This is a genomic window from Stutzerimonas stutzeri (genome assembly GCF_009789555.1).
Taxonomy (GTDB): domain Bacteria; phylum Pseudomonadota; class Gammaproteobacteria; order Pseudomonadales; family Pseudomonadaceae; genus Stutzerimonas; species Stutzerimonas stutzeri_R.
The window spans coordinates 1,380,001-1,436,505 of sequence record NZ_CP046902.1; the positions used below are offsets into that span (position 1 = coordinate 1,380,001).

Consider the following 56,505-nt stretch of genomic DNA (forward strand, 5'->3'; position numbering starts at 1 on the left):
GGGATAACAGGCTGATACCGCCCAAGAGTTCATATCGACGCGGTGTTTGGCACCTCGATGTCGGCTCATCACATCCTGGGGCTGAAGCCGGTCCCAAGGGTATGGCTGTTCGCCATTTAAAGTGGTACGCGAGCTGGGTTTAGAACGTCGTGAGACAGTTCGGTCCCTATCTGCCGTGGACGTTTGAGATTTGAGAGGGCTGCTCCTAGTACGAGAGGACCGGAGTGGACGAACCTCTGGTGTTCCGGTTGTCACGCCAGTGGCATTGCCGGGTAGCTATGTTCGGAAGAGATAACCGCTGAAAGCATCTAAGCGGGAAACTTGCCTCAAGATGAGATCTCACTGGAGCCTTGAGCTCCCTGAAGGGCCGTCGAAGACTACGACGTTGATAGGTGGGGTGTGTAAGCGCTGTGAGGCGTTGAGCTAACCCATACTAATTGCCCGTGAGGCTTGACCATATAACACCCAAACAATTTGATGTTTGCGTGTCAGACGGTTGAAGTCGACAAACAAACCGAAAAGACGCATCGCTCGCAAGCGATACCGAAACAGCGACACCATCACATACCTGATTAGGGGACGCGACTGAACACCGAGTCCCCAACCGAATTGCTTGACGACCATAGAGCGTTGGAACCACCTGATCCCATCCCGAACTCAGAAGTGAAACGACGCATCGCCGATGGTAGTGTGGGGTCTCCCCATGTGAGAGTAGGTCATCGTCAAGCTTAAATCCCAAACCCCCGGTCCTCGAAAGAGGTCCGGGGGTTTGTCTTTGCGCGACGGAAAACCCCGGCGCTGCAGCGCGAGACCGTCGTCGTCCGCTGACGTTGCCATCAAGGCCGTCCGCTGATGTTCAAGCCAAGGCCCCGCGGTAAAGATCAAGAACCCAGGCCGGTCGACGGTCACCCTGGCTCACCGGTCGTCAAGCCCGTAGCGCCCTGCAGGTGCTATCGCCTATTAGACGCTCTGACATCCCGGCGCATACTGCGGGCTGGTTGTGCGGGACTTGAAGGTGCTTGGATGCGCCGTTTGCTGGTCATCCGAACCTCGCCGCATTTACAGCAGCCTCGCGTATGGCAGGCCAAAGGCGGACGGTCAGGTCGGCGACATGGGTGTGTCGGCTATTTGTCCCGGTCGATATTGAAGGGTGACCATGCCTGGCGGGTCGGCATCAATTCCAGACGGTTGATGTTGATGTGGTCCGGGAGGGTCGCGACGTAGAAAATCTGCTCGGCGATGTCTTCGGCGGTGAGGGGTGTCGTTCCGCGGTAGAGTTTGTCCGACGCCTGTTGGTTGCCCTTGGTGCGGACGAGGGTAAATTCGGTCTCCGCCATGCCTGGTGCGATGTCGGTGACCCGGACGCCCGTACCGAGCAGGTCGCACCGCAGGTTGTAGCCGAACTGCTCGACGAACGCTTTGGTCGCGCCGTAAACGTGTCCGCCCGGATAAGGCCAGTGGCCCGCCACGGAGCCGATGCTGATGATGCTAGAACCCTTGCCCGTATCGATTAGGCGCGGCAGTAACGCATGGGTCACATTGACCAGCCCGGTGACGTTGGTATCGATCATGGTATGCCAGTCTTCCAGCGCGACCTGCTGCGCGGGCTCTGGCGCTAGTGCCAGGCCTGCATTGTTGACAAGCGTTCTTATTTCACGAAAACCGTCGGGAAGGTCGGCCACCACTTGTTTCACCGCCCCGGCATCGCGTACGTCCAGTGCCGCAATATGCACGGGGGCTGCGTTCGACAGCTCATCCTTGAGCGCATCAAGCCGTTCCTGGCGTCGGCCAGTCAACACCAGGGCCCAGCCGGCCTTGGCGAAGCGGCGAGCGGTGGCGCGGCCGAAGCCGGATGTTGCACCCGTGATGAAGACCACGTTATTCATGTTTGGACCTCGAGGCTGTTGAAGTAGGTGGCCGAATGCGGCCGACCGGAAGAGCTTAATGCGCGGTGCGACTGTGGCCAGGGCCAGTTGTCGTTTGCCGGTGGGTCAGTACGGCGCATAGGTCTCGAAGCAAGCCTGTCAAAACCGGCTTCATGTGGTTGACACTGCTACGCGGTCGTACGGCGAAGGCATAGGGCAGGGCGCGCGATCCGCTGTCTCATCGGCTCCGGCAGTTCATGCCAGCTCGAGAAAACGCCGCACACGGTCGGTCGAAGGGTTGGTGAAGAACGTCTCCGGATCAGCCTTTTCGATGATTCGGCCTTTCTCGAGAAACACCACCTGATCCGAGACTGCCCGTGCGAATTCCATTTCGTGGGTAACGACGATCATGGTGTAGCCCTCTGCCGAGAGGGTCTTCATAACCTGTAGCACCTCGCCGACTCGCTCAGGATCGAGGGCCGAGGTTGGCTCGTCGAACAGCATCACCTCGGGGCTCATGGCCAACGCACGGGCGATTGCCACACGCTGCTTCTGCCCGCCGGACAGGGTGTAGGGATAAGCGTCGGCCTTGTGCTCCATTCCGACTTTTTCCAGCAATGCCATCGCCTGGGCGCGTGCTTCGTCCTTTCGCATGCCTTTGACCTGCACCGGGGACTCCATGACGTTCTGCAGTACGGTGAAATGCGGCCACAGATTGAAGCCCTGGAACACCATACCGGTGCGCGCACGCAGGGCGGCCAGCGCCTTGTTGCGCATCTTTCGACCATCCTCATCAATCCCGATACGTTCGCCGGCGATGTGGATGGTGCCGCGGTCGGGCTCTTCCAGCCAGTTGATGCAGCGCAGCATCGTGGATTTCCCCGAGCCGGACGAGCCAAGCACGCTCACCACCTCGCCCTTGTTCACGGTCAGTTCGATGTCGCGCAATACCTCCACGCCATCGAAGCTTTTGGACAGGCGCTCGATGCGCACCGCCGGGACATCAGACATGTTCGAACCCTCGTTTTGCGCCGAACCGGCCAGCCCACTTGAGCGCCAGTTCCAGGCAGATGCTGATCAGCCAGTAGAGCGCGATGACCACCACGAACGCTTCCATCGGAATGAAGTACGTCGCTTGCACCGAATTCGCTGCGGCGGTCAGTTCGCGAACCGTGATGATGGTCAGAAAGGCGGTGTCTTTCAGCGCCAGGATCAGCAGGTTACCCATCAGTGGACGCGTCTTGATCACCAACTGCGGCAACACGATGCGCCGGTACAGCGAGAAGGGCGTGAAGCCGTAGGCTTTCGCGGCTTCGACCTGGCCTTCCGGCAGTACCAGCCGAGCGCCGCGCAGTACTTCGCCAAAGTAGGCCGCGTAGTAGACGATCAGCGCGACCAGGCCGGCGGTCCAGGCATCGAGCCGCAGGCCAAGACTCGGCAGACCGTAGTAGAGCAGGTAAGCCAGGATCAAAAAGGGCAGCATGCGCATGCAGTCGATGAAACCACGCAGTAACCATGTGAACGGGTTGCGCCGTTCCAGCCAGAAGGCGAACAGGCATCCCATGGCGAAGGCGACCGTGACCGCCAGACCGAACAGTAGCAGGGTGGTTAAAAAGCCATCGAGAAAGGCCTGTCGCGCGTCCCAGATGATCGCCCATTCGTTCATGCGGTCCTCCTCACATGGCCAATCGGTTGGCTTTGCGCTCGGCACGCGCCTGCAGGCGGATCAGCACGCCAATGATAAGCATGTACAGCAGCGCCGCCGCGAGAATCGGTGGCAACGGCTCGTAAGTCACCGCCGTGATGCGGTTGGTCACGCGGGTCAGGTCGACGATCCCGATCACCGCGATCGCCGGGCTGCTTTTGATGATGAACGACATCTCGTTGACCAGCCCTGGCAGGCTGCTGGTGAACATCTGCGGCAGCATGATACGGCGCAAGAACACGGGCCCGGTCATGCCGCAGGCCAGCGCCGCTTCACGTTGCTCCCGGGAAAAACTGAGGAAGGCCGCGCGCCATACCTCGGCGTTGAACGCGGCGGTATTGAGCGTGAGGGCGAGTATCGCGGCGGTGTTACGGTCCAGGCCCATGCCCAGCGTCGGTGCAGTGAGAAAGATAAACAGCACCAGCGTGACCAGTGGCGTCGCACGGGCGAGGCTGACGTAGACGATCAGCAATTGGTCGATGAAAGGTATCCGCGCGATACGCACCAAGGCTACGCCGAGCCCCAGTACCACACCGATGGCTATGGCGATGCCCGAAATCCACAACGTGGTCCAGGCACCCTCAAGCAGCAGCAACCAGGCCTGTCCGTTCATATCCGACATTCCTTGAGCAATCAAAGCGCACCACGCGCAGGATCAAGACGGGGGTGAAGGTCCCGAGAAGGTGCTAACAAGGCCGGGGCCAGTTTGGCCGGCCCGGCCTGGCTGGGGTACGACGCTCAGTCCATTCCGGCCAACGAGTGGAACTGTTCGACGCTCTTGATCGGCTCCGTGGGTAGATTCGGGAAGGCTTCGCCGAACCATTTGGTCTGTAGCTCGGCGAGCCGCCCGTTGTCGCGGATGTGGTTCATGAATCCGCTGAAGAACGCCAGCAGTTCCGGGCTCTGCTTTGACACCGGCCACGCGGCGAAACCGTCGCCGGACACCGCGATGCCCTTGGCGAAGGTATCCCCTCGGGTCTTGATCAGGTCGTTCACCGAGATCAGCGCATTGACGACGTAATCCAGTCGGCCATTGGCGAGGTCGGCGTAGGCTTCGGGGTAGGACTGGTATTCCACCACATCACCCATCTCGCATCGCTCGGCGGCCATCATCTTCTTCAGCTCGGGCAAACGGGCCAGCAGGGCGCTACCGGCCTGTACGCCCGCTTTTTTTCCGCACAGGCTGGCGATGTCCGATAGGCTGTCGTCGCCGGCGCGCTTGGCGTAGAAGTGCTGTGCGGAGGCGAACGGCGGCGTGAAGTCGAACACCCGTAGGCGGTCGTCGGTCACCAGTGCGCCGGTGAAGGCCGCGTCATACTGCCCGGACGATACCGAGGCGAGCAGCCCGGTCCACGGCAGTATTTCCTGGCGGACCTCGAAGCCGTGGTCTTTTGCGTAGGCCTTGAGATCCTCCAGCAGCTCCTTGTGGAAGCCTTCCGGTTTGCCATCGACGATGTAATTGAACGGCGCGTAATCGTCCTCAGTGGCGACGGTCATGTAGCCACGCGACTTGATGTCCTCCAGATCGGCCGCATACGCGCTGATCGCCCCTGCGGCGGACAGCACGCAGCCGGCCAGTGTCAGGGTGCGCAGCATGCCGCGAGGTTTGGCGGCAACCGAGTCCTTGCTTGAATGCGTCATGTCATTGCTCCAGTTCGACGGTGGGCTAGCCTGTCAGCGGCGCTGAGCGACGGCCTGCTTTCACCTTAGGAGCCGGTTCGCGCCGGGCGATAGGTGCAGTTGCGGACTTTCGGCTGGCCAGTGACACGGGTGCCGCCAGTGATGGCGCAGTCCTTGCTTCGGCACAGGCAGATGCATTTCGACTGGATGGCGCCATGATCGATCATTACATCCACCTGGACTTCAATCGGCAGCGAGGTTTGCAAGAGCAGCTGCGCGAAACCCTCGTCTCGGCAATTCTTGGTGGAGGCTTCCCGGCCGACGAACCGCTACCCTCCTGTCGCAAGCTTTCCCAGCAGTTGGCCGTGTCGCGCAATACGGTGGCGCTCGTCTATGAAAGCTTGCTGGACAATGGCTATCTGGTCAGCCGGCCGCGCAGCGGCTACTACCTGCATCCCGACTACCAGTCGAGCGAATCCGCCGAACCGCCACGAATGCATGAGGTACACAGGAGCGACGCGCCATTCGATTCCACCCGCGAGCGCGCACCAGATTGGGGCTCACGGCTGAAGATGCAGCCCAGCCTGAAACACGGCGTTCTGCGGCCGAGCAACTGGACGCGCTTTGCGTACCCCTTCGTCTACGGTCAGCCAATCCGCGAATTGTTCCCACTGGAGCGCTGGCGTGAAGTGTCGCGCTCGTTGCTGCGTGGGGACCGTGACCCTTGCTGGATGAACGATCGCTTCGACCGTGACGATGACATGCTCATTGAGCAGTTGCGCACCCGTGTCCTGCCCAAACGCGGAATCTGGGCGCGGTCCGACGAGGTGCTCGTCACGCTCGGCTCGCAGAATGCGCTCTATCTGCTCGCGACCTTGCTGATGAGCAAAGGCGTGCGGGTGGCGATGGAAAACCCCGGTTTTCGCGATGCGCTGAGTCTCTTCGAGTTGCGCGGCGCCGACGTACAGTTGCAATCGGTGGATGAGCAAGGGTTGGTGGTCGACAGTCGCCTGCATGGCTGCGACTACCTGTACGTCACCCCTGGCCACCAGGTGCCCACCGGGGTCGCGATGAGTGCTGCGCGGCGCACTGCGTTGTTGCGCCAGATCAGTCAGCATGACCAGGTGGTGATCGAGGACGACTACGACGCTGAGTTCAACCTCGACCACCAGGCCCAGCCCGCGCTCAAGGCGAGTGATACCAGCGGCCGGGTGATCTACATGAGCAGTCTGTCGAAGGCCTTTTCGCCAGGTCTGCGAATCGGCTATCTGGTGGCGGACGCTGAATTGATCGATGAATTGCGTGCGCTACGTCGCCTGATGTACCGCCATCCGCCACTGAACAACCAGCGCATGCTCGCGGAATTTCTTGCCCAGGGGCACTACGACGCCCACCTGCGGCGCTTTCGCGATGAGCATCGGCGCCGCCGTGACACGCTGCGCCTGGCGCTCGACGATGCGTTGCCGAGTTGCCAGCCGATGGGCAGCCCGGGCGCCAGCGCATTCTGGCTGCGGGCGCCGGAAGGCGTCGACACACAACGTCTGGCCTGGGCCGCTGCGCAGCAGGGCGTACTGTTCGAGGCGGGCGCTCAGTTCTTTTTCAACGAGGCACCGCCCAGCCACTTCATGCGCCTGGGCTTCCATGCCATCGACGCCGCGCGGATTGGCGAGGGCGCACGCGTATTGGGCAACGTGTTGGACACGCTATAGAGGCACAACCGGAAGGACCGAAACGCGCTGTACCACCGGGTCGCTGATCGCCGCCGCAACGGCTGGGCGATTCCGGCCCAGACGTTCGCTCGATGCGAGCGCGACTACGGGGCGCCCCGTCGCGAGAAGTCACCGATCACGTCATCGAGGATCGTCAGCGCTTCGCTCGCTTCCGCCGGCGTGACGATGCAGGGCGGCACCACGTGCAGACGGTTCTCCACCGTAAAGGTGAGCAACCCGCGCGCCTGGAAAGCGGCTTTCATCCGGGCCACTACCGCGGCGGTCAATGGCGTCTTGCGTTGCCTATCCGAGACGAACTCGATCGCCCAGAACAGCCCGAGGCCACGCACCTCACCAATCAGCTCGTGGCGGTTGGCGAGGTGCTGCAAGCCAGGGGCGAGCACCTCCTGGCCAACCTGCCGGGCGTTGTCGACCATGCCTTGCTCGGCCATTGCGTCGAGCGTGGCGACGATAGCCGCCATGGCCAGGGGATGGCCGGAGTAGGTCAATCCACCGGGGAAAAAGCGAGTCTCGAAGAACTCGGCGATCGGCTGCGAGATCATCACGCCGCCTGCGGGTACGTAACCGGAATTGACACCCTTGGCAAAGGTGATCAGGTCGGGTGCCACGCCGAAATTGTCCAGCGCCAGCCATTGTCCGGTGCGGCCGAAGCCCGCCATGACCTCGTCGAAGATGAGTACGATGCCGAACTCATCGCACAGCGCGCGCACACCTTGCAGATAGCCCGTCGGCGGCACCAGAACGCCAGCGGTGCCGGGGATCGTCTCAAGAATGATCGCGGCGATCGCGCCTGGGCCTTCGCACTCGATTACACGGCGCAGATGCTGCAACGCGCGAACGCACTCTTCGGCCTCGTCGTGCGCGTGGAACTCGGTGCGATAGAGGTAGGGGTTGAAAAAGTGTACATGGCCGCGTGCGAACTCGTTGGGTACGCGGCGCGGATCGCCGGTGGCAACGATGGCCGCGCCAGTGCTGCCATGATACGAGCGATAGGCCGAGAGTATCTTGTCGCGGCCGGTGAATTGCCGTGCCATGCGCATGGCGTTTTCATTGGCGTCCGCGCCAGCGTTGGTGAAGAACACCTTGACGAAGCCATCCGGGGCGCGGGCGAGGATGCGCTTGGCCGCCTCGCCCCGCATCAGGTTGGCGGTTGCCGGCGCCACGGTGCACAGGCTGTCGGCCTGTGCCTTGATAGCCGCGATGACCTTCGGATGCTGGTGGCCGACGTTGGTATTGACCAGTTGACTGCTGAAGTCCAGATAGCGGTTGCCGTCGTGGTCCCACAGGCGGCAACCTTCGCCGCCCGCGATCACCAGCGGGTCGAGCGTGCCCTGGATCGACCAGGAGTGAAAGACGTGCTGGCGGTCCAGCGAACGAACGTAGTCGTTGGTGACGGGCGTGCTCATATCGGCCTCGGCGCGGTGGTTGAGGCGCGGGATCGGTCGGCGCCTGGTGTCCTCACCTTAGGAACAAACGACGAATGGCCGTAGGGCCAGATAGCGGGCGCGTCCGGGTCAGGCCAGGCGGCGCTGGCTCGTCACTCGGGTGTAACTGGCCCTTGGTCGAGACGGTTTTTGCGCTAGGCTGAGCGCTCGCCCATCTTGAAGGAACAGCCATGGCCCACGCCTTCGACGCCGTCGCCAATGTGCCCCGCGCCAGCCGTGACGGGCTCGATACGCCCGCCATCCGCCAGGCACGCATCGATCTCGCCGCTTGTTTTCGCATGGCGGCCAGACTGGGGATGGGCGAGGGCATCTGCAACCACTTTTCCGTCGTGGTGCCGGGCCAGGATGACCTGTTCCTGGTCAATCCATACGGGCTGGCCTTCTGCGAAGTCACCGCCTCGTCCCTGCTGATCTGTGATTTCGCCGGTCGCGTGGTCCTGGGCCACGGCCGGCCCGAGGCCACGGCTTTTTACATTCACGCGCAATTGCATCGGCTCAACCCGCGCGCGCGTGCCGCCTTCCATACGCACATGCCCAACGCCACGGCGCTTTGTCTGCTGGACGGTGCGCCGTTCGTCTGGGCTGGACAGACCGCGCTGAAGTTCTACGACCGCCTCGCGGTGGACGAGCATTACAACGGACTGGCGCTCGACGACGCCGAAGGCGAGCGAATCGCCCGTGCCGCGGGCCAGGCCGATGTGATCATGCTGAAGAACCATGGCCCGCTGGTACTCGGGCCGAACATCGCTGAGGCCTGGGATGACCTCTACTACCTCGAGCGCGCCGCGCAGGTGCAGCTCAAGGCGATGGCGAGCGGCCGGCCACTGAAACCCGTTGCGGCGGATGTGGCCCGTGCGGCATGCCGGCAAATGATGGAGGGCAACGCCGAAAGCGCGCGGCTGCACCTGGAGAGCGTCAAGCGGCAGCTGATGCGGCTGGAGCCCGAGTTCGCCGACTAACGGTGTCGCGGGAGTCCGAACGCGTTCGTCCTGCCGTAGGGGAGGACGAGCCTGTTCCGCGACGGCCTGAAAAGCATCGCCGGCAGACGCTGCGCAACGGGTCGGCATGGGTGGACGACCGAGCCGCGAAGTCGCCGATGGTGTCCGCCCATAAGCCTGACGCCTTTAGATGGCCACCAGGCCGCGCACCCCTTCGGATTCCATGGTTTCACCCCGGCCCTGCTGGATGATTTCGCCGCGACTCATCACCAGATACTGGTCAGCCAGTTCGGCGGCGAAATCGTAGAACTGCTCGACCAGCAGAATCGCCATGTCGCCACGCGCGGCGAGCTGCTTGATCACCGCGCCGATCTCTTTGATGACCGATGGCTGGATGCCCTCGGTGGGCTCGTCGAGGATCAATAGCCGTGGCTTGCTCGCCAGGGCCCGGCCGATGGCTAATTGCTGTTGCTGGCCGCCGGACAGGTCGCCGCCGCGGCGGTGCTTCATCTCCCTGAGGACTGGAAACAGCTCGTAGATGAATTCGGGTACTTCCTTTGCTTCCCTGGCGCTGAAGCGCGACAGGCCCATCAGCAGGTTTTCCTCGACGGTCAGCCGGCCGAATATCTCGCGGCCCTGCGGCACATAGGCGATGCCGGCTTGCACTCGCTGGTGCGGCTTGAGGCTGGTGATCGGTTTGCCTTCCCAGCTCACCGTGCCTTCCTTGGCCGGGATCAGGCCCATCAGGCACTTGAGCAGGGTGGTCTTGCCGACGCCGTTGCGTCCCAGCAGACAGGTGACTTCGCCAATCCTGACGTCGAACGAGAGGCCGCGAAGAATGTGGCTGCCGCCATAGTATTGATGCAGTTGCTGAACGTGCAGCATGTGCGATTCCTTCGTTGTCCGGTGGGCACGCTTTCGAGGCCTCCCGCCGATTAATCATTCACCAAGCGTATTTACGGGCGGATGAACGCAGTGTCGTTCATCCTGCGGTCGTTGGTTACCGGCCCAGATATACCTCGATCACGCGTTCGTCGTTCTGCACGGTTGCGAGTGACCCTTCGGCCAACACCTGGCCCTGGTGCAGCACGGTGACGTGGTCGGCGATGGTGTCGACGAACCCCATGTCATGCTCGACCACCATCAGCGAATGCTTACGCGCCAGACTCTTGAACAGCTCGGCGGTGAACTCGGTTTCGGCATCGGTCATGCCGGCGACCGGCTCGTCGAGCAGCAACAGTTGTGGGTCCTGCATCAGCAGCATGCCGATCTCGAGAAACTGCTTCTGACCGTGCGACAGCAGCCCGGCGGGGCGCTGCCGCGCGCTGTCCAGGCGAATGGTGGCCAGCACTTCGTCGATGCGGTCGCGCTGCTCGCCGTTGAGCTTCGCCTTTAGGCTGGCCCACACCGACTTGTCGGTTTTCTGCGCCAGTTCGAGGTTCTCGAACACTGAAAGCGCTTCGAAGACCGTGGGCTTCTGGAACTTGCGCCCGATGCCCGATTGAGCGATCTCCACCTCGCTCATGCGCGTCAGGTCAAGCGTGTCGCCGAAGAATGCGGTGCCGCTGTCCGGACGGGTCTTGCCGGTGATGACGTCCATCATGGTGGTCTTGCCGGCGCCGTTGGGGCCGATGATGCAGCGCAGCTCGCCAACGCCGATGTAAAGGCTGAGGTTGGTCAGCGCCTTGAAGCCATCGAAGCTGACGTTGATGTCTTCGAGGCTGAGGATCGTGCCGTGGCGGGTATCCAGGCCTTCACCTTTCAGGTGGCCCAGACCAATGGCGTCACGGCCACTGCCGCTGGTGTCGACCGCGTCGATCAGTTCGGGTACGGGTGCGGTTTTCATTGTTCGCCCCTCCGGCGCAGCAATCCGATGACGCCTTTCGGCAGGTACAGGGTGACGACGATGAACAGCGCACCGAGGGCGAACAGCCAGTATTCGGGGAACGCCACGGTGAACCAGCTCTTCATGCCGTTGACGATGCCAGCGCCGAGCAGCGGCCCGATCAGCGTGCCGCGGCCGCCCAGGGCGACCCAGACGGCGGCCTCGATGGATTGCGTCGGGGCCATTTCGCTGGGGTTGATGATGCCCACCTGCGGCACGTAGAGCGCACCGGCCAGGCCGCAGAGCACAGCAGACAGCGTCCAGATGAACAGCTTGTAGCCGCGTGGATCGTAGCCGCAGAACATCAGGCGGTTTTCAGCGTCGCGCAGAGCCGTCAGCACCCGACCGAACTTGCTGCGGGCCAGCCGCCAGCCAAGCAACAGGCTGCCGGCAAGCAGGGCGACGGTGGCGAAGAACAGCGTCGCACGAGTGGCGGGGGCCGAAATCGAGAAGCCGAGGATGGTCTTGAAGTCGGTGAAACCGTTATTGCCGCCGAAACCGGTTTCGTTACGGAAGAACAACAGCATTCCAGCGAACGTCAGCGCCTGGGTCATGATCGAGAAATACACGCCCTTGATTCGCGAACGGAACGCAAAGAAACCGAAGACGAAGGCCAGCAGCCCCGGTGCGAGTACCACCAGGCACATCGACCAAAGGAAGCTGGAGGTGCCGTACCAGTACCACGGCAGCTCGGTCCACGCGAGAAAGCTCATGAACGCGGGGAGCCCGTCGCCAGCGCTTTCACGCATCAGGTACATGCCCATCGCGTAACCGCCGAGGGCGAAGAACAGGCCATGCCCGAGCGAGAGCAGCCCGGCGTAACCCCAGACCAGATCCAGCGCCAGCGCCACAATGCAGTAGCAGAGGATCTTGCCGACCAGGGTCAGGGTGTAGGCGGAAACGTGAAAGGTATTGTCCGCGGGCAGCAGATGCAGCAGCGGCATGGCCAGCAGAATGGCAAGCACCAGGCCGAGTGCGACGCCGGTGAATGTCGGGCCGACCTTTTGCGCGACGGTGACAGTAAGTGGCTGGTTCATGGGCGGCAGCCTCGGTTCAGGGCAGTGGAGGTCGGGCCGAATGCATTCGGCTCCACGAAAGTCATGCGCAGGGCCGGATTGATTCGGCCAGCGGCATCACAACGGTAAGCATTGACGGGCAGGACGATGTTCAATCGATCACCCTCCCTTTCAAGGCAAACAACCCCTGCGGGCGCTTCTGGATGAACAGGATGATCAGCGCGAGGATCAAAATCTTGCCCAGTACGGCGCCGATCTGTGGTTCGAGGATCTTGTTGGCAATGCCCAGACCGAAAGCGGCGAAGATGCTGCCAGCGAGCTGGCCGACGCCGCCGAGGACCACGACCAGGAAGGAATCGATGATGTAGCCCTGACCGAGGTCCGGGCCGACGTTACCGATCTGGCTCAGGGCGACGCCGCCGAGGCCGGCGATGCCGGAGCCTAGGCCGAACGCCATCATGTCGATGCGACCGGTGGGCACGCCGCAGCAGGCAGCCATGTTGCGATTCTGGGTCACGGCACGCACGTTGAGGCCCAGACGGGTCTTGTTAAGCAGCAGCCAGGTCAGCAGCACCACGAACAGCGCAAAGCCGATGATCACCATGCGGTTGTAGGGCAGTACCAGATTGGGCAGCACTTGCAATCCACCGGACAGCCAGCCCGGGTTGGCGACTTCCACGTTCTGCGCGCCGAACAGCGCGCGCACCAGTTGGATCAGGATCAGGCTGATGCCCCAGGTCGCCAGCAGGGTCTCCAGCGGTCGCCCATAAAGGTGGCGGATCACGGTGCGTTCGAGCGCCATGCCTACCGCGGCGGTGACGAAGAAGGCCACCGGCAGCGCCACCAGCGGATAGAACGCCAGGGCCTCGGGCGCCAGCCGGGCCATCAGCACCTGCACCATGTAGGTGGCGTAGGCGCCGAGCATCAGCATTTCGCCGTGGGCCATGTTGATCACCCCGAGCAGGCCGAAGGTGATGGCAAGGCCCAACGCGGCGAGCAGCAGGATCGATCCCAGCGACAGACCGCTGAAGGCCTGGCCGAGCAGTTCGCCGATCAGCAGTTTGCGTTTGACCTGCGCCAGGCTGGTTTGCGCAGCCTTGCGTACGGCCGCGTCGGTTTCGGCTTCATCGGCCAGCAGGTTTTCCAGGCGGACCCGCGCCAGCGGTGCGCCGGTTTCGCCCAGCAGGCGAACGGCGGCCAGGCGCACGGCCGGGTCGGCAGCGCTGAGCTGCAGGTTGGCGAGCGTCAGGGTCAGGGCTTCGCTCACGGCGGGGTCGTCTTCGGCTTCGAGGCGCTGCTGGAGCAGTTCGAGCTGTTCCGGTTTACCGCTGCGCTGTAGGCGCTTGGCGGCAGCGAGGCGCACTGACGAGTCTTCGGAGAACAATTGATGGCTGGCCAGCGCTGTATTGAGCAAACCGCGCAGGCGGTTGTTCAAACGCAGCTTTTTCAGCGTGCCGACCGGTTCGGCGTCGCCCTCGAGCGCATGGTAGCGGTCGTTTTCGTCGATGAAGGGTGTCTTGTTCTTGTCGATCGCCACGCGGTTGGCGCGCAGCGCTTCGATCAGCGCTAGCCGCTCGGGAACCGGTGCGATGGCCCAGTCTTCAAGCAGCCTGGCCTGTTTGGCCGGGCTCGCCTTGGCGTAGTCGGCCGCGTCTCCGGCATGCGCAGCCCAGGGCAGGGCAAGCAGGAGCAGCAGAAACAATCGGTGAAGGGCAGTGTTCATCTTTGCATTTCCCAGGGGCGCCGCGTGCTCTCTTGATGGAGCTGGCGGCGGTCGAAGGTGAGCGAGAAGGCCTCATTCACCTCGCGAAGGTCGAGCGATGCGGGGTGGGTGAGGCTCCACCCACCCGCAGTCGGATCGGTCAGTTCGACTTGACCGCGTAGTCCGGCTTCTGGTCGTTGCCAGGGATGTACGGACTCCACGGTTGCGCGCGCACCGGGCTCTCGGTTTCCCAGACCACGGAGAATTGTCCGTCGTCCTGGACTTCGCCGATCATCACCGGCTTGTGCAGGTGGTGGTTCTTCTCATCCATGGTCAGGGTGTAGCCGCTTGGCGCCTCGAAGGTCTGGCCGGCCAGCGCGTCACGGACCTTGTCGACGTCGGCGGTGCCGGCTTTCTCAACAGCCTGTGCCCACATATGGATGCCAACGTAGGTGGCTTCCATCGGGTCGTTGGTCACGGCCTTGTCGGCACCCGGCAGGTTCTTGGCCTTGGCGTAAGCCTTCCACTTGCTGACGAACTGTTCGTTGACCGGATTTTCCACCGACTGGAAGTAGTTCCAGGCGGCCAGATGGCCGACCAGCGGCTTGGTGTCGATGCCGCGCAGCTCCTCTTCGCCGACCGAGAAGGCCACGACCGGGACGTCAGTGGCTTCCAGGCCCTGGTTGGCCAGTTCCTTGTAGAACGGCACGTTGGAGTCTCCGTTGATGGTCGACACCACGGCAGTCTTGCCACCGGCGGAGAACTTCTTGATGTTGGCGACGATGGTCTGGTAGTCGCTGTGACCGAAGGGGGTGTAGACCTCTTCGATGTTCGACTCCGGTACGCCCTTGCTGACCAGGAACGCGCGCAGGATCTTGTTGGTGGTACGCGGGTAGACGTAGTCGGTGCCGAGCAGGAAGAAGCGCTCAGCGCTGCCGCCGTCCTCGCTCATCAGGTACTCGACCGCCGGAATGGCTTGCTGGTTTGGCGCGGCGCCGGTGTAGAAGACGTTGGGCGACAGCTCTTCGCCTTCGTACTGAACAGGGTAGAACAGCAGTCCGTTGAGCTCTTCATACACCGGCAACACGGATTTGCGCGATACGGATGTCCAGCAGCCGAAGGTCACCGCGACCTTGTCCTGGGTCAGCAGCTGGCGGCCTTTCTCGGCGAACAGCGGCCAGTTGGAGGCCGGGTCGACCACGACTGGCTCGAGCTGCTTGCCGAGCACGCCGCCGTTGGCGTTGATCTCGTCGATGGTCATCAGCGCCATGTCTTTGAGCGATGTTTCCGAAATGGCCATGGTGCCCGACAACGAATGCAGGATACCGACCTTGATGGTTTCGGCGGCCTGAACGGTGAACGGGAACAATCCGCTGAGCATCAGCGCGCTGGCGGCGAGGGTGGTCTTCAATAAGGGACGGCGTTTCATGGTGGGCGGCTCCTTGGCTATCCATGCGCAACGATTGGGTGGGTCCTTGGGACATGAAGCGCTATCGCAGCATCCGTGCCAGTTTTTGCGCAGCCCGCTGTGGCACCGCGTTGCCGCGGTCCGACGGCGTGCGCCGTAACGGGGCAATACACGCGCAGCGGTGCAAAACGGGGCGCGCTGACGCGTCCTGGCGCGCTCGCTGCACAGATATGGTGCGATGGCGCAGGCCGTCCCGCGGCTGGGGTTTCGCGGAGTCGGCTTGCGGGGCCGGCGCAGCCGCCCTAGCATGGCCGCCCCGAACTGGAGCCCCTCGGCATGTCACGTACTTCCCGTCCAGAACCGCCGCGTCCGATCGGTAAAACCCCGCCGCGGCGTGTCGCCAAGGCGCCGCCGGCAGTGCCGCGGTTGCTGCTGTTGAACAAGCCGTTCGATGTGCTGACGCAGTTTAACGATGCCGATGGGCGCGCGACGCTCAAGGACTATGTCCCGGTGCCGGGCGTCTATCCGGCTGGTCGGCTGGACCGGGACAGCGAAGGCCTGTTGCTGCTCACCAACGATGGCCGGCTGCAGGCGCGCATCGCCGATCCCCGGCACAAGCTGCCGAAGACCTACTGGGTCCAGGTGGAGGGCGAAGCGACCGAGGCGCACTTAATGCGGTTGCGCGAGGGGGTCGAACTCAACGACGGCATGACGCTACCGGCACAAGCACGGTTGCTGGCCGAGCCCGACCTCTGGCCGCGCGACCCGCCGGTACGCTTTCGCAAGTGTGTGCCTACCTGCTGGCTGGAGCTGGTGATCCGCGAAGGTCGCAATCGTCAGGTGCGGCGAATGACCGCTGCGGTCGGGCTGCCGACGTTGCGCCTGGTGCGGGTACGCATCGGTGATTGGTCGCTCGACGGCCTGCAGCCCGGCCAATGGCGGGAAGCGCCGGCGCGGCTACCGCGCCAGGGCTGACGTCATCCGGTCAGTGCGGGATGCCTTGGGACACTTCGATGATGTAACCGATGATCGGTTTGGCGAGGAAGGCGAACAGGCACAGGCCCAGGCCCAGGAAGAGAATGGCCGTGCCGAGCCGGCCAGCCTTCGACTTCTTGGCCAGGTCCCAGATGATGAACGCCATGAAGGCCATCAGACCGCCGACCAGGACGATCATCATCCACTTTTCGAAAACTTCCGGATCCATCGATTTCTCCGCTTGGCTAAGTCTGGATTGCAGACGACAACAGCTATGACAGCGGGCGGTCCTGTTATTAGCGAGCGAGGCGCTTTGTTCGTATGTGGCGCGCGGGGCATAGCAAGGCGGCGGCGAGTATACGCCAAGTCCGTTATCGGTGATGCGGGACGCGCAATGCGTCTTAGCTGCGCAGGTGCTCCAGCGGCAGTTCGGTCGTGGAAGCGACCTGGCGCAGGACGAAGCTCGAGCGGACGCTGGAGACCCCCTCGATGCGCGTCAGGGTTCCGAGCAGGAACGCCTGGTAGTGCTCCATATCCGGCACCACCACCTTGAGCTGATAGTCAGCATCCATGCCGGTGACCAGGCTGCACTCGAGCACTTCGGCGCAGTTGCCGATCACGCCCTCGAAATGCTCGAAGCGCTCCGGTGTGTGCCGGTCCATGCCGATCAGCACGTACGCGGTCAAAGTGAGGCCGAGCTTCTTGCGGTCCAGCAACGCGACCTGGCGGGCGATGTAGCCGTCATCCTCGAGTTGTTTGACTCGGCGTGAGCAGGGCGAAGGAGACAGTCCAATGCGCTCTGCCAGTTCCTGATTGGAAATCCTTGCGTCGTGCTGCAAAGCCTGAAGGATGCGCAGGTCGTAGCGGTCTAGTTTGCTCATTTTCGGGGCGCCTTGTCGTCTGGTTGCGCTGAATGATGGTGTGTTGCGCATGGATTGCGCAAGCGGTGTGTATATCAGCAATTTTCGCAAACATCTGCTGCCAGTCGGGGCGTACGCTTTACCCAACTTCAGCCCCCGGCAGAACTGACGCGTTACCTACCCCCGCGCGCCAACCGTCGATCTTATCGAGGTCATCGGTCCGGGACTGCACCGCCCACAAGGCGCTGCCGAAGCATCCGCCACAAGCGGCCAGCGAATCGCGAGCAGTATTGAAAAAAGACCACGTCTCGCCCCGTGGTCTTTTTTTATGGGTGGCCGGATTGCGCCGGGTCGGGGCGTGGCTTCACCACTTCCAGTGGATCGGCATGCACCAGCACTTCGGCGCGCGGGTAGGCGGCATGGATCGCGGCCTCGACCTGATCGCACAGGGCATGTGCCTCGATCAGCGGCAGGTCGCCGGGAAGCTCCAGGTGCATCTGTACGAACCAGCGCGTGCCCGAGACACGCGTGCGCAGGTCATGGCAGCCCACCACGCCCGGTACGGCGCAGGCCAACTGGTGCATGTGTTCGCTGATTTCCGGCGGCAGCTCGGTGTCCATCAGGATCGCACCGGCTTCGCGCACGATGCTCAGCGCGCTCCAGAAAATGTAGACGGCAATGGCGATGCCGAAGACCGCGTCCAGGCGTTCCCAGCCATAACCGGCAAGCACCAATGCCAACAGGATGCTGCAATTGAGCAGCAGGTCGGAGCGATAGTGCAGCGAGTCGGCGCGGATGGCGGTGGACCCTGTCTCGCGCACCACATGGCGCTGATACGTCAACAGTGCCACCGTCAGTGCCAGCGACAGCAGCATCACTGCGATGCCCAGCGTCGGGGCACTCAACGGCTGCGGATGCAACATGCGATCGATGCCTTGGACACAGACCAGGATGGCGCTGACCGAAATGAACGCCCCCTGGCCGAGACCGGCCAGGGCTTCCGCCTTGCCGTGGCCGTAACGGTGGTCGTCATCGGCCGGGCGCAGCGAGTAATGCACCGCCAACAGATTGAGCAAAGACGCCGCGCCGTCCAGCAGCGAATCGGTCAGACCGGCCAGCAGGCTGACGGAGCCGCTCAGCCACCAGGCCGCTGCCTTGCTGGCGGCCAGCGTCAACGCGACGGCCAGCGCCAGCCGGGTGGCACGACGCATGAGTCGGGCGTGCTCGGCGGTGACGCCCTTGCGTCGCTCGCTCGCGTGCTGCATCAGGCGGCCGGGCGTAGCCCGAAGGTCGCCAACTGTTCGATACCGCCGTCATGTTGGAGCAGACGTGGATCGTCCAGTGGCAGGCTTCGGCCGATTTCACGCTCGATGATTGCCTTCAGTCGGGTGCGATCGACCACGCCATCGGCACCAATGGCTTCCTGCAGCTTTTCCGGGGCCATGGAGTATTCATCGTCGGGTAGATAGATCGCGCCGGTGGCGAAGTCGATGCCAAAGGCAATCAGGCCGGGGATCACGTAGAACAGCAGGCCGACGGCGTTGAGCACGGCGATGGCGGGATCGATCTTGCCGTCGATCTGCCCACGGCGATCCGGATAGAACAGGGTGCCGCAGGCCGCCAGTTGAGTGAACAGGGAGACGGCCAGCACGCCGCCGATGACACGGGAACGAGTACGCATAGAGACCTCCGGGGAAAAGTGGCGCAACTATACAAGGGCTGCGTGATGTTTTCTCGACATCAGACAGCCAGGCCGGGCGCTCTGTTCGCATGGCTGGAGAGGCCGCGACGGATCGGCCTTCGGGGCCGTTATAATCGCGCCCCTCAACGCGGAGTTCCCATGATCGCCCTACCCATCGACCAAGTCTTGCCAGCGCTGCGCCAGGCCCTGCGCGCACGTGACGAAGCGGTGCTCGAAGCGCCGCCCGGCGCCGGCAAGACCACCCGCGTTCCGCTGGCGCTGCTGGACGAACCCTGGTTGGCCGGGCAGTCGATCCTGATGCTCGAACCCCGGCGTCTGGCCGCGCGCGCGGCGGCCGAGCGACTGGCGAGCGAGCTGGGCGAACAGGTGGGCGAAACCGTCGGCTATCGCATCCGGCTGGACAGCAAGGTCGGGCCGAATACCCGTATCGAAGTGGTGACCGAAGGCATCCTGGCACGTCGGCTACAGGATGATCCTGCGCTCGATGGCGTGGGGTTGGTGATCTTCGACGAGTTCCATGTTTTGCTAAATGCGCAGGAAGTCGCATTGTCTTGTCAGAAAAGCCAGCCACGTCTCGCCTCAGGCTTTGGTAGCTGCCAGTAGGTGGAGTCGGGTAGGTGCTATTGCGCACTACTCAATCTCCTTGGCAGCAAAGCGCAATGCCGACCGCATCCACTCCGGCATCTTGCAGGCCCGGAGCTTCATCAGCTCTTCGCCGCTCAGCGCACTAACAATCTTGGAAACCACATTAGCGGACAGCCCTTCTTTCCCGATGTAGTAGAGAGCAGTAAGCGCCACACCTACCGTCGTGCCGGCGTGCTGCAAGCGGTCCTTGGATACGTGGCGGAGGCGAACCACCGCATTGCCAACCTTGATCTCGCGAGTAGATCCGCTGGTGTAAAAGGTCGGCAACACCTGCATCTGTGTGCTGAGGCCCAACCTCCGAACAGCCTCCGCGCCGTGTATCTGGATCGTCTCGCCGTTCGCCTTCGTGATGACCTCCACGACAGCCAGCGGACTCGGGCGCACCACCCTGCCGGTGTACTTGCTCATTTTGGGGCGCATGTAGACACCGCGAGCGACTCGCTCCAGCGTGCCTGATTGCACCAGCCTAGAAAGCGCTTTATTAATCGACGCACGGGAACCGACCTGCGCGAACACCGCGCCGGCAAATGGCCTCCCCTTTGGCATGTGCTTGACTCGATTTAAAATAGCTTGCGCGACGGACATATGAGCCCCAAAAAGTCAGAATCCACATATTTTCTGACGCCCACAAAAACTATAAGCCCTGCCAAAAACAGGACCTCCAGGCCAGCCACTGGGGACAGAGGGACAGCAAGATCAACACTCACTGTGCGGCCACGGAACCGGCCCCTCACACAGCCTCGCTGAGTAATCAGTCAGGTTCGACTAGAGCTCTCAACTCCTCACCAACCTTCTCCAGGAGCTGCTCAAAACTTTCAGGAGCTTCGGATCCAAGCAAGTAGGTCAGGGCCAAGAGGGTGACAGGGTGAGTGTCGAGCACCGTGCAGAGGCTATCGAGCTTTTCGAGAGTCGGGCTCGTTGCCCCGCGCTCCAGCATGCTGACGAAGGTACGACTGCTAACGAGCGAGAAATCTTCCTGTGCCAGCCCCCTACGCTGCCGCACGAGCCTCAACGCTTTCCCGAACGAATCCCGGACTTCCATTTTGCTGCTCCGCAAAATGGAACGATGAAGCGCGATTGAACAATATATGACTACAAAATATATTGTTCATCAATCAAGTACAATTATCATTAGGAGATTGGCGCGTGTTCAAAACCAGTCGGAATGCGGAACTGCTTCCTGGGCTCTCAACAGCGCCAGATGGCGTGCAGTTCTGGTCATATGTCGAGCTAGAGATGACCTGGCCCTGGTTCTACCTGCAGATCGTTGAGGACGATGGAAACGCGGCCTTTCGAAGCATGCTAATGGTTCCGTCGGTTCCATTGCTGGAACAGGTCATAGCTGCGCAGACCGAGCACGCCTGGCTGGAGCAGGCGTATCTTGTGAGTCCCGGGCATATGAACGAGGTGGGTCGCTGGTTGATGGAGCCGTTACTGGAGATCCTTTCAATTCGTGATGCACAAGGTAGCGAGCTTGGGCACCAGTACCGAGTGGAGGGAGATCGCACGTACTCAACCTCAGCGTGTCAGTCTCTCGGCAGTCGAATTAGTAAACACGTGATCTTCTCTGCTGCATTACATCTGCGAGGCTAACGCCCCACTTCCTACCCGTATCCATAGTCCCATCTGAACCGAGCTCAGTTGTCTTTCCAGAATTCGCTCCGCTGCACAAGGCCGAACTCATCGCCAGTCCTATCGGGATTCTCGTCGAACATGGTGTTGACCATACGCTCGCGGCGGAGACCACTCAGCGCTCGGAAAAAGCAGGCCTCACAGAGATGCACCTCATAACGCTCGCCATCATGCAAACACGATTTGCTGTTGGATGAGCATCACTTCGACGATGCCACCGATGACCGCGTCCGAGGAGAACTTTCAGAGCTCTTGCCCAACCAGGTCTACGAGGTAGAACGGCAACCTTTTTTGGGCCTGATGAGCGGATTGACCAACTACACCATGGCTGACGAGTTTCGCGTAAAGCAGGCGCTCGATATCGCTGTTGCGACCGGTGATTTGCTGGCGGTCGGTAAGGATGGCAAGACCAGGCGTCGCAAGGGCACTAGCATCAAATCCAGTGATATTCTGATAGCTCCCCCGCAGAGACCCATCTTCTTCGTGCCACAGCTGAAGAAATCCAGCTCGGAGAACTGAGGTTCGGCACCGCTCCTTGCTCGGTGGCTCGCCTTAACCGCATCGGTACCGGTAGCTTGGCCCATCGCGTGAAATGCCGAGCATTTCGCTCTAGGGGTCTGGCGCGTCGATCAAATAGCCCATCCCACGCGCGGTTTGTATGAGCTTAGGTTCGAACTCATCATCGATTTTTGCTCTCAGCCGTCGTACCGCCACCTCAATCACATTGGTATCGCTGTCGAAATTCATGTCCCATACTTGGGAGGCGATAAGGGACTTTGAGAGCACTTCCCCGCGACGCCGAAGTAATAGCTCAAGAAGTGCGAATTCCTTTGCAGTTAGGTCTATTCGTTTCCCCGATCGCGTAACTCGACGCCTGAGCAGATCGACCTCAAGGTCGAGGAGTTTGAGTATTGTTTGGTTGGGGACATTATTGCCGCGGCGAAGCAACGTACGGATCCTGGCTAGCAATTCGGAGAAGGCAAACGGCTTGATGAGATAATCATCAGCGCCCAACTCCAATCCCTTTACTCGATCCTGAACCCCGTCTCGGGCGGTGAGAAAGAGCACGGGAACCTCATTACCAGCAGCGCGGACTTTCTGTAAAACCTGCCACCCATCCAGGCCAGGCATCATCACGTCTAAGATGAGCAAGTCGTATGTGGTATGAAGCGCGTGCTGAGCAGCATCGGTCCCGTTTTCAACTCTATCGACTGTGAAGCCTGCCTCTGAAAGCCCCTGCTGTAGGTAGGTGCCTGTTTTCGGCTCGTCTTCAGCAACAAGAAGCTTCATGAAAGTATTCCCTCCGGCATTTGGAGCAGTGTGCCGATTGTCAGGGCGTGCAGCCAGTACCTTACAGAAACGTAATGCTCGCATCATCTGTCTGACAGCTTGTAGCGTTAACGTCTACATCAGCAGTTGCTCCCACACTCTGCTTTTTGGCCTTTTCCATGCTCCTTTGGCCTATCGGCGCCTAGATGGCGCCCTTTTTTTGCCCGCTGGAAACAAGACCTATTTGCCTGAACGAAAAGGCACCATGCACGCTACCTGCGCTTTCGCTTGGGCTCACTGCTTTTATGCATTACTGACGAAACCGTAATGTCTAAATCAGGGTTCTGACAGGAACGCTCGGTTAGCTTAGACACAGGACCAAGCCAAAGCCCCTATTTATGGAGCTGCGCTGGGTCTCCCATGTCTTCGAACGAGGTAACAAGTAATGAAATTCTTCAGATCCGTTTCTGTACTGCTCGCCATCGCAGCAAGCTCTTCCTATGCAATGGCAGAAGGTGGTGGTGATCGTACCTTTGCTCGTATGGAGCAGGCTCGCCAAATAGCGATCGCTAGTTATCAGGCTGACCAGAAGGACCAAGCCCAGGAGGTAGCCTCAAAAGCAACTTCAGCGAAGCACGCCCACGCTAATTGCTGAAGCGAAACCTTACGCAACTGTGAGCATGCACCTTGAGTATCGTTGCAACCGGATCCTTGCACGGAAATCAAAAGCCATTGCGCAGCTTCCACCTGGAGATTGACATGCTCACAGGCGATTTTTTGGGCGATTTCTGAAGCGCTTTAAGCTTACAAAAATGTAATCCCGCGTCTTTCTTAGGCATGCCATATTTACGATTAAAGGCGAGTCGCTTGATAAGACAGACCGTGCGCGAGTTTCTAAGATCAATTAACGCTGGCAACACCAACCTTACGGCTGGTTTCGGCTTGGCTCCTTAGTTTGATTGGAACCTACACATGCAACGTAAAACCTCTAGGCGAACCTTTGTTAAAGGCTTGACTGCCGCAGGCATCCTTGGCGGTCTTGGCTTGTGGCGAGCTCCGGTCTGGGCAGTGACTAGCCCAGGCCAGCCCAGCGTACTAAGTGGCACGGAGTTCGATCTGCTGATTGGGGAGACGCCGGTCAATATCACCGGCGCGGCCCGGACAGCGATGACTATCAATGGGACCATCCCAGGGCCGCTTCTACGTTGGCGTGAAGGGGATACCGTCACGCTGCGAGTCAGAAATAAGTTGAGCGAAGATACATCGATTCACTGGCACGGCATGATCCTGCCGGCCAACATGGATGGCGTGCCTGGATTGAGCTTCCACGGCATCGCTCCCGATGGCATGTATGTCTACAAGTTTCAGGTTAAACAGAACGGTACCTATTGGTACCACAGTCATTCAGGCCTACAAGAGCAGCTTGGTGTCTATGGTCCCTTGGTCATCGATGCGAAGGATCCCGAACCGTTCAGCTATGACCGCGACTATGTGGTGATGTTGACTGATTGGTCCGATGAGGATCCCGCTCGAATCCTTTCTAAGCTCAAGAAGCAGTCCGATTATTACAACTTCCACAAGCGCACTGTCGGAGACTTCATTAACGACGTGAGCGAAGACGGCTGGGCCGCTACGATTGCGAATCGGAAAATGTGGGCTCAGATGAAAATGAGTCCCACCGACCTCGCCGACGTAAGCGGCTACACCTATACCTATCTAATGAACGGCCAAGCACCCGACGGGAACTGGACCGGCATCTTTAAGCCCGGCGAGAAGCTTCGTCTGCGGTTCATCAACGGCTCGGCCATGAGCTATTTCGATGTCCGCATTCCAGGGCTGAAGATGACTGTAGTCGCAGCCGATGGCCAATACGTCAACCCAGTTAGCGTCGACGAATTCCGCATTGCCGTGGCAGAAACCTACGATGTGATTGTCGAGCCTGCGACCGAGGAGGCTTACACGATCTTCGCCCAATCGATGGATCGCACAGGATACGCCCGTGGCACGCTAGCGGTTGCCGAAGGGCTGAGCGCTCCTGTTCCAGAAACCGATCCTAGACCACTAATCACCATGAACGACATGGGGATGGATCACGGCAGCATGGGCGGTATGGCGGGCATGGACCATGGCGGCGACATGGGCGCGATGGACCATAGCAACATGTCCGGCATGAACCACGGTGACATGCAAGGGATGGGCGACATGGGCGCAATGGCCGGCATGGATCACAGCAAAATGGGTGGGATGTCCGGGATGGACCACTCTGGAATGGCTGGAATGAGCGCAGATATTCAATCGCACCCGCCCTCAGAGTCCAATAACCCACTGGTGGACATGCAGACCATGAGCCCAACTCACAGGCTGAACGATCCCGGTATTGGCTTACGAGACAACGGCCGCCGAGTCCTGACCTATGGCGACTTGAGAAGCACTTTCTCCGATCCGGACGGCCGTGAGCCCAGTCGGACGATCGAACTCCATCTCACCGGCCACATGGAGAAGTTCTCCTGGTCATTTGACGGCATAGAGTTCTCTGATTCAGAGCCCCTGCGGCTCAAATATGGCGAGCGGGTACGCATCACTTTGGTCAACGACACCATGATGACCCATCCGATTCATCTGCATGGTATGTGGAGCGATCTTGAGGATGACAATGGAAAGTTCATGGTTCGCAAGCACACGATCGACATGCCTCCAGGTTCGAAGCGCAGCTACCGCGTGACAGCCGATGCACTCGGGCGTTGGGCTTATCACTGTCACCTACTGCTTCACATGGAAATGGGCATGTTTCGTGAAGTCCGAGTGGACGAGTAAGAGGAACTTTATATGGGAAATTTTATGAAGCGTAAAACTCTTATCGGCAGCGCGTTAATGTTCAGTCTGCTGGGCGTAATGAATATATCAGCTGCGTTTGCAGAGCAAACGCATGATCAGCACAAGCAACCATCGGCTTCGTCGCAAAATTCAGGCAACAAGCCGGCATCTCAGACACAAGGCTCCTCTAACTCAGAAATGGACCACGGCGACATGGGTCATGGCTATGGTGAAATGGACCATGGCAAGATGGATCATGACCCGAAGGCTACTGGTACTGAGGTGGATTCGCACCATGACCACTAGATCTTCTCGCTTTGCTCTTATTGCGCTCGGAGTTTCGTTGAGCGCAGCGGCTGGACGGATAGCCAACGCCGCCGAGATGATGGATCACTCGATGCATCAAACCCCTCCTATTCCGGCAGCTCAAGCCCCTGCATCTTCTGCCAAGCCCGCGACAATGAATCATGGCTCCGGTGGGCAAATGGACCATTCTGCAATGGGTCATGGTGCGATGGACCATAGCAAGATGAACCATGGCCAAATGAAGCATGACGATACGCTCGAAATGCCCGGCATGGTTCATCCCTCGTTCATTCCAGTATTGACCGATGCGGATAGAGAAGCGGCTTTCCCTGGTCTTCAAGGTCATACGGTCCATGACAAGTATCTGGCCTGGTTCCTTCTGCTAGATCAACTTGAGTACCAGGACGCAAATGAAGGTAGCACCCTCAGTTGGGAAGCTACTGCCTGGGTTGGTGGCGATATCAATCGGTTCTGGTTTCGCTCGGAAGGTGAGCGAACGAATGGCGTTACTGAAGACGCGGAAATTCAGGCGCTTTACGGGCGTGCAATCAGTCCCTGGTGGGATGTAGTAGCAGGTGTTCGCCAGGACTTTAAGCCCGAGTCGCCGCAGACGTGGGCGGCTTTAGGCGTCCAGGGGATGGCTCTGTATGGGTTTGAGGCGGAAGCCACCGCCTTCGTCGGTGAAGGTGGGCAGACAGCAGCACGTTTTGAAGGCGAGTACGACATTCTCCTAACTAACCGGCTCATCCTCCAACCGACTGCCGAGCTCAATTTCTATGGCAAGGACGATCCTGCACGCGGAGTGGGCGCTGGTCTAGCAAATACAGAGGTGGGGCTCCGCCTCCGATACGAAATCGTTCGTGAGTTCGCACCGTACATCGGCGTCACGTGGAGCCGGGCATACGGTAATACCGCCGATATGGCGAGAGATGAAGGCGAAGACGTAGATGAGGCGCGGTTCGTTGCTGGCATCAGGCTTTGGTTTTAAGGACCCTAGATGAAAAGAATAATTATTAGCTTCGCTGCCTTCTGCGCACTAGGCCTGTTGGTGGTGGCCGGTGTTGTTTTCTCGGGACTAATAAACGTTGCCGCGGATGATCCTCATACGGGAGTCGTGCACGCATTCCTGGAAACTGCTCGCAATCGCTCGATTGAGGTTCGCTCCGAAGACATAGTCGTGCCATCTCTCGACGATGAAGACCAAATCCGCGCCGGGGCGGGGAACTACGACTCGATGTGTGTGGGTTGTCATTTGGCGCCAGGCATGGCTGAGACCGAGCTAAGCAATGGCCTTTATCCCGCTCCACCCAGCCTGGCTGAAGCGGGGCCATACGATGACCCAGCAAAAACATTTTGGGTCATCAAGCATGGCATTAAGGCCACTGGGATGCCCGCGTGGGGTAAAAGCATGGCTGACCCGTACATCTGGGGAATGGTGGCTTTTCTGCAGAAGCTTCCTGAGTTAGATGAAGGAGCGTATCGAGCACTCGTTGCGTCTAGCGGTGGTCACCAGCATGGTGGTGGGGAGACCCCAGCTGGGCATAGTGAGCAACACGGCGAGATGGCCTCGGGCGACCACCATCAGGGCGACAGTGGCGGCTCGGATCACCATGGCTCCAGCAGCACAGGTGGAGCATCCGGCCAATCAGGCTCCGGTCATCATGGTAATAACGAAAGCGATGACCATCATGCGTCCGAGGAGCCCCAGGCGGTTGAGCACAGCAATGGCAGTGACAGTGCCGATGCGGAAGGCAAATCCCCTTCAAAAAACCATGTGCACGCAGACGGGAAGCAACACGAGCACTAACATCCGGTATATGTGTGCCTATGCGGTTCTGATCGAGGCTCTAAGAAAGGCGGTTCAGCAAGCAGAGGATCGGCCCTAGGCCATCCTAGTCGACGCAACGGTACCGGAGGGCTTTGCAATTGCTTCCTTCCTAAAAGTTAGGCCGCAAGGCCAGTAACTTACCTAGTTAAGCGGCTTGCGCTCCGGCCGTTCCCCAACGAATGCTCCCAGTCGTGGCGACAGGGAGCTCCCTCATTTTCAACTCAATCATCTCGAACAGACTAGCGAAGCCGTACAGGCAATCTGACGGCCACATCGCCACCAACTGCGCCCGCAGATCCCCGGTGCGGTTGGACTTACCTTACAACATTGTAATGAGGTTTTTCGAAACGGGCTCGGTAGGAGCGTGTCGTAATTCAGTGTCTGCTAACAGGCTGATGAGCCATATCGGCCAGTAACCAAACGACGAAATACAACTATCGAACCCTGGAGAACGTAAATGACAAACTCAATGTTCGCATCCTGTATCCAAGCTTGTTCGAACTGTGCCCTAGTGTGCGAAATGTGCGCCTCTGCTTGCCTACGCGAGGATGATGTAAAAATGATGGCTCGCTGCATCGAGCTTGACCGCGACTGCGCGGACATTTGCAGGTTGGCTGCCACACTGATGAGCCGCGAAAGTGAATATGCTAAGAAGTTCTGCGCCCTTTGCGCCAAGATCTGCCGTGCATGCGGAGAGGAATGCGCGAAGCATGAAATGGATCATTGCCAAGAGTGTGCGAAGGCGTGCATGAACTGCGCTGAGGAATGTGAGCGTATGGCAGGATAACATCCGTAACTCACTGCTCTGGCACTACTAAATTGGGAGTGTCAGAGCCCCTCGAAGAATAAGAAAAGCCATGGTGCGCTTAATGTTCGCGCCTCCATGACATATCGAAAAAGTGCGTACGATACCCGCAACTGCCAAGAGCGAATCAATCCCTGTCCAGCAGCATTTCATTCCAAAGCGAAATACGATAGTTACGCGCTAGCAACTCTTACTTAGCCACCGATGATCGCCACCGTAACGGTCTATTCTCTTGCCACTGTCTCCCGATTGAGCGCTGAAACTAATTGAGTGAATTAGCATGAAGCTCCTGGCAAAAAGGCGGTCCAACAACAACCAAGCGGGCCATGCGACCTTATTTTGCTGGGAGAAACGAAAATGGTTTTGCGAATATTCCCATCGCAGCGATTGGCTTTGCTGCTAGTACTGCTCGCCGTTCTGCAACTCAGTGGCTGCGCCGTTTCCCCGCGCCTGAAACCAAGCGACCAGCCAAGCGTTGCTCGCAAACCTTTGTCATCACTGGTGCCTCCAGTGGCTTCGGCCGCGGCGTGGCGCTCAAGCTTGCCGCTCTGCAAGGCGACGTGGTGCTAGCGGCCCGCCGGACCGACGTGCTCGAAGAACTGGCCGCGCAGATACGCATGGCTGGAGGATCGGCACTGGTGGTGACCACCGACGTGAGCAACCCGAACGAGATGCAGGACTTGGCACGAGCCGCCATCGAGCGTTTCGGCAGGATCGACGTTTGGATTAACAACGCTGCGGTCGGAGCGCTGGGTCGTTTCGAGGACGTTCCCGTCGAGGACCATGCGCGGATCGTGGATGTCAATCTTAAGGGCATGATCTATGGCAGCCACGCAGCCATGCGCCAGTTCAGAGCTCAAGGCTTCGGCACGCTTGTCAACGTGGGCTCAGTCGAGAGCGAGATACCGCTGGCTTATCATGCCTCCTCCGCAGCGACCAAAGGTGGCGTCATAAATCTCGGCGCGGCAATCGCTGAGGAGATTCGCCTGAGCGGTAGCGAGACCATCAATGTCGCCACCGTCATGCCTGGGCTGTGGACACACGTTTCTGGGAATCAATTTGCCTTTCTAGTTCATTGATCAGGGACTTCATTTCTGCGATTTCTCGGCGCTGAGCGTCGATGATTTCGTCAGCTAACTTGCGGACGCGAGGATCTGAAATCTGAGCTCGTTCACTTGTTAGGATTGCTATGGAATGGTGGGGGATCATGGCCTTCATGTAGTCCGTGTCGTCTACCGTCGCTTGCCCACGTACAAGCCATAGTGCAATGGTAAAAGCTACTGCACTTCCTGCCAATATCGCTAGGTTTACTGACTTACGCTTATACATGTTGAGCATGAATGCGAGCATGACTACTGCCATTACCGCGCCCATCACTAATGCCATCCAAGCGCGAGTCTCGCTCCAAAAAACATGCTCGAACGAGTAAGTATTTAAGTACATCACGCCATACATAATGATCGTAGACGTGGCTACCATCGCTGCAAAGCGCCAGTAAGACATTTGCATAGTTAGACCTCTTTAATGATTGCTGCTGGATCGGCGACTCAACGTGTTCGCGCAGCCCTGCTTAGAAGTGGCTTTCGAATGCTCTCCTAAACAGACAAGCCGAAGATGATGAGGTTTCGATTTTTTGAGAAGCTTACAAAAATGTAATCATCGACCGCTTTAAGACCGGCTTAAAGCGCTGCCAGCGCTGTACTACGCGTAATGTTCCCCTGAACTAATCAATCGCTAATAGCTTATAAGCAGACAATACCAACGTCGCGCTATGGACCACTGCGCGAAAGAGCGGGCCCACTAAGATGGCCTTCAAGCCTTGAGACCCGACTACTCGGCTTAGCAAGCCCAAAGAGTTATCGTGAGCAATAGAACACTCGGAGAGAACAATTCAGCACCCAGCATATGCCACGTTCTTGTCGAGTGTGACCGCAGGGTTAGTATTCGCACATTAGATGTGTGGCGGCTAAGACGGCTGGGTGTAGCTGGCTCCAAAACTGAGCGGCGAGGTTATTCTGTCCCAAGCCGCGCCTTTCGTGGCGCGCGGGACCTCACTCACTTTGAAACAACAGACCTTCGATTCGATCATGTTCTTCCGGTGTTGGCAGGGCAGATGAGTCAACATTGCCAATACTATTTGGCTGACCATTTTCTGGTGGGCCAACTTCAGGGTGGTAGGCGCCATCTGCGTCGAAAGCAACCCAGCCGTACAATTCTCGGATGACTTCGGAAGGATGGCCATCTTCCATTGCCACATACCAGTCCGCCAATCGGAAACGCTTACCGGCAAGCTTAGAAGTAGCCATTTCGGCTCGAACCAGCGCCAGATATAGCGGGTGCGGCAGTTCCTCTACGGCGCCGGTTTCGTCGAGCAAGAACGTGAACGAGGCGTGCGACCGTTGCTCTGTAGAACCGGCTCGCTCCTCTTCCTCGCCTAAGGTAAAAACGGGAGCAAAACCGCCCCCCTCTGTTCTGAAGTTGGTCGTCTGGCCTTGGTAGACCCTGGCAGCGTTCCACTGCACCTCGCCAGCATAAGCGTAAGCGCGCAGATCAAACTTCATCGATCGTACCTGAGGGTCGGCGACGATTCTACGCTCGCCAGGAGCTACAAGGGACTGGGCCACGTAGTTTCCGCCAACGATTTCTTCCCAAACGCGCTTGGTGAGCTTGTCTCCTCGGTATGCACCGCGACTACCATACCCGCTGACAGGCTTGAAAAAGAGGCTACGGCGGTTTTGCCACAGGTGCTCTGCATTACCATGCCCGACAGGAACGGTAAGCGGGACGTATTGGGCCAATACGGTTCGGATTTGCTGATCAACGCCAATCTCTTCCAAAAAACGTGCGTTGGTTAGGTCAACCAACCTGCGTTTGTCGGCGTAAAGGGCATAGGCCTGAGGGTGTGGCGTTACCGTCACGACATCAGCCAAATAAGCGCTGCGCAGCGCGCTGCAATTGTCGCCTTCCAGATAGAAATCGGTGAGTCGGTTGTAGACGAGATCCACAGGCTTTCCGTCGACCAAGAGGGACTCGTTGTGAAAGGCCAGATCGGCTGGGTCTGCGATTAGGCAGTCGATTCCTGCTGACTCGAATAACCGCTGAAAAAGAAGGAACTCCGGATACAGGTATTGGGCTTGTGGGCTTTCATCCAAGATCACCACGCGCGTGAGCGGACGTGGCTCGCCGCTCGTAGACCATTCCTGGGCGAACATATCCAGAATCGAACGCTCGAAGCCGCCGGGTCCTTCCTGACCTGGCGAAAGCCCGACTACGCCGCTGCAACAACTACGCTGCGCGCGGGCGAGCAATACGTTTAGCATCGCTCCGCCCGCATTTGTGTTTATTTCGATGAGCCCAAGCTTGTCATCATCCAGATGGAAGTCGTAGCCAAAGAAGACGCCGCGCGCGCCCCGAGGATCGTGTCGGGCAATAGGAGGTGCAGAATCCAGAGCATGCTCACGCCAACCGGGCGAGCTCACGGTCTGCTCGATGGCCTGAATAACCTCATTAACCTGGCGCAGCCGCAAGGATGAAACAAAGACCGGTCGTGCTGCAAACACATGAGGGCAACGTGACTTCAATAGCTCCGACAGCTCTGAATTCCCAAGCTGTTCGGTCAATGAGTTTACGAGCGCAGCTTGATCTAGGCTTACGCAGAAGCACGCTTCGTTGAGCGCTGCGGCTGTCGTACCGCATTTTCTCGATGAGGACGCTTGCACGGGAACCTCCAGAACCAAACATACAGCTTCGAAAGTCTCGGCCTCTTTCGGTTCAGCCTGGCGTTTCTATGAGCGTAGGTCAGGGTCGTTGCTGGCACTCTGCCATTAACTAGACATAAGCTTTGGAAGCGTCATTGTGAAAGTCGTATGCCCCTCAGCTGATTCGCAAGCGATGCGCCCTTTGTGCGCTTCGACTATCGAACGAGTGATAGCCATGCCGAGGCCCGCATTCATGGTGGTTCCTTCGCGCCTTGCGGTGTCGACCCTATAGAATCGATCAAACACTCGGGCCTGAAGCTCGGCTGGAATCGTTGTGCCTCGGTTGGATATGGCTGTGCAAACCGAGCCACCGCTCTCGCTTATTTCAACGCTGATGGTGCTGCCTTCCTCTGCATATCGAACTGCGTTAGAGACTATGTTTGAGACGGCCCGTCTCAGCATCGATTTATCGCCATGTACCGATCCATCGCCTGAAAGCGCGATTTCTACCTTTTTGTCCTCGGCTGCAAGCTCGTAATATTCGATAACGCTCGCGGTAATCTCAGCCATGCTGGCATCTTCGGCATTGGGCGTAATCTTCCCGTTGTCCGCCTTGGCGAGGAATAGCATGTCATCGACCATCTTTGACATGCGCCTAAGTTCTTCGAGGGCGGAATACAAAATGTCTTTGTAGTCGGTATTCTCGCGGTCGCGCAAGAGCGCGACCTCCATTTGGGTAAGCATGCTGTTCAGCGGCGTTCTTAGCTCATGCGCGATATCCGCTGAGAAACCTGACAATCTGAGAAAAGAGTCGTCCAAGCGCGAAAGCATTTCGTTGAAGTTGTCTACGAGTTCATGCAGCTCGCCTGGCACCGACTCGGTTGGAATTCTGGTATCTAAGCAGTGGGCGGTTACCGTAGAAGAAGTCTTGGACAGTTCGTCTATTGGTTTTAAGCCTTTCCTGATCAGAACAACACCTAACGCGCCACTCAGAAGTGCACTAACGACAAGCGTATAAGCAAACCACTGCTGAATCATATCGAAGAAGTGGATTCGGTGCGTTACATCCAAAGCCAAATAGATAACAGTGTCCTGCCCTTCTACCCACCGATTTACTTTTCTGGTAATTCCGCTGTACTGGTGGCCACCGAAACTTACCGTCCAGCGTTCCTCTTGGATGTCTGTGACAAGAGGTAGCAAGCTCTCAGACAGATTGTGATGGGAGTAAACCGTCTTACCGTCTACTACAACCGCAGTCGCGAAGCCAAAGGAGTGCTCAATAACGGCATCGATCCTTGAAGCGGTCTCAGGCCCGAATGCTGAGCTGTTGAGTAGCGTACGCTCTACTGCAGCGGCCTTTTCATTAAGCACTTGTGCATCTTTGCGTTCGAAATGGAGCTGACAAAAATAATTAAAGCTGATTGCGGCCGCCAGCAGCACAACCGTAACCACGAGCATGAAAGCTATCGCCATTCTGCTCGTCAGTGACACTTTTCCCATCAGTACGGTCCTGGTTAGGCCATCAAGCACAAAAAAGCAGGTGGGGCACCCCCCACCTGCTTCGATCATTGTTACTCACACCCTCATATCCTATGCTGCGTCTGGATTTTCGCCATTTTGCGAGTGGTCGGCTTTGGCGGCCCCCATCATCTCACGACACTCTTTCATCATTCCACGCATGTCACCCATCATTTCCATATGCTTGTCGCCGCTCATCATGCCGGTTTCTGAATGGCTTTGGTCCGCTTTATCTGCCGCTGCGAAACTCAGTCCGCTCGCCAAGGTGATTGCGATTGCTGTAACGGTGATGGCCTTTCGCATGTTAAATCTCTAAGTTCAGTGGGTTATTCGCTTTTGCTTAACAAGGTGTTTTCGCCAACGTTGGGCTCCTTGGGCTTGTCGCACTTACCGCTAGACATATGCTTCATGCATACGACCATCATCAACAAGCAGGGCAAGAGAAAGAGCAGGCTTGGCAGCGTTGTTGCCAACGCCGCAGTGCTTTGGTTCAGTAGCATGTAGCCAACCACAGCTGCGGTTAACCCCGTTACGACCGGATTGCGCTGCAGTACGCTTTTAATCTTGGATATTATGCTGCTCATCTAACTATCCCTCGGATATTAAGCTTGGCAGATTAGCCATTGTTCACGCCAACTGGGGTGCTCAGGAACTCTACCGTATGGATCTTCCCGTCGGGGGTCTTGACCTTCATCTCATACGTCTGGACTTGGGCACTAGTTCTATAGTTTTGAATCATTCGAGTCGTGCCGGTCGCCCCTGCAGGTGCGATGCTCAGCACTTGACCCTCTTTGACAAGCTCCTTAAGGGTGGGCTTTGCTCCTGCCGAGTCATTTAAGCGATTCAGCGTACGTTCGCTTCCGCCTTCGGCCATTGCAAGCGAGGAAGCAACGGTCAGAATAAAAGGAACGATTACTTTGGTTATGCGGTTCATGGTTTGCACCTCTTGGTTAGTTGATGCCTGTAGATTAAAGGCTTGCTACTTACAAGAAGCTGTTGCCAAGGTTACAAAGCGGTAATCGCTTCATTCTCGTGTTGGTACGACCGCCGCGCCTGCGGCGGTCGCTTTCTGCTCTTTACTGCTTTTCGATGCGCGTAATGGTGGAATCCATACCTTTCGAGGAGAACTCGAATTCGACCTGGTCCCCTTCTTTCAGCGTTTGGAGCTGATCAGGCTTTGCTTTGAAGCCCATCGTCATCGACGGCCAGCCCAACGCTTCGACCGGGCCGTGGGCAATGGTGACGGTTCCGCTCTCGGTGTTTACTTTCTTGACCGTACCTGTGGCTGTAGCGGTCTGTCCCGCCGACTTCTGGTCCATTGGCATGTTCATGCCTTTGTGATCCATCGGCATGCCGTCCATTGGCTCCTTGTCGGCGGCATAGGCGACTGGCACCAGGAAGAGTGAGGCAAGGGTGATGTGCTTAATGTTCATGGATGTTCTCCAGTGGGGTTGGTTGCTTGCTGGGTGGTAACTCGCAATTGCCGGCGGCGCATCAGCAGGTAAGCTGCCGGCAGAACGAACAGGGAGAGCAAAGGGGCGGTGATCATCCCGCCCACCATGGGCGCGGCGATGCGGCTCATGATTTCGCTGCCGGTTCCGCTACCCCAGAGGATGGGCAGCAGACCGGCGATAATCACTGCTACGGTCATGGCCTTGGGGCGCACCCGCTGCACAGCGCCTTCGCGGATTGCGTCGAGCAGTACGCCTTCGCCATGGGCTCCAGCGTTAACCCGATCTGTCCATGCGTTCTTCAAATACAGCAGCATAATGACGCCGAACTCAGCAGAAACGCCTGCCAGTGCGATGAAACCGATTCCTGTCGCTACGGATAGGTTGTACCCGAGCAAATAGAGGAACCAGACGCCACCGGTTAGGGCGAATGGCAGCGTGGCCATGATCAGCAACGCCTCCCCAAAGCGCCCAAACGTGAGGTAGAGCAAGACAAAAATGATGAGCAAGGTAGCCGGCACGACGAGCTTCAGCTTCGCGTTAGCTCGCTCCATGAATTCGAATTGGCCGGAATAGCTGATGCTCATGCCGGATTCGAGCTGGACCCCTTTGCTGATCTTTTCCCTCAGATCGCCCACCACAGCCGCCATGTCGCGGCCACGAACATCGACGTAAACCCAGCCCGACAGCCTTGCGTTTTCGCTTTTAAGCATGGGCGGTCCGTCTGTCACCTGTACTTTGGCCACGGTCCCCAACGTGATCTGGCTGCCTTGCGGCGTGTAGATCGGTAGGTTGCGCAGATCGGATATCGAGTCGCGCCACTCGCGGCCATAGCGGAGGTTGATCGGATACCTGGCGAGCCCTTCCACGGTTTCACCAATGGTTTGACCACCGATGGCACCGGCCACGATCGATTGCACGTCCGCGATATTCAGGCCGTAGCGTGCGGCGGCGACACGATCGATATCCACATCGATATACCTGCCGCCGGTCAGTCTCTCAGCAAGTGCCGAACTGACCCCAGGCACCGTTTTGGCGATTTTTTCCACTGCCTGGGTGGCTTTGTCGATCTGTGCCAAGTCAGTGCCATACACTTTCACCCCGATCGGGCTCTTGATACCCGTCGCCAGCATATCGATACGGTTTCGAATCGGCGGGATCCACAGATTGGCTAATCCAGGTACCTGTACGGTGCGATCCAACTCCTCAACCAGCTTGTCAGGCGTCATCCCAGGGCGCCATTGATCCTTCGGCTTGAACTGAATGGTCGTCTCGAACATTTCCAGCGGGGCGGGATCTGTAGCGGTGTCGGCTCGACCAGCCTTACCGAACACGTGTGCAACTTCTGGAACCGTTTTTATGAGCCGGTCCGTCTGCTGCAGTAGCTCAGAAGCCTTCTGAGCGGAGAGGCCTGGAAGCGCAGTGGGCATATAAAGGAGGTCACCTTCATCCAGCGGGGGCAAGAACTCCCCACCAAGGCGAGAGGCCGGCCACAAGCCTGTCAGGAAGACCAGAACAGCCACCAGCAGAGTCATCTTGGGCCAGCGCAGTACCGCGTCCAGGGCCGGCTTGTAGATCCAGATGAGGCCACGGTTGAGTGGATTACGGTGTTCGTCAGGGATTTTGCCCCTGATCCAATACCCCATGAGCACCGGAACCAGCGTGACAGACAGGCCCGCGGCGGCTGCCATTGCATAGGTTTTGGTGAACGCCAGTGGACCGAACAGCCGGCCTTCCTGCGCCTCCAGGGTGAACACTGGTATGAACGACAGCGTGATGATCAGCAGGCTGAAGAACAGTGCCGGCCCCACTTCAACAGCCGCGTCAGTAATGACCTTCCAGTGCTCCTGGCCCTTCAAGGTGGAGTCAGGATGCCGCTTGTGCCAGGCCTCAATGTGCTTGTGGGCGTTTTCGATCATGACGATTGCTGCATCGACCATCGCTCCGATGGCGATCGCGATGCCACCCAACGACATGATGTTGGCGTTGATGCCTTGCCGCTGCATGATCACAAAAGCAATCAGGATGCCGATCGGCAACGACACGATGGCGACCAACGACGAGCGCAGATGCCACAGAAAAATCGCGCAAACCAACGCAACGACAATGAACTCCTCGATGAGCTTGTGCGTGAGGTTTTCAACGGCACTGTCGATCAGCTTGCTACGGTCGTACGTCGTGACGATTTCGACGCCTTGGGGCAGGCTCGCTTTCAGCTCATCCAGTTTGGTCTGAACGGCAGCGATGGTTTCCCGAGCGTTCTTGCCGCTCCGCAGGATCACCACGCCGCCGACTACCTCACCTTCACCGTCAAGCTCGCTGATGCCCCGGCGCATTTCCGGGCCGAGCTGGATATGCGCAACGTCCCCTAGCGTCACAGGCACGCCGCCGTCGAGACGCAAAGGAATGGCTCGAAAGTCTTTGAGTGTCTTGAGATACCCGGTCGCACGGACCATGAACTCGGTTTCTGCGAGTTCCAGAACACTCCCGCCGGTTTCACGGTTGGCTTCATCGATCGCCTTTGCAATCTGCTGCTGCGTCACGCCCCTGCTTGCCATGCGCACGGGATCCAGTACGACCTGATACTGCTTGACCATCCCGCCTATGGGCGCGACTTCCGCCACGTTGGGCAGTGTCTTGAGCTCATAGCGCAGGAACCAATCTTGCAAAGAGCGCAGCTGCGAGAGGTCATGTTTGCCCGTTCGGTCTACCAAAGCATATTGGTAGATCCAGCCGACACCTGTGGCGTCAGGGCCCAAAGCGGGTTTGGCGGCGGCGGGAAGCCGACTCTGCACCTGACTCAGGTACTCCAGCACCCGAGAACGGGCCCAATAGAGGTCGGTGCCGTCCTCAAACAGGACGTACACGTAGCTATCCCCGAAGAAGGAGTAGCCGCGGACCGTCTTTGCGCCGGGGACAGACAGCATGGTCGTCGTCAGTGGGTAGGTGACCTGATTCTCAACGATCCGGGGCGCCTGCCCGGGGTATGGCGTGCGGATGATGACCTGAACGTCGGAAAGGTCTGGCAATGCATCAACAGCGGTGTTTTTGACCGACCAGACACCCCAAGCCACCGCGAACACAGTAGCCAGCAGGATCAGAAAGCGGTTGGCCACTGACCAGCGAATTATGGCTGCGATCATCGCTGGCCCCCCAGCTTCTCGATGTGCTCAATGACCAGGCCCTCTTCGCTTTCACGCGCGCCGACACGGACGTGATCGCCGGTCTGCAACTTTGTTAGGAGCGATTGATCTGCAACCGGAAAGGACATTGTCATCCCAGGCATGTTCAGCGTCTTGAACGGCCCATGCGACAGGCCAACCATGCCATCTTCCAGGCTGACGATCGTACCTTCAGCCTCGTGCAGCGCAGGTTCTGTAGAAGTTGCAGGCTCCTCCAAACCCTGAGCGGTCAGCCCGCGTAGGCTCGCCTCTGAATCCAGGAGAAACTGACCGGACGCCACGACCTTCTGACCGGCTTCCAGCCCTTCAAGCACCTCTGTCTGGTCATCGAATTCCCGGCCTGTGCGAACCTCAATCGGGCGGTAACGGCCTTGATCCTCGGCCAGCATCACCAATGCGCGCCGACCGGTGCGAATGACCGCCTCGGACGGGATGACCAAGACATCTTCGACGTTGCGACTCAACGTCACCTCGGCCGTCATGCCGGGACGAAGCCGTTGTTGCGGATTAGGCAGTTCAACCCGGACGCGCACAGTACGGCTATCCAAGTTGGCTTGTGGTAGTACGGCCTGGATCGTCCCTTCCAGAACTTCACCTGCAAAGGCCGGGAGGCGCGCGTTGACCAGCTGCCCAGGCGCCACATTTGCAACCTGCGCCTCAGGCACCGCAACCTCTAACCATACCTTTTCCAGCCCATTAACACGTGCCAGAGACGCACCAGTGGATACGGTCATGCCCTCGCGAACGTCGAGGCTGTTCAGCACGCCGCCTATTGGACTCCTCACTGTCCAAACAGGGCGCGCTTTACCAGTTCGTTCTAGCTGCACTATGACTTCTGGCGGCATGCCAGCAAGGCGCAACCGCTGGCGAGCCGCTGCGAGCAGCTGGGGTTCGCCAATCCCTTTGAGCGCCAGGTACTCTTCCTGTGCGGCAACCCATTCGGGAACCAGCAGATCGGCTAACGGCGCGCCTTTTTCGATGACATCCTCCGGTGCTCGGTCGTAAACGCGCTCGACAAAGCCACCGGCACGCGCCTGCACAACCGCCACGTCTCGCTCGTCGAACATCAATGCGCCTGTCGCTTCGAGCGACTGGCTGATCGATTCACGCGTTACGGTTGCAAAGCGCACGCCGAGATTCTGCGTCACGCTCGGGTCGATACTGATCGATGCCCCGTCGCTTCCCTCATCTGCATAGCGTGGAATCAATTCCATATCCATGAATGGCGACTTGCCCGGCTTATCGAACTTTTGCTGGGGGACCATAGGGTCATACCAATAGAGCACTTCCTTGTCTTCTTCTGCAGGCGATTGTCCGAAGGCTGCGGTAGGCAGACCGATTAGCGCTGCAGCGCTAATCATCAGAGGCAGACTGAAGGCGAGTACCAGCCGCTTGTGTTGGAATGTCATGGTCGGGTATCTCCAAAGGCGAAATGCAGGCGGGCATTGCTCAACGATCGATCGCGGGCGACGTCAATACGCCGTAGCCGGGTCTCCACAAGCTGTCGTCGCGCTTCGATCACAGCGGTCAGCTCACCGCTTCCGGAGCGGTAATCGGCCATGGCAAGGCGGACCTTCTCTTCAGCGAGGGGTAGTAAGGTTTTGTCGAGGCGGATGAGTGCGCGGTCCAGACGCTGATACTCAGCGAGGTCAGTACTCAGCTCTTGGTTGTACAGGCGCAAGGTCGCTTGGCGCTGAGCCTCGATCTGGGCAAGGCGAGCTCGTTCGGCCGCGATCTTCGGATCCTGCCGAGAGCTGGTAAACAGCGGCAGGTCGAAGCTGACGCTGAGGTTCACCATGTCGCCGTACTCACGGCCACGTCGCAGGTAGTCGATCCCCCAACTCCAATCCGGTGTTTTCTCTGCGATGGCCTGGTGAACCTTTGCCTCCGCTTCACGAGTCATCGGGTCGAAGGCGAGTAACGCCGGGTGCCGGTTCAGGTTGTGCTGATAGTTATCAACGGCGGCAAGCCATTGCGGCCAGTCACCTGTAAGCGGCTGGCCTGCTAGCTCGCCTATCCAGCGCCGGAGGCCGGCCCGCGCAACAGCCTGGTTACGCAGCAGCTCATCCTCTTGTTCAGCCAGCAATGCTGCCTCTTGCCTCGGAAGTACGCTGTCTGCGGTTTGTCCGCTGCCGCCAGCAATGCGGGCCTGAACAGCCCGCGAAAGGAGCTGATTCTCGCTGTAAAGCTGCTTGAAAAGGCTTAGCTTCTGCTCGACCGCGAAGCTAGCGATCCATGCCTCGGCGGTTGCTTGGCGCACACCGAGACGTTCAACCGTTTGCTGGGCGTTTGCGAGCGCAACACTAGCCTGCGCGGCCTCGACACGAGCGCGCCTTTTCGCTCGGTTTGGCACATCTTGCATGACCCCAACCATTTGCATGGTCATGGCCTCTTGCTCCAACTGCCAGCGAGCGTCACCTTCGATGGGCACGCTTTGCAGTCCAAGCTTAAGTTTAGGGTCAGGAAGCTCGCCGGCAGGGATTGCAGCGCTGCGTGCGGCCACCAGGTTGGCGGCTTGCGCATGCAGCGAAGGCGCGTCTTGCTCGGCCACGCTCAGAGCTTGTTCTAAGGTCAAAGCGGACGCTAACCCTGGAAACGAGAGCGCGCCCATGATCAAGGCGGCCACGTACGGCGGCGCCCAATAAATACGGGGTTTCATTTGCGAAGGATTCCTGATCTTTCATGCGAGCCAAAGGCGCGCAGTAGCCGGCCCGAATGCTCACTCGGGCGGTTCCTATAATTTGATCGGAATTAGACGCGGGGTGGACGCCAGACGGCGTCTAAAAGGCTAGAGGGGATCAGGCCGTTATAGGGAGTGGTCACGGGTTTAGCAGCAGGCATCAGCTGGGCTTTTATTGAGACAAGCTGAAGGATACTTGCAGTTTTGCATTCTTGGCCCGTCTTGCAGACGGTCGCCGTTCCATGCTCATTCGCTTCACAGCACTCGTGTTCAGCACCGTCATCGGCGCCAACCATCGAAGCGTGGTCGGTCGTCATGGCGCCCACACCTTCCATATCGGACATCATGTGATGCCCGGACGATCCAACCGTCATGAGCATTTCCGCTATCCCATTGATCTGAAGCGCAAGCACTAGCAGCAGGATAAGGAAGGAGCGCATGTAGGACGTCATATTTCCAGCTTACGGGGCAATTCATGAGCAATCAATGAGGCAATCGGTCGCTTCGCAACCGAAGCCTAAGCCTAAGCCTAAGCCGACAGGCTTCAAACTACACGCGTTTGACGGAGCCGGAGTGCGTTGAACACAACCGATGCTGAGCTGAGGCTCATGGCCAGGGCAGCAATCATCGGAGACAGCAACAGTCCGAAGAACGGATAGAGCAGACCTGCGGCAATCGGGATGCTCAACCCGTTGTACATAAAGGCAAACAGAAGGTTCTGACGCATATTGCGAACCGTCGCCACCGAAAGCGTGCGCGCGCGCAGTATCCCCATCAGGTCACCTTTAACGAGCGTAACTTGGGCGCTGTTCATGGCGACGTCAGTGCCCGTGCCCATCGCTATGCCGACATCAGCCCTGGCGAGCGCCGGCGCATCATTTATTCCGTCGCCTGCCATGGCGACTACTTTACCTAGGGCTTGTAGCTTAACCACCAGCGCCTCCTTGTCCTGCGGCTTCACTTCGCCATGCACCTCATCGAGCGATAGCTCACGAGCCACCGCGCGGGCAGTGGTAAGCCCGTCGCCGGTGGCCATGATGACTTGCACGCCCTCCGCTTGGAGCCGCGCTACAGCTTCCTTGGAAGTCGGTTTGATTGGGTCCGATACGGCCAGCAAGCCGGCAAGTGCCCCATCAACAGCCAGGTACACAATGCTGGTACCGCTCTCGCGCATTTTTTCTGCCTGATATTTCAACGGCTCGACGCTCACACCCGCATCTTCCATAAGCGCGGTGTTGCCTAGCTGTAGCTGCTTGCCTTCCACCAGACCACGGACTCCGATCCCTGACCCTGACTCGAAGGTCTCTGGCTTCGCCAGCTGGAGACCTTCGCTTCTGGCATGGTCTACGATCGCGTGGGCTAGGGGATGCTCACTACCTTGATCCAAGCTGGCAGACAAACGGATGACTTCCTGCGAGTCAAACGGCGTGACGCCTATGGCCCGATCGAAGACAGGTCGGCCCTCGGTCAAGGTTCCTGTTTTATCGACAATCAGCGTGTCTACCTTACGGACATTTTCGATGGCGCCTGCGTCTCTGAAAAGCACTCCACTTCCAGCCGCTTTGCCTGTGGCAACCATGATCGACATAGGCGTTGCCAGGCCAAGTGCGCAAGGGCAAGCAATGATCAAAACCGCAACTGCATTGATCAGGCCGAATACCCAGCCCTGGTCAGGCCCGAACAGGCCCCATGCAAAGAATGTCAGCAAGGCGATACCGATGACCGTCAGCACGAAATAACCTGCAACCGTGTCTGCCATTCGCTGCATGGGTGCTTTGGAGCGTTGTGCATTCGCAACCATCTGGACGATTTGTGAAAGCATAGTCCCGGAGCCAACCCTGGTGGCTCGCATGACAAGCGAGCCGCTCGTGTTCATCGTCGCGCCGATAAGCGAATCGCCTGTCCGCTTCGTCACCGGAACCGGCTCGCCCGTTAGCATGGATTCATCGACGGCGCTCTCGCCCTCCAATACCTCTCCATCAACGGGTACCTTTTCACCAGGACGAACGCGCAGATGGTCGCCCTCATGAACATGTGTGAGCGGGATGTCCTCCTCTGAACCATCTTTGGCGATACGGCGAGCGGTTTTAGGTGATAAGCCAAGCAGGGACTTAATTGCCGAGGACGTCTGCGAGCGGGCCTTCAATTCCAGCAACTGGCCCAGCAGAGTCAATGAAATGATCACCGCGGCGGCTTCGTAATAAACGCCTATCCGGCCGCCTACTGTGAATGACTCTGGAAACATGCTCGGTAAGAGGGTTGCTACGACGCTGTAAATATAGGCAGCCCCCGTGCCAAGCCCGATCAAGGTCCACATGTTTGGGCTGCGATGTTTGACCGAGGCGAGACCGCGCGCGAAAAATGGCCAGCCTGCCCACAAGACAACCGGGGTCGTGAGGGCCAGTTCAACCCAGTTCTGGCTAGCCCCGTGAAACAGCGGTATCGCATGTCCCGCCATTGCCAACAGGGTTACTGCTACGGTCAGGGGCAGAGACCACCAGAATCGCTTCGAGAAGTCCTTGAGTTCGGGATTCTCCTCCTCGTCGAGTTCAGGGATCAGAGGTTCCAATGACATCCCACAGATAGGGCAATCACCTGGACCCATTTGGCGGATCTCAGGGTGCATCGGGCAGGTGTACTCTGTCGTTGCATCACCGGCGGGTGGTTTCTGTGCGGGTGGGGTAGATGCCCGAGAGGAGGTTCCATGAGCCTGCGGTGCAGCGAGATATCGAGCAGGGTCGGAACGAAACTTGGTCTGGCAACCCTGGCTGCAGAAGCGGTAAGTGCTTCCCTGATAATGCTCTTGATGCTCGCTATCCTCTTCCACCTTCATCCCGCAGACGGGGTCTGTGAGTGCTGCAGTACCTTTCGTTTGGTCGGGCTGGTGATGGCACTGCTGAGAGGACATACGGGGCACCTTATGGATTGGTTAGCGACGAACTTGGCCTATTGCAGGGACATTTGCGGTTTTTCAATGCTTGCAGCGTCTGACAGCCAATATATGCAAAGCGTCCTGACCAAAGGCTGAAGTAACCATTACATTTCTGTCAGGTTCTCTGGTATGTCAGGTCGTATGTATGTTGAAGCGAGCTGCTGGAAAAGTAGCTCGCGCAGATACCGCCTGCTGGCCTAGCCTATGCCTCCATTGTTCGATGCTCGGCCGCTTCATTTTGATGAATACCGAACCGTGCAAAAGCCTAAGCGCAGGTACTCTGCTTTTGAATACGCCTTTGGCAGAGTGGGATACGCCGTACGCTCTAATGAAGCCATAGGAACTCCTTTTCTGAGGAGTCAGAAAAGATAGTCCACGATCAGAGGCTGTGCGGTCGATTTGGTAAATTCTCTTGGCATCAACACGTTACGTGCGAAGTGAGTGAATTTTACTTATATCTCGGCATGACCCCTTACTCGGATCGCCCAGATATCTCTCAGTCGGAGCGGGATTTTCTGCCCGACCAATTTCCCTTTGTTCCAGGGCTGACGGCTCCAGGTAGCGATGATGTTCATGGCAAGTCCTCCACGTGTGGGAGGACAAGGATGGCTAGCCAGAGCAATGGTCGCTAACCGGCCAGAAGCTGACGTTCAAATTCGTCTAATAATTGCGTGTCAGTCATTACCGCCGGGCTGCGCCGGCAGATGGTTTGCGTGGCTAGGTGTTGTCAGGTAGGTTCGATCGAATCAGTGGGTCGAATAACAAGGGCAGCTATGGACTTCGCTAAGGCTTACAAGCAGTGCAGAAAATCGATGGCGCTGGGGCGAGGAATAAAAGCAGTAGAAGCTTGCTTACATCGAGGGAAGCATGAGTTTGATAGTTTGCAGGAAGCGAAGCTGAGCTGTTTTCGGGATATTCGCGGATATAAAATTGTTTCATCTGGTGAGTGTGCATTTTTTCCAAGAGATCTTTCGGAAATCAAAGTGGGCTCTGGGCTAGCTTGGTACAGAGATACGTTTGCGACTACTGAGATAGTACTCCCCCCATATCATAGCTTTGGATTTCTATCTGAATACGGCGGAAAAATCTCGAAAAGCAACAGTGAAGAGGAAAGGTACGCTCACGCGAATAATATGCTGTTGGAAATGTACACGCCCCCACGAATGGCCGACCTGATTTGTGGGGCATGGTCTCAGCGCATCACTTTTGCTCAGTATCAAGAACAGCTGATTGAGGCTGTAAAGGCATACTGTCTGGGTCTGTACGGCGTGGCAATTGTTGGAATTCTGCCTTGCATAGAAGGGTTCCTAAGAGAGCTTGGAAAGCACGTCTCTCTTCCAGTTAAGGATGCCGTGAATATAGAGACGCTTCTAAAGGTTTTTCATCGAATAAAGCAAGGTGAGTTGAAACGACTGGTCGCAGGTTATGATTGGTATCCAGACAAGGAATTAACGATAAACTATTTAAGTCGATATCATGAGCGAGTGCAGATGCTGGAGAGCATGGAAATGTACTTCCGTGGGTGTTTTTACGGTCATACAGAGTCGTTACCATCGCACTTTGTTTTAAATCGGCATGGGATTGCGCATGGATTCTTTAAAGGCTACGCAACACCGAGTAATTTCTTGCGGCTTTTTAATTTAATTAGCTTATTGTCGTTTGCAGCCATTCTTGTCGAAGGGCGCGGTAGCATGTTACAGCCGGGAGTTACCACTGATTCCGAAGCATTGGCATTGAATTTTACTAAATGCCTATTATCCCGACGATACGTTCAGCCGAATGCTCAATCGATTCTTCCATCCCCTATTATTTTGGGCTAGCCCTATACTCCACGGCACGCCCGCCGGCCGCGCATCGGGCAAGGATTCGGCCGGGCAAGGTGGTATTCAGATTTGCAGTCAGGTAGCGTCGCGCTCTTCCAAGGGAGGGGCGAGCGATGTGGACAAAGCATTACCGAGTGATGCGATCTGAGTTGGCCAAGTGCGAAAAAGCCAGGTCCGAACTGGAGAAGATGCACCCGCCCCACACCGTCCAACCGGAACAGGATGGACAGCTTCAGGACTATATTCAGAAGTCGGACAGTCTGTACGAATGGCGGCTGCTGATCTTGACCGAGTACTGGATGATAGAGGCAGACCGCCTCGGTGTCCCACTGCCTGATCGCGATGACAGGACTTTCTGGGGGCGAGTCGAATTTGATAGCGACCCGCGGGAGCCCAGGTATCTCACAGATGCTGGCATTCGCATTGTCAGGGCAGACATCCGCGAGGAGCGTAGGCAGCGCCGCGAGCCGGTAACCTTCTGGAGTAGCATCATGATTGGGGTAGTCGGCGCCCTGACCGGCCTAGCATCTGTCATACCGAACTGGTGGGCAGACTAGGGCGGCTATTGGCCGGTTAGCGACGGCCTGGCTTCGACCGTCGCTATGCATGGTCAAACCTCGGTCTGTTCCGCCATCTCTAGGGCATCATCGACCTCAATCCCCAGATATCGAACGGTGCTCTCCAGCTTCGTATGGCCGAGCAACAGTTGAACTGCCCGCAGGTTCTTCGTCCTGCGATAGATCAGCGATGCCTTCGTACGTCTTATTGTGTGAATGCCATACAGGGCTGGATCAGGGCCAATGGCTTTCACCCAACCTTTGACGATACGAGCGTATTGACGAGTGGATAGATGGTCTGAGATATGCAGCCGGCTCGGAAAAAGGCAATCCTCGCTGCGGGGCTGGGCATGATGTATGGCGATGTGCCGTTCCCTAAGATCAAATGGATTTTCCAGAATCTCAACAAAGCCGAGGTCCTGCTGACCTTCAATGTCGATTTTTTGGTTACGTATCTAGCCGACCGCCAAGCGAACCGGAAAGCCATTGCAAATATCGGCTTGGATCAGCATGTGCCATGGGACATGCTTAAACAGCTGAAGGCGCATCAGCCACGGAGCTGGCAATACCTGATCCAGCGCTATCTGTCCGAGGGGATCAAGCAGGAAAGCGGTGCCCAGTACATGACCGTCTTCTTCATTCGTCCGGCCGGCAGCAACCCGATGGCCTATTGGTTTATCCATCTGGCGAACAACTACCGCGCTAACGATGTGATGAAGAAGATCCACTGGAAATACGGCAACAACTTTTCCCATATGCTGTCGCCTTCCAGCTTTTTCAGCTACGACGCCAATCGGGATATCGCCGTGACAGGTCAGCACGATTTGCTGTTGGATGAGCATTATTTCGACGATGCTACCAATGACCGCATCCGAGGAGAACTTTCGGAGCTCTTGCCCAAACAGGTCTACGAGGTAGAACGGCAACCTTTTTTGGGCCTGATGAGCGGATTGACCAACTACACCATGGCTGACGAGCTTCGCGTAAAGCAGGCACTCGACATTGCTGTCGCGACCGGTGATCTGCTGGCGGTCGACAAGAACGGCAAAACAAGGCGTCGAAAAGGCACAAGCATCAAGTCGACAGATATCCTGATAGCGCCCCCGCAAAGACCCATCTTCTTCGTGCCACCTCTGAAGAAATCCAGTTCAGAAAACTGAGAGGGGCGGCATCGCTCTTCGGGTGGGCGGTTCGCCTCCAACGGTAGAGGTACCGGCATGATACAAGCAGTAGTTTTCGATGTGTTTGGCACGCTTCTCCAGATAGGTGAGCGCCGCCATCCTTTCCGCCAACTGATGCAGAACCTGCGGCTTCAGGGCAAAACACCAAGGCCGGATGACGCACGGACTCTGATGACTCGAAATCTGGGCTTGGCTGGAGCTGCCGATTATTTCGGTGCGCAGTTGAGCAACTCTGAGTTAGCTAGCCTTGAAAGCGACCTTTTCACCGAGCTGGCCAGCGTTCGCCTTTTCGATGATGCGTTGGAGTCGCTAAATCAGCTAAAGGACGCCGGCCTGAATCTCGCGTTGTGCTCCAATCTCGCAGCCCCATATGCGATTCCGGCCAAACTGTTACTGCCGTCGTTCGATGTTTACGGATGGAGCTTTGAGGTTGGGACAATAAAGCCTGAGCCCGCAATCTATCGTCAGATGATCGAACAGCTTGGCTGCGAAGCCTCCGCTATCGCAATGATCGGTGACACGTTGCAAGCCGATATGCTTGGTCCAATTGGGCAAGGCATGCGGGGCTACCACCTACAGCGTGAAGGAAAAGCCGATCAGTGCGGCTTCGTCTCGCTGATGGACTTTGCAGCCCACGTTCTGCAATACCCACCATCCGCCAACGGCTAAAGCGGCGTCGCCAGTTTTAGCTGACGCCGCTAGACCCGGATGGCTTACAGGCATGAAGACACCCTTTTTCTGTAACGGGAGCTCCTTCAACCCTTGAGCGCCAGAATACGCCGAGCGCCGTTGAGAACGATGAATCCCACGACGGTACCGATAATCAGGTCTGGGTAGTTGGACCCAGTCCAAGCGACGAGCGCTCCGGCGACTATGACGCCCATGTTGATGACCACATCATTGGCGGAGAATATCCAGCTCGCTTTCATGTGAGCACCACCTTCCCGGTGTTTGGAAATCAGCAGCAAACAACCCGTGTTGGCGAGCAATGCCAGGAACGCGACGGCCATCATTATCAGCGACTCGGGCTCGCTGCCGAATATAAAGCGTCTGATCACCTCTACGAGCACGCCGAGGGCCAAAATCAGCTGGAGCACACCAGCAAGGTGTGCAGCACGCACCTGCAGATTGACGCTGCGCCCAACCGCATAAAGGGCCAGGCCGTACACTGCCGCGTCAGCGAACATGTCGAGCGAATCGGCAATCAGACCCGCGGACCTGGCAATCAGGCCAGCAGTCATCTCTACCACGAACATGAAGGCGTTGATGCCTAACAGTAAACGTAGGGAGCGGGATTCCTGTGTAGAGTTCGCCGGATTCTCGGCGGCTTTGATCATCTCAGGGTCTGCCGCGACAGTTTTCTGAAGAGTGGCGCCTAGCCCTAACGTCGCCAGCTTTTTGGTTATGGGCTCAACGGCACTGTCATGCATGACATCTAACCGACGGTCCGACAGATCAAAAGTCAGCTTCCGAACTCCGTCCAAACCATTCAGCGCCAAGCGGATCATTCGCTCTTCTGATGGACAATCCATCTTGGGCACGGCGTAAACACTGACCCATTGCCCCGTCGTATCGGAAGGGTTTTGCATATCGGCATCAGCGGCTGGTGTCGCATCGCAGCCGCAGGGACCATCGGACTTGCTCATGATACGGCTCCACTTGAAATCGAAGATGGGATCATTAAAAGCCTTATAGCTACTATAAGGTCAATAACGCAGAGCCGATGAGGATTCACACGATGCGCATTGGTCAGTTAGCAAGGCTAATAGGGATTGATACACAGACGATCCGCTTCTATGAGCAGCAGGGCTTGTTGCCACCGCCTGATCGCCAGGCGAACGGCTATCGTGTCTACACCGAGAAGCATGGCGAGCGGCTAGCTTTCATCCGGCGCTGCCGAATCTTGAATCTGTCACTTCCAGAGATTCACGCACTCCAAAGCTACCAGGATGACCCTCGCCAGCCTTGTACGGCCGTCAATGCCTTACTCGATGATCACATTTCTCAAGTCAGATCCCAGATAACCGCTCTGCAATCACTCGAACGACAACTCGTTTCACTGCGGGCTAATTGCAACGATGGGCGGGAAGTTGAGGCTTGCGGCATTCTCGCCGGAATTAGCGAGGACGCATGCATTAAATGAACGGCGTTGGGGCTTGCGGGCCTGGTTACCCGGCCAACGCGCATGCCCTCGAAATGGTTGTTTGTCCCTGTGGTTTTTGCCCCTTCGTAGTGATGGCTGTCTCCGTGCGGTATCACTTTGAGTCAGGCCTGCCGAGGAAACGTGAGTTCAAACGTGGTCCGACCGTCTTTGCTGGCGACGGCCACGTGGCCTTTGTGGAGGTTCATCACTGAGCGGACAATCGCTAGCCCCAATCCTGCCCCGCGAGGTTGTATGCCGTTAACGCGGTAAAAGCGGTCGAACAGATGTGGGAGATGATCCGATTCGATAGTCGCGCCATGATTGGTGACAGCCAGCGAGACGATGTCTACGTCCTCCTCAAGGATCTTAAGTTCGACCGTACTGCCAGTATTTGAATGCCGCAGCGCGTTGGATAGCAGGTTGGAAATGGCCCGCTGGACCATAAGTCGATTTCCCAAAATCATGGCATCGCCCGTTACTGTCGTAGCGACTCCCGCTTCTTCGGCAAGGACTTCGAAGTATTCACATACGCGCCTCGCCTCGCTTCCTAAAGATAATTGTTCGAGCTTCAGTGCTGGGCTGGCGTGGCTGGCCTGGGCGAGAAACAGCATGTCTGACACGATTCGATCCATGCGTTCGAGTTCTTCAACCGACGACTCGATCACCTCCCGATAATGCTCCTTGCTTCGCTCACGCACCAAAGTCACCTGCGCCTTGCCTATCAGGTTGTTCAGCGGAGTTTTTAACTCATGAGCCACATCGTCCGAGAATTGTGACAGTTGCTGAACGCCGTCATCGAGTCGATGAAGCATTACGTTGAGGCTGTGCGCCAATGCCTGGAGCTCTTGCGGAAGCCGATCGGTGCGGATTCGAGGTGATAGATCCTGTGTAGATACCTTAGTCGCCAAGGCCCGGAACTTGCGAAGCGGCCGCAAGCCATTTTGGGCGATTAGCCATCCAGCCAATCCGATCAATATCAGTAGCATCGGCACGGTCACTAAGGCCGAGCGCAGGAATGCAGCCACCAGCCGTTGATCGGCACTGCGATCTTGCGAAAGTAAAAGCGTCATTGGAGCCAGTCCCGGGACTTGGATTTGCTTGCGCCCGGTTAGCATCTGCACGCCATCTTTCGTTGTCCAGCCAAGATAGTCGCCGTCCCTGCTCACGAGATCCAGCTGCTGCGGCGCATTGGCGAATCGGCCGATACTGAAAATGGGTGATTTCGCTGTATCGCCGATGACCGTAATCGAAAGGTTGTCATGGCCGAGTACGGTATCGCTCAATGCGTGTTGCCAGGAGCGGCCCATACGGGCTTTGGTGTCTTCGAGGAGTCCATGATCGATCTGAGAGAGCTTGGCCGTCACTTCCTCCTGGGCGCGCAGTTCCAGTTGGCGCACCAGTACCCAGTAGCTCAGTGCAATCAGCAGCGCGACCAAAGCGGCGCCGGTCAGTGTGATTTGAAGCGCGAGACGCGATGCGAGGCTGAGTGGCTTCAAGGCCGCGCCTCCAGCACGTAGCCCACACCCCGGATGGTGTGTATCAGGCGATCGCCGAAGGGTTCGTCCACTTTCATCCGCAGGCGACGAATCGCAACATCCACCACATTGGTATCGCAGTCGAAATTGATGTCCCACACCATGGCAGTTATTTCCGTACGCGTGAGGACTTCGCCAGTCCGGCGCATGAGCAGATGCAATAACGCAAATTCTTTGCTGGTGAGGTCGATACGCTGACCGCTCCGGTAAGCCCTATGCCGGGCCGGGTCCAGTTCGAGGTCGGCTACACGCAGGTTGCTCGGAAGTGTGACTGCCTCGCCTCGCCGCAACAGTGTCCGGATACGGGCAAGCAGCTCGGGGAACTGGAACGGCTTGACCAGATAGTCGTCGGCGCCCGATTCCAAGCCGCGGACTTTTTGCTCTAAGCGGCCATTGGCAGTCAGCATGATGACGCGTGTCTGCTTACGCCGCCTGATGAGTTCGAGAACCTCCCACCCATCCATGGTTGGCAGATTCACATCTAGCAGCACGATGTCATAGTCGTTCTGCAGTGCCAGGTGAAACCCATCGAGGCCATCACTTACGCAATCGACCAAGTAACCACATTCGATAAGACCCTGCTGCAAGTATTCCGCAGCTTTGATCTCGTCTTCGACAACCAGGATGCGCATGTTTTGAGGTAACTCGGCAAGGAGGTGCGCGGTAAGCGGAACCAAAAAAATCCATGTAGTAACTAGGTCAAGACGAAAGCGGCTTGGCTCTAGCGTGAAAGGCAGAGGCGAAAAGATCTGCCCAGGGAAGCGGGAAGCACTTTAACGCGGTAAAAGCCCTGTGAGGGCTATCTTGCGAATTTGTAATCTACCGGTCATTTGGTTGACCCGCAGCGCGAGCGGGTGCACCAAACGAAAAAAGGCGCCCTGATGGGCGCCTGAAACACATCTTCAAACCAAGGGAGCAAAACTAAAGAAGATGTGGTGTTGCTCATGGTGTTTCACAAGATCGAGAGAGGGTACTCGGCGATGAATCGGACCTCATCGAGGTCGGACTCGAAAGCAGTCGCCCGCGTGGTAGCCTGGCGCACCCGCAGAGACAAATCCTTGAGAGAGCCAGTCTGTACAACGTAGCGGGCTTCGACGTCGCGTTCCCAGCGGTTCTGTCCCGTCAGCGGCGCACCGTTATCGTCTTGGCGCATGTACACCTCGTTCGCGTTGCTGTAATCGGCGCCCCAACCGCGGGCGTAGCGGGTCATGAAAGTAAGCCCGGGTATGCCGTACTCCGCCATGTTCAGGTCGTAGCGCAGCATCCAGGACTGCTCTTTAGGTGAGTTGAAATCACTGTACTGAATGGAGTTGTTCAGGTAGATCGAGTCCGCCTGGCGCAAGTAGTCAAAGTCGTTGTTACCGTTGTTTCGCTGATACGACGCCGTGACGGTGTGCGCGCCGAAGGCGACACCCAGGCTGGAGCTCCAGATGTTGTTGTTGAACTCGCCCAGCAACTCACGGCCTTCGTCGGTTGCCTTGTAATAGTTGAAGCTGGCCAGCAGCGCGACGATATCGGAGAGCGGATAGGTGGCCGACGCACCGAAGTAATGCTGGTTCCAGGCATCTTTGAGGCGGCTGGTGTACAGGCTAAGACTGATATTTTCATTCACGCTGTAGTCACCGCCTGCGTAGCCGAGCCAAGGCGCGTCTACGCCCCCGCCGTAGAAGGTGACGAAGTCTTCGTTCATGTTACTGGTGTTGGGCTGGCTCATCGCGTGCAAGCGGCCTCCCTGAAGGGTGAGGTCGTCCAGCGAGTTGTTCACAACGGTGACACCCTTGAAAGACTCCGGCAGCAGCCGAGAGTCGCCGAAGTGCACGACAGGTGTAGTGGGAAATACATCGCCGGCCTTGATCTCGGTGTCCAGCAAGCGTGCTTTCACCGCGCCCCCCACCCGTGTGAAGTCATCCTCAGGATCGCCAGCGCTGTCGTGGGGAAGCAGGTCGATGCTGCCGCCCACACCGGAGCGCCCCGAACCGGAGTCGAGCTTGAGGCCGAGCATGGCGAAAGCGTCGAAGCCAATCCCTACCGAGCCTTGGGTATATCCGGACTCGAAGAAGGCCATCAATCCGTGGGCCCATTCCTCGGAGTAGCCATTGCCGGCGGCACTCTCACCGTCGCGAAAATCCCGATTGAAATAGAAGTTGCGATTTATCAGCGATAGCGTGCTGCCTTCGATGAAGCCCTCGGCTGTTTCCGATTGGGCAAAGACCGGGGCGCTGCCCAATGCCAGTGAAAGGGCTGTCAGCGAAAAAACGGCCTTTTTGCTCATGATGATGCTCCTTATGTACGGCAGGTCAGTGCTCGAATGACGCCTTTCGCCTTTTTGTTTTTAGCGCTTGGCCATGTTCTTCCCCTAGAGATGACGGCAGGATTAGCGGCAAATGACTATTTTGTAATCTGAGGAAGCCCAATCGCGCACTCCTTCGATTACAGATTTGTAATGTTGCGGTCACCAGGTCGTTATCCACACTTATTTAAAGTCACCACCCCATAGCCATCAGCTATCTCGCCGGCTTGGCAAGGCTGATAAAAACGCTTTCGTGTATTTGTCTACTAAATTCAGGGCGAATCACTATCGCAGTAGAGGCGCATGTGTTTCGCGTCTTGGCGGGGGTAGTTCTTATGATTGGATTCGACATCTAAACCAGGAAGTCATCGTTTTGCCTTGGATGAGAAAAATAGTTTTGCTGATGTTGCTAGCCTTGTTCCCATTGCAATCATCATGGGCAGTTGTTAGCACGAGCTGCAGTCATGAGGATGGTTCGGCAGCAAATCATCTTGGACATCACGAACATCCGCACGAGTCTCTGGGTACTGACGAGGAAGGATCGTCAAAAGCCGCAAAAAAAATCAGTCTGGATGGAGACTGTGTCTTTCATGGCGACCATATCAAGCCGCTTATAACGAAAGGGATCTGTCCTGGTTCGGTATTATCAATGAGCTTGAAACCGTTTCCTTCTGCTAGCTACGCATCGGCTGAAGCGGGGCGTCCTGAGAAACCTAATTGGCGCATCGGTGCAAAACCGGTGGGACGCCAAAGTAACCAGTAAGCGCCATTTATCTGTATCTGACGTCTCACCGAACCTTCCCTTTTTTTAGGAGATTTCGGTGCGAAAAGCTCTTTTCTCGCTGGGGTTGACGACGTTGTCGTGCAATCTCGCCTTTGCGCAACCCTTAGAGTTGCCGACCTTCACACAGACCTTACCTGTCGGTGTGTCAAATACATTCCCCGTTGAGTCTGTCGAATCCATAAGCTTTCTACGCGCCTTGGAACTCGCTAGCTCTGCAAGCCCTGAACTGGCTGTTGCAAGACGTGAGCTGGCTGCTTCTCGCGCATTAATTAGCCAAGCCGGAGCACGTCCGAATCCAATATTGTCCGCTAGCCAGGAGGGAATCCGGGGCGATGCCCCGGAGACCACGCTTGAACTGAGCCAAGAAATAGAGCTGGGTGGTAAACGTTCGGCTCGTATTGAGGCGGCGCAACGAGCCTTGGACGTAGCAGCTGCTGACCTACAGGACGCCCAAGCTCGACTGAGGGGGGCAGTGATGGGCGCGTACTACGATGTGCTTACTGCTCAAGAACGGCTGGACCTCGCTCAGGCTGCTTCAAAGCTTGCGAAGCAAGCAGTGAACGTGGCCAATCGACGTGTGAGGGCCGGCATGGTTTCTCCCGTAGAGGAAACCCGGGCGCGGGTTGCGGCTACTGGAGTGCAAGTAGAGCTTGCCCAGGCCACAGCTGAACTCGAAGCTGCGCGCACTCGGCTGGCGGCCAACTGGGGAAATCCACAGCCACGCTTTGAGCGAGTAAAAGAGCCGGCAGAGGCAGTGCCTCCTCTTCCCGAGCTAGCTGAGCTTTATAGCCGTTTGAACGATTCCGCCCAACTAACCCGCGCGCGTCGGGAGGCTGAAAGACGTCGGGCTGCGTTAAAGCTGGAAAGGACGAATCGCTTTTCTAACGTGACGGTTAGCGTAGGTGCCCAACGCTCAGATGAATATAACGGCACGCTGGGATTGGTGAGTATCTCGATGCCCCTGCCGTTGTTTGATCGAAACCAAGGCAACATCGGAGCAGCGCAGGAACGGGCCTACCAGGCGCAGGACGAGCTCAACGCCGTCCATATACGCCTGAAAAGCGAACTTTCCCAAGCGCACATGCGGCTGCGCACTGCTCGCCAGCAGTTTGAACTGTTGCGCAACGATATGCTCCCCAGTGCCCAAAGCGCTTATGAAGCTGCCAGCAAGGGGTTCGAACTTGGAAAATTCACGTTCCTTGACGTACTGGATGCTCAACGCACGCTTTTCCAAGCCCGATCTCAGTACCTGTCTGCGCTATCACAAGCTAACCAGGCGGCGGCAGAAATCTCGCGAATTGTCGGAGATGGGTCGGCCGTTATCACCTCGGCCACTCAGCCATAGGAATCCATATGAAAAGTAAATCGAATACATCTTCCTTGGCTGGTCACAAGAAGCAGATTTTTTGGATCGTCGTCATATTAAGCGTGGCACTTATGCTTGGCGGATTGCTTCTTCGCAGTAGTCCAGCTGTGCCCGATGCGGGCGACGCACATAGCGAGCATGGTGACGAATCGGAGCATGAGGATGAAGGGCATTCGGATGAGGATGCAGAAGCCGAAGGAGATCATGGCCATGATGAAGGAGGCGCCGATAGCGATCACGAGGTCGGTGCGGCAGAGAAAGATGAGCATGAAGATGAGCCCGAGGGAGCGGAGCATACTGAAACAGCAGAGGTAGAACTCTCAGAGACACAAATCCTAGCCGCCGGCATCTCACTGGCAACTGCTCAGCCCGCAAAGATAAAAAGCGCAATTGAGCTGCCTGGCGAAATTACATTCAACCAAGACCGCACAGCGCAAGTTGTGCCTCGTCTCTCAGGTGTCGTTGAAGCGGTCAAAGTCGATTTGGGCGAACAGGTGAAACAGGGGCAAGTACTTGCTGTGATCGCGAGTACAGACCTGTCGGAACGTAGAAGCGAGTTCTACGCGGCGCAAAAACGTCTTGCATTGGCTCAAAAAACCTATCGACGCGAAAAGGAGCTATGGGAAGAGCGTATTTCTGCGGAACAGGATTATTTACAGGCACAACAGGCTTTACGGGAAGCAGAGCTGACTGTTGCGAATGCAAACGCACAGCTACAAGCGCTTGGCAGTGATGCTGGCAAGCCAGACGCATTGAGCCGCTACGAACTCAGGGCGCCGTTCGATGGGATGATCGTTGAGAAGGACATCACGCTCGGTGAGTCAGTCAATACCGATGACCAGATATTCATCATTTCCGATCTCTCCACCGTGTGGGCAGATATCAGCGTTCCTGCCAATGCACTCAGCGCGGTACGAGTAGGCAGCAATGCCGTTATCGAGGCCACAGCATTCGAGTCCAGTGCCAATGGAACCGTTTCTTATGTCGGCTCACTTGTTGGTCAGCAAAGCCGCGCCGCTACCGCCCGGGTCACACTTCCCAACCCTGAAGGGGTTTGGCGCCCCGGCCTGTTCGTCAAAGTGCAGGTAGGCGCTGGCGAAGCATCCGTGCCAGTCGCAGTAAGTCCTGATGCGATCCACACATTGGAAGAAAAGCCGGTGGTGTTTGTACGGACCGACCATGGCTTTGCTGCTCAGCCAATCGTGAGTGGCCGCA

Annotated in this window: 52 protein-coding genes, 2 rRNA genes and 4 pseudogenes (2 of these 58 cut by a window edge); 21 read left to right on the top strand and 37 right to left on the bottom strand. The window is 57.8% G+C overall.

Annotated elements, in window-relative coordinates:
- Together GQA94_RS06395 and rrf are read left to right on the top strand one after the other, a co-directional pair.
- Nucleotides 1-458 (top strand): 23S ribosomal RNA (locus tag GQA94_RS06395); it begins 2,426 nt to the left of the window's first position.
- A 154-nt stretch (nt 459-612) separates the two neighbouring features.
- Nucleotides 613-728 (top strand): 5S ribosomal RNA (rrf, locus tag GQA94_RS06400).
- 396 nt (nt 729-1,124) lie between these two features.
- On the opposite strand, the gene GQA94_RS06405 is transcribed toward rrf, so the two are convergent.
- The 6 genes from GQA94_RS06405 to GQA94_RS06430 all read right to left on the bottom strand — a co-directional run bounded on the left by GQA94_RS06405 (nt 1,125) and on the right by GQA94_RS06430 (nt 5,417).
- On the bottom strand, nt 1,125-1,886 hold the full coding sequence (locus GQA94_RS06405; RefSeq protein ID WP_158187291.1) for an SDR family NAD(P)-dependent oxidoreductase: 762 nt from the start codon (nt 1,884-1,886) through the stop codon (nt 1,125-1,127).
- 234 nt (nt 1,887-2,120) lie between these two features.
- On the bottom strand, nt 2,121-2,876 hold the full coding sequence (locus GQA94_RS06410) for an amino acid ABC transporter ATP-binding protein (protein WP_158187292.1): 756 nt from the start codon (nt 2,874-2,876) through the stop codon (nt 2,121-2,123).
- Nucleotides 2,869-3,531: an amino acid ABC transporter permease gene (locus GQA94_RS06415; RefSeq protein WP_158187293.1), complete on the bottom strand. Its 663-nt coding sequence runs from the start codon at nt 3,529-3,531 to the stop codon at nt 2,869-2,871. Before GQA94_RS06415 ends, GQA94_RS06410 begins: the two co-directional genes overlap by 8 nt.
- Before the next feature lie 10 nt (nt 3,532-3,541).
- Nucleotides 3,542-4,183, bottom strand: coding sequence for an amino acid ABC transporter permease (locus GQA94_RS06420; protein WP_158187294.1), 642 nt, complete (start codon nt 4,181-4,183; stop codon nt 3,542-3,544).
- Nucleotides 4,184-4,308: 125 nt separating this feature from the next.
- On the bottom strand, nt 4,309-5,211 hold the full coding sequence (locus tag GQA94_RS06425) for a transporter substrate-binding domain-containing protein (RefSeq protein ID WP_199270106.1): 903 nt from the start codon (nt 5,209-5,211) through the stop codon (nt 4,309-4,311).
- Nucleotides 5,212-5,276: 65 nt separating this feature from the next.
- Complete coding sequence (locus GQA94_RS06430) at nt 5,277-5,417, bottom strand: hypothetical protein (RefSeq protein WP_158187295.1); 141 nt, start codon at nt 5,415-5,417, stop codon at nt 5,277-5,279.
- Between GQA94_RS06430 and GQA94_RS06435 the strand changes: the two genes are divergently transcribed.
- The gene (locus GQA94_RS06435) at nt 5,406-6,899 is read left to right on the top strand and encodes a PLP-dependent aminotransferase family protein (protein ID WP_158187296.1); all 1,494 of its coding nucleotides are present in this window, start codon (nt 5,406-5,408) and stop codon (nt 6,897-6,899) included. The genes GQA94_RS06430 and GQA94_RS06435 overlap by 12 nt on opposite strands.
- Nucleotides 6,900-7,003: 104 nt before the next feature.
- Here GQA94_RS06435 and GQA94_RS06440 read toward each other — a convergent pair whose 3' ends face one another.
- Entirely contained in the window at nt 7,004-8,326 is a 1,323-nt protein-coding gene (locus GQA94_RS06440) for an aspartate aminotransferase family protein (protein ID WP_158187297.1), read from the bottom strand.
- A 209-nt stretch (nt 8,327-8,535) separates the two neighbouring features.
- On the opposite strand from GQA94_RS06440, the gene GQA94_RS06445 reads away from it, so the two are divergent.
- On the top strand, nt 8,536-9,324 hold the full coding sequence (locus GQA94_RS06445; RefSeq protein WP_158187298.1) for an aldolase: 789 nt from the start codon (nt 8,536-8,538) through the stop codon (nt 9,322-9,324).
- A gap of 165 nt (nt 9,325-9,489) precedes the next feature.
- On the opposite strand, the gene urtE is transcribed toward GQA94_RS06445, so the two are convergent.
- From urtE to urtA, 5 genes are all read right to left on the bottom strand, one after another.
- On the bottom strand, nt 9,490-10,188 hold the full coding sequence (urtE, locus tag GQA94_RS06450; protein WP_158187299.1) for an urea ABC transporter ATP-binding subunit UrtE: 699 nt from the start codon (nt 10,186-10,188) through the stop codon (nt 9,490-9,492).
- Between the two features lie 115 nt (nt 10,189-10,303).
- The gene (gene urtD / locus GQA94_RS06455) at nt 10,304-11,149 is read right to left on the bottom strand and encodes an urea ABC transporter ATP-binding protein UrtD (RefSeq protein WP_158187300.1); all 846 of its coding nucleotides are present in this window, start codon (nt 11,147-11,149) and stop codon (nt 10,304-10,306) included.
- Entirely contained in the window at nt 11,146-12,225 is a 1,080-nt protein-coding gene (gene urtC, locus GQA94_RS06460; RefSeq protein WP_158187301.1) for an urea ABC transporter permease subunit UrtC, read from the bottom strand. The genes urtD and urtC overlap by 4 nt, the downstream gene beginning before the upstream one ends.
- A 130-nt stretch (nt 12,226-12,355) precedes the next feature.
- Nucleotides 12,356-13,927: an urea ABC transporter permease subunit UrtB gene (gene urtB, locus GQA94_RS06465; RefSeq protein WP_158187302.1), complete on the bottom strand. Its 1,572-nt coding sequence runs from the start codon at nt 13,925-13,927 to the stop codon at nt 12,356-12,358.
- 139 nt (nt 13,928-14,066) lie between these two features.
- On the bottom strand, nt 14,067-15,335 hold the full coding sequence (gene urtA, locus GQA94_RS06470; RefSeq protein WP_158187303.1) for an urea ABC transporter substrate-binding protein: 1,269 nt from the start codon (nt 15,333-15,335) through the stop codon (nt 14,067-14,069).
- Nucleotides 15,336-15,650: 315 nt separating this feature from the next.
- Between urtA and GQA94_RS06475 the strand changes: the two genes are divergently transcribed.
- Nucleotides 15,651-16,289: a pseudouridine synthase gene (locus tag GQA94_RS06475; RefSeq protein WP_158187304.1), complete on the top strand. Its 639-nt coding sequence runs from the start codon at nt 15,651-15,653 to the stop codon at nt 16,287-16,289.
- 10 nt (nt 16,290-16,299) lie between these two features.
- On the opposite strand, the gene GQA94_RS06480 is transcribed toward GQA94_RS06475, so the two are convergent.
- The 4 genes from GQA94_RS06480 to GQA94_RS06495 form a co-directional block, all read right to left on the bottom strand.
- Nucleotides 16,300-16,518 carry a DUF2788 domain-containing protein gene (locus GQA94_RS06480; protein WP_158187305.1) on the bottom strand — a complete coding sequence of 73 codons (219 nt, stop codon included), beginning with the start codon at nt 16,516-16,518 and terminating at the stop codon, nt 16,300-16,302.
- 172 nt (nt 16,519-16,690) lie between these two features.
- Nucleotides 16,691-17,170: an Lrp/AsnC family transcriptional regulator gene (locus GQA94_RS06485; RefSeq protein ID WP_158187306.1), complete on the bottom strand. Its 480-nt coding sequence runs from the start codon at nt 17,168-17,170 to the stop codon at nt 16,691-16,693.
- 305 nt (nt 17,171-17,475) lie between these two features.
- Nucleotides 17,476-18,414, bottom strand: a complete 939-nt coding sequence (locus GQA94_RS06490; protein WP_158187307.1) for a cation diffusion facilitator family transporter — start codon at nt 18,412-18,414, stop codon at nt 17,476-17,478.
- Entirely contained in the window at nt 18,414-18,830 is a 417-nt protein-coding gene (locus GQA94_RS06495) for a polyribonucleotide nucleotidyltransferase (protein WP_158187308.1), read from the bottom strand. The genes GQA94_RS06490 and GQA94_RS06495 overlap by 1 nt, the downstream gene beginning before the upstream one ends.
- Nucleotides 18,831-18,989: 159 nt before the next feature.
- On the opposite strand from GQA94_RS06495, the gene GQA94_RS06500 reads away from it, so the two are divergent.
- Nucleotides 18,990-19,454: a DEAD/DEAH box helicase gene (locus GQA94_RS06500; protein ID WP_158187309.1), complete on the top strand. Its 465-nt coding sequence runs from the start codon at nt 18,990-18,992 to the stop codon at nt 19,452-19,454.
- A gap of 27 nt (nt 19,455-19,481) precedes the next feature.
- Here the strand turns inward: GQA94_RS06500 and GQA94_RS06505 are convergent, their stop codons facing one another.
- A complete protein-coding gene (locus GQA94_RS06505; RefSeq protein ID WP_015275564.1) occupies nt 19,482-20,081 on the bottom strand; it encodes a DUF6088 family protein in 600 nt (199 codons plus the stop codon).
- Nucleotides 20,082-20,247: 166 nt separating this feature from the next.
- A complete protein-coding gene (locus tag GQA94_RS06510; RefSeq protein WP_003292631.1) occupies nt 20,248-20,538 on the bottom strand; it encodes a helix-turn-helix domain-containing protein in 291 nt (96 codons plus the stop codon).
- Between the two features lie 104 nt (nt 20,539-20,642).
- Between GQA94_RS06510 and GQA94_RS06515 the strand changes: the two genes are divergently transcribed.
- Nucleotides 20,643-21,089, top strand: a complete 447-nt coding sequence (locus GQA94_RS06515; protein WP_003292632.1) for a hypothetical protein — start codon at nt 20,643-20,645, stop codon at nt 21,087-21,089.
- Nucleotides 21,090-21,308: 219 nt separating this feature from the next.
- Nucleotides 21,309-21,647, top strand: a pseudogene (locus GQA94_RS06520) (three-Cys-motif partner protein TcmP); the annotation flags it as partial.
- Between the two features lie 90 nt (nt 21,648-21,737).
- On the opposite strand, the gene GQA94_RS06525 reads toward GQA94_RS06520, so the two are convergent.
- Nucleotides 21,738-22,418 carry a heavy metal response regulator transcription factor gene (locus GQA94_RS06525; protein ID WP_003292635.1) on the bottom strand — a complete coding sequence of 227 codons (681 nt, stop codon included), beginning with the start codon at nt 22,416-22,418 and terminating at the stop codon, nt 21,738-21,740.
- A gap of 424 nt (nt 22,419-22,842) precedes the next feature.
- Here GQA94_RS06525 and GQA94_RS06530 point away from each other — a divergent pair, with 424 nt between their 5' ends.
- The 7 genes from GQA94_RS06530 to GQA94_RS06560 all read left to right on the top strand — a co-directional run bounded on the left by GQA94_RS06530 (nt 22,843) and on the right by GQA94_RS06560 (nt 29,229).
- Complete coding sequence (locus GQA94_RS06530) at nt 22,843-23,052, top strand: co-regulatory protein PtrA N-terminal domain-containing protein (RefSeq protein WP_015275566.1); 210 nt, start codon at nt 22,843-22,845, stop codon at nt 23,050-23,052.
- Between the two features lie 317 nt (nt 23,053-23,369).
- Nucleotides 23,370-25,211 carry a copper resistance system multicopper oxidase gene (locus tag GQA94_RS06535; protein ID WP_158187310.1) on the top strand — a complete coding sequence of 614 codons (1,842 nt, stop codon included), beginning with the start codon at nt 23,370-23,372 and terminating at the stop codon, nt 25,209-25,211.
- A gap of 24 nt (nt 25,212-25,235) precedes the next feature.
- Nucleotides 25,236-25,517, top strand: a complete 282-nt coding sequence (locus GQA94_RS06540; protein ID WP_174236879.1) for a hypothetical protein — start codon at nt 25,236-25,238, stop codon at nt 25,515-25,517.
- Nucleotides 25,507-26,505: a copper resistance protein B gene (locus GQA94_RS06545; RefSeq protein WP_158187311.1), complete on the top strand. Its 999-nt coding sequence runs from the start codon at nt 25,507-25,509 to the stop codon at nt 26,503-26,505. The genes GQA94_RS06540 and GQA94_RS06545 overlap by 11 nt, the downstream gene beginning before the upstream one ends.
- 9 nt (nt 26,506-26,514) lie before the next feature.
- Nucleotides 26,515-27,324 (top strand): c-type cytochrome, encoded by an 810-nt coding sequence (locus GQA94_RS06550; protein WP_003292639.1) that lies wholly within the window; start codon nt 26,515-26,517, stop codon nt 27,322-27,324.
- Nucleotides 27,325-27,802: 478 nt separating this feature from the next.
- Nucleotides 27,803-28,132: a four-helix bundle copper-binding protein gene (locus GQA94_RS06555; protein WP_015275568.1), complete on the top strand. Its 330-nt coding sequence runs from the start codon at nt 27,803-27,805 to the stop codon at nt 28,130-28,132.
- A 344-nt stretch (nt 28,133-28,476) separates the two neighbouring features.
- Nucleotides 28,477-29,229 (top strand): SDR family NAD(P)-dependent oxidoreductase, encoded by a 753-nt coding sequence (locus GQA94_RS06560; RefSeq protein ID WP_233270223.1) that lies wholly within the window; start codon nt 28,477-28,479, stop codon nt 29,227-29,229.
- Here the strand turns inward: GQA94_RS06560 and GQA94_RS06565 are convergent.
- From GQA94_RS06565 to GQA94_RS06625, 13 genes and pseudogenes are all read right to left on the bottom strand, one after another.
- On the bottom strand, nt 29,171-29,659 hold the full coding sequence (locus GQA94_RS06565) for a DUF305 domain-containing protein (protein WP_158187312.1): 489 nt from the start codon (nt 29,657-29,659) through the stop codon (nt 29,171-29,173). The two genes, GQA94_RS06560 and GQA94_RS06565, sit on opposite strands and share 59 nt — an antisense overlap.
- 542 nt (nt 29,660-30,201) lie before the next feature.
- On the bottom strand, nt 30,202-31,770 hold the full coding sequence (locus GQA94_RS06570; RefSeq protein WP_233270224.1) for a hypothetical protein: 1,569 nt from the start codon (nt 31,768-31,770) through the stop codon (nt 30,202-30,204).
- Nucleotides 31,771-31,974: 204 nt separating this feature from the next.
- Nucleotides 31,975-33,348: a heavy metal sensor histidine kinase gene (locus tag GQA94_RS06575; RefSeq protein WP_003292645.1), complete on the bottom strand. Its 1,374-nt coding sequence runs from the start codon at nt 33,346-33,348 to the stop codon at nt 31,975-31,977.
- Nucleotides 33,349-33,438: 90 nt separating this feature from the next.
- On the bottom strand, nt 33,439-33,669 hold the full coding sequence (locus GQA94_RS06580; protein ID WP_003292646.1) for a hypothetical protein: 231 nt from the start codon (nt 33,667-33,669) through the stop codon (nt 33,439-33,441).
- Nucleotides 33,670-33,692: 23 nt separating this feature from the next.
- Entirely contained in the window at nt 33,693-33,950 is a 258-nt protein-coding gene (locus GQA94_RS06585) for a DUF2933 domain-containing protein (RefSeq protein ID WP_003292647.1), read from the bottom strand.
- Between the two features lie 32 nt (nt 33,951-33,982).
- Nucleotides 33,983-34,300, bottom strand: a complete 318-nt coding sequence (locus GQA94_RS06590; RefSeq protein ID WP_003292648.1) for a co-regulatory protein PtrA N-terminal domain-containing protein — start codon at nt 34,298-34,300, stop codon at nt 33,983-33,985.
- A gap of 142 nt (nt 34,301-34,442) precedes the next feature.
- Nucleotides 34,443-34,799, bottom strand: coding sequence for a copper-binding protein (locus tag GQA94_RS06595; RefSeq protein ID WP_003298789.1), 357 nt, complete (start codon nt 34,797-34,799; stop codon nt 34,443-34,445).
- Nucleotides 34,796-37,960: an efflux RND transporter permease subunit gene (locus GQA94_RS06600; protein WP_003292650.1), complete on the bottom strand. Its 3,165-nt coding sequence runs from the start codon at nt 37,958-37,960 to the stop codon at nt 34,796-34,798. The genes GQA94_RS06595 and GQA94_RS06600 overlap by 4 nt, the downstream gene beginning before the upstream one ends.
- Complete coding sequence (locus GQA94_RS06605) at nt 37,957-39,408, bottom strand: efflux RND transporter periplasmic adaptor subunit (RefSeq protein WP_015275570.1); 1,452 nt, start codon at nt 39,406-39,408, stop codon at nt 37,957-37,959. The genes GQA94_RS06600 and GQA94_RS06605 overlap by 4 nt, the downstream gene beginning before the upstream one ends.
- Nucleotides 39,405-40,658 carry a TolC family protein gene (locus GQA94_RS06610; RefSeq protein WP_003292652.1) on the bottom strand — a complete coding sequence of 418 codons (1,254 nt, stop codon included), beginning with the start codon at nt 40,656-40,658 and terminating at the stop codon, nt 39,405-39,407. Before GQA94_RS06610 ends, GQA94_RS06605 begins: the two co-directional genes overlap by 4 nt.
- A gap of 92 nt (nt 40,659-40,750) precedes the next feature.
- Nucleotides 40,751-41,131 carry a hypothetical protein gene (locus GQA94_RS06615; protein WP_003292653.1) on the bottom strand — a complete coding sequence of 127 codons (381 nt, stop codon included), beginning with the start codon at nt 41,129-41,131 and terminating at the stop codon, nt 40,751-40,753.
- Nucleotides 41,132-41,223: 92 nt separating this feature from the next.
- Nucleotides 41,224-43,587 carry a heavy metal translocating P-type ATPase gene (locus tag GQA94_RS06620; RefSeq protein ID WP_015275571.1) on the bottom strand — a complete coding sequence of 788 codons (2,364 nt, stop codon included), beginning with the start codon at nt 43,585-43,587 and terminating at the stop codon, nt 41,224-41,226.
- A 494-nt stretch (nt 43,588-44,081) separates the two neighbouring features.
- Nucleotides 44,082-44,186: pseudogene (locus tag GQA94_RS06625) on the bottom strand (integrase); the annotation flags it as partial.
- A gap of 198 nt (nt 44,187-44,384) precedes the next feature.
- Between GQA94_RS06625 and GQA94_RS06630 the strand changes: the two are divergent.
- Entirely contained in the window at nt 44,385-45,431 is a 1,047-nt protein-coding gene (locus GQA94_RS06630) for a hypothetical protein (RefSeq protein WP_015275572.1), read from the top strand.
- A gap of 613 nt (nt 45,432-46,044) precedes the next feature.
- Here the strand turns inward: GQA94_RS06630 and GQA94_RS06635 are convergent.
- Nucleotides 46,045-46,350 (bottom strand): annotated as a pseudogene (locus GQA94_RS06635) (tyrosine-type recombinase/integrase); the annotation flags it as partial.
- Between GQA94_RS06635 and tcmP the strand changes: the two are divergent.
- Nucleotides 46,348-47,151: pseudogene (tcmP, locus tag GQA94_RS06640) on the top strand (three-Cys-motif partner protein TcmP); the annotation flags it as partial. The pseudogenes GQA94_RS06635 and tcmP sit on opposite strands and share 3 nt — an antisense overlap.
- Nucleotides 47,152-47,208: 57 nt before the next feature.
- Nucleotides 47,209-47,841: an HAD family hydrolase gene (locus GQA94_RS06645; protein ID WP_003292660.1), complete on the top strand. Its 633-nt coding sequence runs from the start codon at nt 47,209-47,211 to the stop codon at nt 47,839-47,841.
- Nucleotides 47,842-47,927: 86 nt separating this feature from the next.
- Here GQA94_RS06645 and GQA94_RS06650 read toward each other — a convergent pair whose 3' ends face one another.
- Nucleotides 47,928-48,818 carry a cation transporter gene (locus tag GQA94_RS06650; protein WP_003292661.1) on the bottom strand — a complete coding sequence of 297 codons (891 nt, stop codon included), beginning with the start codon at nt 48,816-48,818 and terminating at the stop codon, nt 47,928-47,930.
- 92 nt (nt 48,819-48,910) lie between these two features.
- Here GQA94_RS06650 and cadR point away from each other — a divergent pair, with 92 nt between their 5' ends.
- Nucleotides 48,911-49,315, top strand: coding sequence for a Cd(II)/Pb(II)-responsive transcriptional regulator (cadR, locus tag GQA94_RS06655; protein WP_003292662.1), 405 nt, complete (start codon nt 48,911-48,913; stop codon nt 49,313-49,315).
- 122 nt (nt 49,316-49,437) lie between these two features.
- On the opposite strand, the gene GQA94_RS06660 is transcribed toward cadR, so the two are convergent.
- The 3 genes from GQA94_RS06660 to GQA94_RS06670 form a co-directional block, all read right to left on the bottom strand.
- Nucleotides 49,438-50,811, bottom strand: coding sequence for a heavy metal sensor histidine kinase (locus GQA94_RS06660; RefSeq protein ID WP_003292663.1), 1,374 nt, complete (start codon nt 50,809-50,811; stop codon nt 49,438-49,440).
- Nucleotides 50,808-51,482, bottom strand: coding sequence for a heavy metal response regulator transcription factor (locus GQA94_RS06665; RefSeq protein WP_008569962.1), 675 nt, complete (start codon nt 51,480-51,482; stop codon nt 50,808-50,810). Before GQA94_RS06665 ends, GQA94_RS06660 begins: the two co-directional genes overlap by 4 nt.
- 320 nt (nt 51,483-51,802) lie before the next feature.
- Entirely contained in the window at nt 51,803-53,122 is a 1,320-nt protein-coding gene (locus GQA94_RS06670; RefSeq protein ID WP_014822255.1) for an OprD family porin, read from the bottom strand.
- A gap of 839 nt (nt 53,123-53,961) precedes the next feature.
- On the opposite strand from GQA94_RS06670, the gene GQA94_RS06675 reads away from it, so the two are divergent.
- Both GQA94_RS06675 and GQA94_RS06680 read left to right on the top strand, forming a co-directional pair.
- Entirely contained in the window at nt 53,962-55,269 is a 1,308-nt protein-coding gene (locus GQA94_RS06675; protein WP_008569960.1) for a TolC family protein, read from the top strand.
- 8 nt (nt 55,270-55,277) lie between these two features.
- Nucleotides 55,278-56,505, top strand: partial view of an efflux RND transporter periplasmic adaptor subunit gene (locus GQA94_RS06680; RefSeq protein ID WP_015275575.1) — the 5' portion only. The gene runs 119 nt beyond the window's last position; only the first 1,228 of its 1,347 coding nucleotides appear in the window; the start codon lies at nt 55,278-55,280; its stop codon lies off the right edge, out of view.

Bases quoted from the DNA above. Each gene is read 5' to 3' on its own strand.
- GQA94_RS06500 (WP_158187309.1), top strand. From the start codon at position 18,990: ATGATCGCCCTACCCATCGACCAAGTCTTGCCAGCGCTGCGCCAGGCC.
- GQA94_RS06425 (WP_199270106.1), bottom strand. From the start codon at position 5,211: ATGACGCATTCAAGCAAGGACTCGGTTGCCGCCAAACCTCGCGGCATG.
- GQA94_RS06510 (WP_003292631.1), bottom strand. From the start codon at position 20,538: ATGGAAGTCCGGGATTCGTTCGGGAAAGCGTTGAGGCTCGTGCGGCAG.
- GQA94_RS06620 (WP_015275571.1), bottom strand. From the start codon at position 43,587: ATGTCCTCTCAGCAGTGCCATCACCAGCCCGACCAAACGAAAGGTACT.
- cadR (WP_003292662.1), top strand. From the start codon at position 48,911: ATGCGCATTGGTCAGTTAGCAAGGCTAATAGGGATTGATACACAGACG.
- GQA94_RS06530 (WP_015275566.1), top strand. From the start codon at position 22,843: ATGAAATTCTTCAGATCCGTTTCTGTACTGCTCGCCATCGCAGCAAGC.
- GQA94_RS06505 (WP_015275564.1), bottom strand. From the start codon at position 20,081: ATGTCCGTCGCGCAAGCTATTTTAAATCGAGTCAAGCACATGCCAAAG.
- urtD (WP_158187300.1), bottom strand. From the start codon at position 11,149: ATGAAAACCGCACCCGTACCCGAACTGATCGACGCGGTCGACACCAGC.
- GQA94_RS06490 (WP_158187307.1), bottom strand. From the start codon at position 18,414: ATGCAGCACGCGAGCGAGCGACGCAAGGGCGTCACCGCCGAGCACGCC.
- urtE (WP_158187299.1), bottom strand. From the start codon at position 10,188: ATGCTGCACGTTCAGCAACTGCATCAATACTATGGCGGCAGCCACATT.
- GQA94_RS06485 (WP_158187306.1), bottom strand. From the start codon at position 17,170: ATGAGCAAACTAGACCGCTACGACCTGCGCATCCTTCAGGCTTTGCAG.
- GQA94_RS06405 (WP_158187291.1), bottom strand. From the start codon at position 1,886: ATGAATAACGTGGTCTTCATCACGGGTGCAACATCCGGCTTCGGCCGC.
- GQA94_RS06415 (WP_158187293.1), bottom strand. From the start codon at position 3,531: ATGAACGAATGGGCGATCATCTGGGACGCGCGACAGGCCTTTCTCGAT.
- GQA94_RS06595 (WP_003298789.1), bottom strand. From the start codon at position 34,799: ATGAACATTAAGCACATCACCCTTGCCTCACTCTTCCTGGTGCCAGTC.
- GQA94_RS06650 (WP_003292661.1), bottom strand. From the start codon at position 48,818: ATGAGCAAGTCCGATGGTCCCTGCGGCTGCGATGCGACACCAGCCGCT.
- GQA94_RS06590 (WP_003292648.1), bottom strand. From the start codon at position 34,300: ATGAACCGCATAACCAAAGTAATCGTTCCTTTTATTCTGACCGTTGCT.
- GQA94_RS06525 (WP_003292635.1), bottom strand. From the start codon at position 22,418: ATGAAGCTTCTTGTTGCTGAAGACGAGCCGAAAACAGGCACCTACCTA.
- GQA94_RS06445 (WP_158187298.1), top strand. From the start codon at position 8,536: ATGGCCCACGCCTTCGACGCCGTCGCCAATGTGCCCCGCGCCAGCCGT.
- GQA94_RS06575 (WP_003292645.1), bottom strand. From the start codon at position 33,348: ATGGGAAAAGTGTCACTGACGAGCAGAATGGCGATAGCTTTCATGCTC.
- GQA94_RS06495 (WP_158187308.1), bottom strand. From the start codon at position 18,830: ATGCGTACTCGTTCCCGTGTCATCGGCGGCGTGCTGGCCGTCTCCCTG.
- GQA94_RS06555 (WP_015275568.1), top strand. From the start codon at position 27,803: ATGACAAACTCAATGTTCGCATCCTGTATCCAAGCTTGTTCGAACTGT.
- GQA94_RS06600 (WP_003292650.1), bottom strand. From the start codon at position 37,960: ATGATCGCAGCCATAATTCGCTGGTCAGTGGCCAACCGCTTTCTGATC.
- GQA94_RS06480 (WP_158187305.1), bottom strand. From the start codon at position 16,518: ATGGATCCGGAAGTTTTCGAAAAGTGGATGATGATCGTCCTGGTCGGC.
- GQA94_RS06430 (WP_158187295.1), bottom strand. From the start codon at position 5,417: ATGATCGATCATGGCGCCATCCAGTCGAAATGCATCTGCCTGTGCCGA.
- GQA94_RS06565 (WP_158187312.1), bottom strand. From the start codon at position 29,659: ATGCAAATGTCTTACTGGCGCTTTGCAGCGATGGTAGCCACGTCTACG.
- GQA94_RS06615 (WP_003292653.1), bottom strand. From the start codon at position 41,131: ATGACGTCCTACATGCGCTCCTTCCTTATCCTGCTGCTAGTGCTTGCG.
- GQA94_RS06475 (WP_158187304.1), top strand. From the start codon at position 15,651: ATGTCACGTACTTCCCGTCCAGAACCGCCGCGTCCGATCGGTAAAACC.
- GQA94_RS06545 (WP_158187311.1), top strand. From the start codon at position 25,507: ATGACCACTAGATCTTCTCGCTTTGCTCTTATTGCGCTCGGAGTTTCG.
- GQA94_RS06540 (WP_174236879.1), top strand. From the start codon at position 25,236: ATGAAGCGTAAAACTCTTATCGGCAGCGCGTTAATGTTCAGTCTGCTG.
- urtB (WP_158187302.1), bottom strand. From the start codon at position 13,927: ATGAACACTGCCCTTCACCGATTGTTTCTGCTGCTCCTGCTTGCCCTG.
- GQA94_RS06670 (WP_014822255.1), bottom strand. From the start codon at position 53,122: ATGAGCAAAAAGGCCGTTTTTTCGCTGACAGCCCTTTCACTGGCATTG.
- GQA94_RS06440 (WP_158187297.1), bottom strand. From the start codon at position 8,326: ATGAGCACGCCCGTCACCAACGACTACGTTCGTTCGCTGGACCGCCAG.
- GQA94_RS06610 (WP_003292652.1), bottom strand. From the start codon at position 40,658: ATGAAACCCCGTATTTATTGGGCGCCGCCGTACGTGGCCGCCTTGATC.
- GQA94_RS06550 (WP_003292639.1), top strand. From the start codon at position 26,515: ATGAAAAGAATAATTATTAGCTTCGCTGCCTTCTGCGCACTAGGCCTG.
- GQA94_RS06665 (WP_008569962.1), bottom strand. From the start codon at position 51,482: ATGCGCATCCTGGTTGTCGAAGACGAGATCAAAGCTGCGGAATACTTG.
- GQA94_RS06560 (WP_233270223.1), top strand. From the start codon at position 28,477: ATGCGACCTTATTTTGCTGGGAGAAACGAAAATGGTTTTGCGAATATT.
- GQA94_RS06420 (WP_158187294.1), bottom strand. From the start codon at position 4,183: ATGAACGGACAGGCCTGGTTGCTGCTGCTTGAGGGTGCCTGGACCACG.
- GQA94_RS06580 (WP_003292646.1), bottom strand. From the start codon at position 33,669: ATGCGAAAGGCCATCACCGTTACAGCAATCGCAATCACCTTGGCGAGC.
- GQA94_RS06435 (WP_158187296.1), top strand. From the start codon at position 5,406: ATGATCGATCATTACATCCACCTGGACTTCAATCGGCAGCGAGGTTTG.
- GQA94_RS06535 (WP_158187310.1), top strand. From the start codon at position 23,370: ATGCAACGTAAAACCTCTAGGCGAACCTTTGTTAAAGGCTTGACTGCC.
- GQA94_RS06585 (WP_003292647.1), bottom strand. From the start codon at position 33,950: ATGAGCAGCATAATATCCAAGATTAAAAGCGTACTGCAGCGCAATCCG.
- urtC (WP_158187301.1), bottom strand. From the start codon at position 12,225: ATGAACCAGCCACTTACTGTCACCGTCGCGCAAAAGGTCGGCCCGACA.
- GQA94_RS06645 (WP_003292660.1), top strand. From the start codon at position 47,209: ATGATACAAGCAGTAGTTTTCGATGTGTTTGGCACGCTTCTCCAGATA.
- urtA (WP_158187303.1), bottom strand. From the start codon at position 15,335: ATGAAACGCCGTCCCTTATTGAAGACCACCCTCGCCGCCAGCGCGCTG.
- GQA94_RS06410 (WP_158187292.1), bottom strand. From the start codon at position 2,876: ATGTCTGATGTCCCGGCGGTGCGCATCGAGCGCCTGTCCAAAAGCTTC.
- GQA94_RS06630 (WP_015275572.1), top strand. From the start codon at position 44,385: ATGGACTTCGCTAAGGCTTACAAGCAGTGCAGAAAATCGATGGCGCTG.
- GQA94_RS06605 (WP_015275570.1), bottom strand. From the start codon at position 39,408: ATGACATTCCAACACAAGCGGCTGGTACTCGCCTTCAGTCTGCCTCTG.